56 protein-coding genes (2 of these 56 only partly in view) are annotated in these 53,129 nt (G+C 71.1%); 29 read left to right on the top strand and 27 right to left on the bottom strand.

Annotated features, from left to right (window positions below; all coding sequences use genetic code 11):
* The 4 genes from aspS to HNR28_RS00990 form a co-directional block, all read left to right on the top strand.
* A protein-coding gene (aspS, locus tag HNR28_RS01005; RefSeq protein ID WP_151024452.1) for an aspartate--tRNA ligase crosses the window boundary here: on the top strand, positions 1-175 show its end. The gene continues 1,619 nt to the left of window position 1, outside the view; 175 of the gene's 1,794 nt are visible here — the last part of the coding sequence; its start codon lies off the left edge, out of view; its stop codon occupies positions 173-175.
* Between the two features lie 16 nt (positions 176-191).
* Positions 192-1,043 (top strand): endonuclease/exonuclease/phosphatase family protein, encoded by an 852-nt coding sequence (locus HNR28_RS01000; RefSeq protein ID WP_151024453.1) that lies wholly within the window; start codon positions 192-194, stop codon positions 1,041-1,043.
* Between the two features lie 186 nt (positions 1,044-1,229).
* Complete coding sequence (gene rpoH / locus HNR28_RS00995; protein WP_043679571.1) at positions 1,230-2,135, top strand: RNA polymerase sigma factor RpoH; 906 nt, start codon at positions 1,230-1,232, stop codon at positions 2,133-2,135.
* 421 nt (positions 2,136-2,556) lie between these two features.
* Complete coding sequence (locus HNR28_RS00990; protein ID WP_151024454.1) at positions 2,557-5,157, top strand: cation:proton antiporter; 2,601 nt, start codon at positions 2,557-2,559, stop codon at positions 5,155-5,157.
* Positions 5,158-5,159: 2 nt separating this feature from the next.
* Here HNR28_RS00990 and HNR28_RS00985 read toward each other — a convergent pair whose 3' ends face one another.
* The 5 genes from HNR28_RS00985 to HNR28_RS00965 all read right to left on the bottom strand — a co-directional run bounded on the left by HNR28_RS00985 (position 5,160) and on the right by HNR28_RS00965 (position 9,308).
* Entirely contained in the window at positions 5,160-5,774 is a 615-nt protein-coding gene (locus HNR28_RS00985; RefSeq protein WP_043685509.1) for an SCO family protein, read from the bottom strand.
* Between the two features lie 83 nt (positions 5,775-5,857).
* The gene (cyoE, locus tag HNR28_RS00980; protein WP_043679577.1) at positions 5,858-6,763 is read right to left on the bottom strand and encodes a heme o synthase; all 906 of its coding nucleotides are present in this window, start codon (positions 6,761-6,763) and stop codon (positions 5,858-5,860) included.
* A 45-nt stretch (positions 6,764-6,808) separates the two neighbouring features.
* Entirely contained in the window at positions 6,809-7,921 is a 1,113-nt protein-coding gene (locus HNR28_RS00975) for a COX15/CtaA family protein (protein WP_151024455.1), read from the bottom strand.
* Positions 7,921-8,532, bottom strand: a complete 612-nt coding sequence (locus HNR28_RS00970; protein ID WP_043679578.1) for an SCO family protein — start codon at positions 8,530-8,532, stop codon at positions 7,921-7,923. The genes HNR28_RS00975 and HNR28_RS00970 overlap by 1 nt, the downstream gene beginning before the upstream one ends.
* On the bottom strand, positions 8,529-9,308 hold the full coding sequence (locus HNR28_RS00965; protein ID WP_151024456.1) for an SURF1 family protein: 780 nt from the start codon (positions 9,306-9,308) through the stop codon (positions 8,529-8,531). Before HNR28_RS00965 ends, HNR28_RS00970 begins: the two co-directional genes overlap by 4 nt.
* Before the next feature lie 35 nt (positions 9,309-9,343).
* On the opposite strand from HNR28_RS00965, the gene HNR28_RS00960 reads away from it, so the two are divergent.
* The gene (locus HNR28_RS00960; RefSeq protein ID WP_043679581.1) at positions 9,344-9,550 is read left to right on the top strand and encodes a twin transmembrane helix small protein; all 207 of its coding nucleotides are present in this window, start codon (positions 9,344-9,346) and stop codon (positions 9,548-9,550) included.
* Between the two features lie 123 nt (positions 9,551-9,673).
* Here the strand turns inward: HNR28_RS00960 and HNR28_RS00955 are convergent, their stop codons facing one another.
* From HNR28_RS00955 to coxB, 5 genes are all read right to left on the bottom strand, one after another.
* On the bottom strand, positions 9,674-10,549 hold the full coding sequence (locus HNR28_RS00955) for a cytochrome c oxidase subunit 3 (RefSeq protein ID WP_043679584.1): 876 nt from the start codon (positions 10,547-10,549) through the stop codon (positions 9,674-9,676).
* Positions 10,550-10,577: 28 nt separating this feature from the next.
* Positions 10,578-10,772, bottom strand: a complete 195-nt coding sequence (locus HNR28_RS00950) for a DUF2970 domain-containing protein (protein WP_170288450.1) — start codon at positions 10,770-10,772, stop codon at positions 10,578-10,580.
* Complete coding sequence (locus tag HNR28_RS18090; protein ID WP_043679589.1) at positions 10,769-10,885, bottom strand: cytochrome oxidase small assembly protein; 117 nt, start codon at positions 10,883-10,885, stop codon at positions 10,769-10,771. Before HNR28_RS18090 ends, HNR28_RS00950 begins: the two co-directional genes overlap by 4 nt.
* An 11-nt stretch (positions 10,886-10,896) precedes the next feature.
* Complete coding sequence (gene ctaD, locus HNR28_RS00945; protein ID WP_151024458.1) at positions 10,897-12,507, bottom strand: cytochrome c oxidase subunit I; 1,611 nt, start codon at positions 12,505-12,507, stop codon at positions 10,897-10,899.
* A 79-nt stretch (positions 12,508-12,586) separates the two neighbouring features.
* Positions 12,587-13,747, bottom strand: a complete 1,161-nt coding sequence (gene coxB, locus HNR28_RS00940; RefSeq protein WP_151024459.1) for a cytochrome c oxidase subunit II — start codon at positions 13,745-13,747, stop codon at positions 12,587-12,589.
* Positions 13,748-14,127: 380 nt separating this feature from the next.
* Here coxB and HNR28_RS00935 point away from each other — a divergent pair, with 380 nt between their 5' ends.
* The 4 genes from HNR28_RS00935 (at position 14,128) to HNR28_RS00920 (ending at position 18,342) form a co-directional block, all read left to right on the top strand.
* Positions 14,128-14,970, top strand: a complete 843-nt coding sequence (locus tag HNR28_RS00935) for an NUDIX hydrolase (protein WP_052355526.1) — start codon at positions 14,128-14,130, stop codon at positions 14,968-14,970.
* A 38-nt stretch (positions 14,971-15,008) separates the two neighbouring features.
* The gene (locus tag HNR28_RS00930; protein ID WP_170288548.1) at positions 15,009-15,614 is read left to right on the top strand and encodes a PhaM family polyhydroxyalkanoate granule multifunctional regulatory protein; all 606 of its coding nucleotides are present in this window, start codon (positions 15,009-15,011) and stop codon (positions 15,612-15,614) included.
* A gap of 125 nt (positions 15,615-15,739) precedes the next feature.
* A complete protein-coding gene (gene glmU, locus HNR28_RS00925; RefSeq protein ID WP_043679604.1) occupies positions 15,740-17,107 on the top strand; it encodes a bifunctional UDP-N-acetylglucosamine diphosphorylase/glucosamine-1-phosphate N-acetyltransferase GlmU in 1,368 nt (455 codons plus the stop codon).
* 179 nt (positions 17,108-17,286) lie between these two features.
* The gene (locus tag HNR28_RS00920; protein WP_043679607.1) at positions 17,287-18,342 is read left to right on the top strand and encodes a glycosyltransferase family 4 protein; all 1,056 of its coding nucleotides are present in this window, start codon (positions 17,287-17,289) and stop codon (positions 18,340-18,342) included.
* Between the two features lie 93 nt (positions 18,343-18,435).
* Here HNR28_RS00920 and HNR28_RS00915 read toward each other — a convergent pair whose 3' ends face one another.
* Complete coding sequence (locus HNR28_RS00915) at positions 18,436-18,957, bottom strand: gamma carbonic anhydrase family protein (RefSeq protein ID WP_043679609.1); 522 nt, start codon at positions 18,955-18,957, stop codon at positions 18,436-18,438.
* 242 nt (positions 18,958-19,199) lie between these two features.
* Between HNR28_RS00915 and waaC the strand changes: the two genes are divergently transcribed.
* Both waaC and HNR28_RS00905 read left to right on the top strand, forming a co-directional pair.
* A complete protein-coding gene (waaC, locus tag HNR28_RS00910) occupies positions 19,200-20,207 on the top strand; it encodes a lipopolysaccharide heptosyltransferase I (protein ID WP_151025636.1) in 1,008 nt (335 codons plus the stop codon).
* Positions 20,208-20,247: 40 nt separating this feature from the next.
* A complete protein-coding gene (locus tag HNR28_RS00905) occupies positions 20,248-21,594 on the top strand; it encodes a 3-deoxy-D-manno-octulosonic acid transferase (protein ID WP_221291578.1) in 1,347 nt (448 codons plus the stop codon).
* Positions 21,595-21,602: 8 nt separating this feature from the next.
* Here the strand turns inward: HNR28_RS00905 and galU are convergent, their stop codons facing one another.
* From galU to HNR28_RS00885, 4 genes are read right to left on the bottom strand one after another with little or no spacing between them, the layout of a single operon-like run.
* The gene (gene galU / locus HNR28_RS00900; RefSeq protein WP_151025631.1) at positions 21,603-22,463 is read right to left on the bottom strand and encodes a UTP--glucose-1-phosphate uridylyltransferase GalU; all 861 of its coding nucleotides are present in this window, start codon (positions 22,461-22,463) and stop codon (positions 21,603-21,605) included.
* Positions 22,463-22,636 (bottom strand): hypothetical protein, encoded by a 174-nt coding sequence (locus tag HNR28_RS00895; protein WP_170288551.1) that lies wholly within the window; start codon positions 22,634-22,636, stop codon positions 22,463-22,465. The genes galU and HNR28_RS00895 overlap by 1 nt, the downstream gene beginning before the upstream one ends.
* 40 nt (positions 22,637-22,676) lie before the next feature.
* A complete protein-coding gene (locus HNR28_RS00890; protein ID WP_184142427.1) occupies positions 22,677-23,528 on the bottom strand; it encodes a type III pantothenate kinase in 852 nt (283 codons plus the stop codon).
* Positions 23,525-24,397, bottom strand: coding sequence for a biotin--[acetyl-CoA-carboxylase] ligase (locus tag HNR28_RS00885; protein WP_043679617.1), 873 nt, complete (start codon positions 24,395-24,397; stop codon positions 23,525-23,527). The genes HNR28_RS00890 and HNR28_RS00885 overlap by 4 nt, the downstream gene beginning before the upstream one ends.
* 45 nt (positions 24,398-24,442) lie before the next feature.
* Between HNR28_RS00885 and HNR28_RS00880 the strand changes: the two genes are divergently transcribed.
* The 8 genes from HNR28_RS00880 (at position 24,443) to HNR28_RS00845 (ending at position 31,112) form a co-directional block, all read left to right on the top strand.
* Entirely contained in the window at positions 24,443-25,087 is a 645-nt protein-coding gene (locus HNR28_RS00880; protein ID WP_151024939.1) for an alpha/beta hydrolase, read from the top strand.
* 276 nt (positions 25,088-25,363) lie between these two features.
* Positions 25,364-26,614 (top strand): D-alanyl-D-alanine carboxypeptidase family protein, encoded by a 1,251-nt coding sequence (locus tag HNR28_RS00875; protein ID WP_151024940.1) that lies wholly within the window; start codon positions 25,364-25,366, stop codon positions 26,612-26,614.
* A gap of 7 nt (positions 26,615-26,621) precedes the next feature.
* Positions 26,622-26,897, top strand: coding sequence for a DUF493 family protein (locus HNR28_RS00870; RefSeq protein ID WP_043679621.1), 276 nt, complete (start codon positions 26,622-26,624; stop codon positions 26,895-26,897).
* An 81-nt stretch (positions 26,898-26,978) separates the two neighbouring features.
* Positions 26,979-27,695 (top strand): lipoyl(octanoyl) transferase LipB, encoded by a 717-nt coding sequence (gene lipB / locus HNR28_RS00865; RefSeq protein ID WP_151024947.1) that lies wholly within the window; start codon positions 26,979-26,981, stop codon positions 27,693-27,695.
* On the top strand, positions 27,652-28,452 hold the full coding sequence (locus tag HNR28_RS00860) for an enoyl-CoA hydratase (RefSeq protein WP_151024941.1): 801 nt from the start codon (positions 27,652-27,654) through the stop codon (positions 28,450-28,452). The genes lipB and HNR28_RS00860 overlap by 44 nt, the downstream gene beginning before the upstream one ends.
* 84 nt (positions 28,453-28,536) lie before the next feature.
* On the top strand, positions 28,537-29,457 hold the full coding sequence (locus HNR28_RS00855) for a formylglycine-generating enzyme family protein (protein WP_244978143.1): 921 nt from the start codon (positions 28,537-28,539) through the stop codon (positions 29,455-29,457).
* Between the two features lie 197 nt (positions 29,458-29,654).
* Complete coding sequence (gene nirK, locus HNR28_RS00850) at positions 29,655-30,740, top strand: copper-containing nitrite reductase (protein WP_151024942.1); 1,086 nt, start codon at positions 29,655-29,657, stop codon at positions 30,738-30,740.
* A 54-nt stretch (positions 30,741-30,794) separates the two neighbouring features.
* Positions 30,795-31,112 carry a c-type cytochrome gene (locus HNR28_RS00845; RefSeq protein ID WP_052355529.1) on the top strand — a complete coding sequence of 106 codons (318 nt, stop codon included), beginning with the start codon at positions 30,795-30,797 and terminating at the stop codon, positions 31,110-31,112.
* A 101-nt stretch (positions 31,113-31,213) separates the two neighbouring features.
* Here the strand turns inward: HNR28_RS00845 and HNR28_RS00840 are convergent, their stop codons facing one another.
* Both HNR28_RS00840 and HNR28_RS00835 read right to left on the bottom strand, forming a co-directional pair.
* Entirely contained in the window at positions 31,214-32,248 is a 1,035-nt protein-coding gene (locus HNR28_RS00840) for a C45 family autoproteolytic acyltransferase/hydolase (RefSeq protein ID WP_170288488.1), read from the bottom strand.
* Between the two features lie 95 nt (positions 32,249-32,343).
* Positions 32,344-33,243: a MurR/RpiR family transcriptional regulator gene (locus HNR28_RS00835; protein WP_151024943.1), complete on the bottom strand. Its 900-nt coding sequence runs from the start codon at positions 33,241-33,243 to the stop codon at positions 32,344-32,346.
* 183 nt (positions 33,244-33,426) lie between these two features.
* Here HNR28_RS00835 and HNR28_RS00830 point away from each other — a divergent pair, with 183 nt between their 5' ends.
* Both HNR28_RS00830 and HNR28_RS00825 read left to right on the top strand, forming a co-directional pair.
* Positions 33,427-34,752, top strand: a complete 1,326-nt coding sequence (locus HNR28_RS00830; RefSeq protein ID WP_151024944.1) for an aspartate aminotransferase family protein — start codon at positions 33,427-33,429, stop codon at positions 34,750-34,752.
* 97 nt (positions 34,753-34,849) lie between these two features.
* Positions 34,850-35,377 (top strand): carboxymuconolactone decarboxylase family protein, encoded by a 528-nt coding sequence (locus HNR28_RS00825; protein ID WP_151024945.1) that lies wholly within the window; start codon positions 34,850-34,852, stop codon positions 35,375-35,377.
* On the opposite strand, the gene HNR28_RS00820 is transcribed toward HNR28_RS00825, so the two are convergent.
* Together HNR28_RS00820 and HNR28_RS00815 are read right to left on the bottom strand one after the other, a co-directional pair.
* Positions 35,368-35,919, bottom strand: coding sequence for a cob(I)yrinic acid a,c-diamide adenosyltransferase (locus HNR28_RS00820; protein WP_043679636.1), 552 nt, complete (start codon positions 35,917-35,919; stop codon positions 35,368-35,370). The genes HNR28_RS00825 and HNR28_RS00820 overlap by 10 nt on opposite strands.
* Before the next feature lie 141 nt (positions 35,920-36,060).
* Positions 36,061-36,495 (bottom strand): GNAT family N-acetyltransferase, encoded by a 435-nt coding sequence (locus HNR28_RS00815; protein ID WP_052356016.1) that lies wholly within the window; start codon positions 36,493-36,495, stop codon positions 36,061-36,063.
* A gap of 304 nt (positions 36,496-36,799) precedes the next feature.
* On the opposite strand from HNR28_RS00815, the gene HNR28_RS00810 reads away from it, so the two are divergent.
* Positions 36,800-37,102 carry a copper-binding protein gene (locus tag HNR28_RS00810; protein ID WP_043679638.1) on the top strand — a complete coding sequence of 101 codons (303 nt, stop codon included), beginning with the start codon at positions 36,800-36,802 and terminating at the stop codon, positions 37,100-37,102.
* Between the two features lie 30 nt (positions 37,103-37,132).
* Here HNR28_RS00810 and hslU read toward each other — a convergent pair whose 3' ends face one another.
* Positions 37,133-38,452 carry an ATP-dependent protease ATPase subunit HslU gene (gene hslU / locus HNR28_RS00805; RefSeq protein WP_043679641.1) on the bottom strand — a complete coding sequence of 440 codons (1,320 nt, stop codon included), beginning with the start codon at positions 38,450-38,452 and terminating at the stop codon, positions 37,133-37,135.
* Positions 38,453-38,480: 28 nt separating this feature from the next.
* Positions 38,481-39,014 (bottom strand): ATP-dependent protease subunit HslV, encoded by a 534-nt coding sequence (gene hslV, locus HNR28_RS00800; protein WP_043679644.1) that lies wholly within the window; start codon positions 39,012-39,014, stop codon positions 38,481-38,483.
* A gap of 225 nt (positions 39,015-39,239) precedes the next feature.
* Between hslV and HNR28_RS00795 the strand changes: the two genes are divergently transcribed.
* Genes HNR28_RS00795 through HNR28_RS00780 form a run of 4 tightly spaced genes read left to right on the top strand, consistent with a single transcriptional unit; the run spans position 39,240 to position 46,250 of the window.
* Positions 39,240-41,216: a TonB-dependent receptor domain-containing protein gene (locus HNR28_RS00795; RefSeq protein WP_043679647.1), complete on the top strand. Its 1,977-nt coding sequence runs from the start codon at positions 39,240-39,242 to the stop codon at positions 41,214-41,216.
* A 2-nt stretch (positions 41,217-41,218) separates the two neighbouring features.
* Positions 41,219-45,376, top strand: coding sequence for a cobaltochelatase subunit CobN (cobN, locus tag HNR28_RS00790; RefSeq protein WP_244978142.1), 4,158 nt, complete (start codon positions 41,219-41,221; stop codon positions 45,374-45,376).
* Positions 45,373-45,885, top strand: coding sequence for a MotA/TolQ/ExbB proton channel family protein (locus HNR28_RS00785; protein ID WP_043679650.1), 513 nt, complete (start codon positions 45,373-45,375; stop codon positions 45,883-45,885). The genes cobN and HNR28_RS00785 overlap by 4 nt, the downstream gene beginning before the upstream one ends.
* Complete coding sequence (locus HNR28_RS00780; protein ID WP_151025060.1) at positions 45,885-46,250, top strand: DUF2149 domain-containing protein; 366 nt, start codon at positions 45,885-45,887, stop codon at positions 46,248-46,250. Before HNR28_RS00785 ends, HNR28_RS00780 begins: the two co-directional genes overlap by 1 nt.
* Here the strand turns inward: HNR28_RS00780 and dksA are convergent.
* The 5 genes from dksA to HNR28_RS00755 all read right to left on the bottom strand — a co-directional run bounded on the left by dksA (position 46,238) and on the right by HNR28_RS00755 (position 50,078).
* Positions 46,238-46,678, bottom strand: a complete 441-nt coding sequence (gene dksA, locus HNR28_RS00775) for an RNA polymerase-binding protein DksA (RefSeq protein WP_043679653.1) — start codon at positions 46,676-46,678, stop codon at positions 46,238-46,240. The genes HNR28_RS00780 and dksA overlap by 13 nt on opposite strands.
* A gap of 77 nt (positions 46,679-46,755) precedes the next feature.
* A complete protein-coding gene (locus HNR28_RS00770) occupies positions 46,756-47,874 on the bottom strand; it encodes a CobW family GTP-binding protein (RefSeq protein ID WP_151025061.1) in 1,119 nt (372 codons plus the stop codon).
* Between the two features lie 331 nt (positions 47,875-48,205).
* The gene (locus HNR28_RS00765) at positions 48,206-48,553 is read right to left on the bottom strand and encodes a pentapeptide MXKDX repeat protein (RefSeq protein WP_151025062.1); all 348 of its coding nucleotides are present in this window, start codon (positions 48,551-48,553) and stop codon (positions 48,206-48,208) included.
* 89 nt (positions 48,554-48,642) lie between these two features.
* Positions 48,643-49,425: a molybdopterin-dependent oxidoreductase gene (locus HNR28_RS00760; protein ID WP_151025063.1), complete on the bottom strand. Its 783-nt coding sequence runs from the start codon at positions 49,423-49,425 to the stop codon at positions 48,643-48,645.
* A complete protein-coding gene (locus HNR28_RS00755) occupies positions 49,422-50,078 on the bottom strand; it encodes a cytochrome b/b6 domain-containing protein (RefSeq protein ID WP_151025064.1) in 657 nt (218 codons plus the stop codon). The genes HNR28_RS00760 and HNR28_RS00755 overlap by 4 nt, the downstream gene beginning before the upstream one ends.
* Positions 50,079-50,173: 95 nt before the next feature.
* Here HNR28_RS00755 and HNR28_RS00750 point away from each other — a divergent pair, with 95 nt between their 5' ends.
* Together HNR28_RS00750 and HNR28_RS00745 are read left to right on the top strand one after the other, a co-directional pair.
* On the top strand, positions 50,174-50,890 hold the full coding sequence (locus HNR28_RS00750) for a response regulator transcription factor (protein WP_151025065.1): 717 nt from the start codon (positions 50,174-50,176) through the stop codon (positions 50,888-50,890).
* Positions 50,887-52,404: a sensor histidine kinase gene (locus HNR28_RS00745; RefSeq protein WP_151025066.1), complete on the top strand. Its 1,518-nt coding sequence runs from the start codon at positions 50,887-50,889 to the stop codon at positions 52,402-52,404. Before HNR28_RS00750 ends, HNR28_RS00745 begins: the two co-directional genes overlap by 4 nt.
* Before the next feature lie 88 nt (positions 52,405-52,492).
* On the opposite strand, the gene HNR28_RS00740 is transcribed toward HNR28_RS00745, so the two are convergent.
* Positions 52,493-52,954, bottom strand: coding sequence for a Fur family transcriptional regulator (locus HNR28_RS00740; RefSeq protein WP_151025068.1), 462 nt, complete (start codon positions 52,952-52,954; stop codon positions 52,493-52,495).
* Positions 52,955-53,025: 71 nt separating this feature from the next.
* Here HNR28_RS00740 and HNR28_RS00735 point away from each other — a divergent pair, with 71 nt between their 5' ends.
* Positions 53,026-53,129 carry the 5' portion of a hypothetical protein gene (locus HNR28_RS00735; protein WP_158386219.1) on the top strand. The gene runs 40 nt beyond the window's last position, so the window shows 104 of its 144 coding nt (coding positions 1-104); the start codon lies at positions 53,026-53,028; its stop codon lies off the right edge, out of view.

Genomic DNA, 53,129 nt, shown 5'->3' with positions numbered 1-53,129 from the left:
CTTCGGCCTGGACCGTCTGGTGACGCTGATGGCGGGCGCGGAATCCATCCGCGACGTGATCGCCTTCCCCAAGACGCAGCGCGCCCAGTGCCTGCTGACGCAGGCGCCGTCGGCCGTGGACGAAAAGCAGCTGCGCGAGCTGCACATCCGCCTGCGCCAGACGGAAGCCAAGTAGGGCGGGGAGACCGGCCATGCCCGTGCTGCGGGTCGTCAGCTACAACATCCACAAGGGCCGCTCGGCCACGGGTGGGCGGGAATCGCTGGCCGATCTGCGGCTGGGCCTGTACGGCCTGCGGCCCGACCTGCTGTTCCTGCAGGAAGTGCAGGGCCGCAACCAGGTGCGCGGCAGCCTGGACGCGCAGCACGAATCCCTGGCGGCGGCCCTGCACATGCAGGCCGCCTACGGCTGCAACGCCGTGCGCCAGGCCACCGACCACGGCAACGCGCTGCTGTCGCGCTATCCCATCCTGTACTACGAGAACCAGGACGTCTCCGATCACCGCCTGGAGCAGCGCGGCCTGCTGCACGGCGTGGTGCGGGTCGGCGACGTGCCGGTGCATTGCCTGGTGGTGCACCTCGGGCTGCTGGCGGGCGGGCGCTCGCGCCAGATTCAGGCGCTGGCCGACCGCATCCAGCGCCTGGTGCCCGCGCACGAGCCGCTGCTGATCGCCGGCGACTTCAACGACTGGACCAACCGCCTGGCGCCGCTGTTCGTCGAGCAGCTCGGCCTGGTCGAGGTCTTCGCCGCCGCGCCGCAGGGAACGGACGAGATCTACCGCCTGCGCCGCACCGTCTCGCGCCTGCGCGAGCGCCTGGCCTGGCTGCCGGGCCAGGGACTGCGCCAGGTGCCGGAGCTGTCCATGAACGGCAATGCGCGCCTGACCCCGCCGCCGCGGACCTTCCCGTCCGTGTTCCCCTGGCTGCGGCTGGACCGCATCTATCAGCGCGGCTTCGCCGTGCGCCGTGCGCGGGTGCTGCACGGCTCGCCCTGGAAGAAATTATCGGACCACGCGCCGCTGGTGGCGGACCTGGAACTGCCCTGAGGGGGTTGGCGGGCTGCGATCGGCGGGAAAGCGGGATCCGGCCCGGATCCGGCGGACCGGAAACGGGGAACTTTCCCGCCGGGGGACGGCCAAAGATTCCTGACCTTGAAATTCGTTACCTTGAAATTAGCACTCTTCTCTGGAGAGTGCTAACATGAATTCCTCCAGCACGAGGACCTTGTCACCATGACCCTCTCTTCGTCCGCCCTGTCGCTCGCGCCGTCCCAGCTGTCGCTGGCGATCTCCAATCCCGGCGCGCTCGGCACCATCGATGCCTACATCAACGCCGTCAACCGGCTGCCGATGCTGTCAGCCGACCAGGAAGCCGACCTGGGCCGCCGCCTGCGCGACCACAACGACCTGGACGCCGCGCGCGACCTGGTCCTGTCGCACCTGCGGCTGGTGGTCTCCATCGCCCGGCAGTACCTGGGCTACGGCCTGGCGCACGCGGATCTGATCCAGGAAGGCAACATCGGTCTGATGAAGGCCGTGCGCCGCTTCGATCCCGACCGCGGGGTGCGCCTGGTGTCCTTCGCCGTGCACTGGATCCGCGCCGAGATCCACGAATACGTGGTGCGCAACTGGCGCCTGGTCAAGATCGCCACCACCAAGGCGCAGCGCAAGCTGTTCTTCAACCTGCGCCGCATGCGGCCCGACGGCCGCAGCCTGGGGCCGGAGCAGGTCGCCGACATCGCGCGCGAGCTCGACGTGCGTCCCGAGGACGTCGCCGAAATGGAAGTCCGCCTTTCGGGCGGCGACTGCGCCCTGGACGCCCCGGCCGACGAGGAAGACCGCTACGCGCCGTCCGACTGGCTGGCCGACGAGGCCCAGCAGCCCGACCGGGTGCTGGCGCGCCGCGGCATGGACGCGCTGCAGGGCGAGGGCCTGGAACACGCCCTCTCGTCCCTGGACGCGCGCTCCCAGCACATCGTGCGCGCCCGCTGGCTGGCCGACGACGGCGGCGCCACGCTGCACGAGCTGGCCGACGAATACGGCATCTCCGCCGAACGGGTCCGCCAGATCGAATCGGCCGCCCTGAAGAAACTGCGCATCGCCCTGAGCGACCGCCAGGCGGACTTCGAGGCCGCCTGAGCCTTTTCCTCCGTCCGGGCCGTCCTTCCGGGCGGACATCCGTTTTCGCCCGGCGCGCGGAATCGGCCGTCCGCCGGGCGCCATCCGGCGCGCTTTCCCCACCCGGGTCCGAAACACTCTTTTGCATCTTCCCCGCCCCCGCCGTGAACTTTCCGCGCCGCGGACGGACCAATCCTCCATGAACGCGCGCCGGCCACGCCGGCCCCACCGTTCTGTCGTCCGCTTCTGCTTCTCCTCTTCCCCTCCCTATCGAAGCGGATGTTCCCGGGATGCCGCCAGGCATCCCTTTTTTTTGCCGCCGTTTGCCGTCCGGGCCGCCGTTTCGCCAGGGGCCGCACGGTCGGACACATCATTTTTCTAGGGAACTGGCTCTCCGGGCCTGTAACATATCACCCGGATGGTTTGAACGCGTTCCCTCATCATGAAAATCGGCCTGCTGGTATTCGGCCTGGCGGGGCTGCTGGCCCTGGTGTCCTTCATGCCCCCCCTGGCGGGCCGCCTGCGCCTGCCTTATTCCGTGCTGCTGGCCATCGTCGGCTTCATCCTGGGCGTCGTCATCCACGTGCACGGCTGGGCGCCGGGCGTCGTGGCCGACTTCCTGGATACGCTGCAGCACTTCGAGATTTCCTCCGAGACCTTCCTGTTCGTCTTCCTGCCCGTGCTGCTGTTCGAGACGGCGCTGGCGACGAACCTGCGGCGGCTGCTGGACGACATCAGCCCCATCCTGGTGATGGCCATCGTGGCCGTCGTGGTCTGCACCGTGGCGGTCGGCTTCTCGCTGGCGGCGATTTCCACCTACGGGCTGGTGGTCTGCCTGATGCTGGGCGCCATCGTCGCCACCACCGATCCGGTGGCGGTCGTGGGCATCTTCCGCGAGGTCGGCGCGCCGCGCCGCCTCACCAACCTGGTCGAGGGCGAGGCGCTGTTCAACGACGCGGCCTCCATCGCCCTGTACTCGGTGCTGCTCAGCGTGCTGTTCGGCGGCACCGCGCCCGCCGTGACGGAGATCTTCCGCGGCTTCATGGTCAGCTTCCTGGGCGGCGGCCTGGCCGGCCTGGTCATGGGGCGGGCGGCCATCGAGCTGTTCCGCTGGCTGCGCGGCTGGCCCGCGGCCGAAGTCACCCTGACCGTGGCGCTGGCCTACCTGACCTTCTTCATCGCGGAGCACTACCTGGGGGTGTCGGGGGTGGTGGCCACCGTGATCGCCGGCCTGGTGGTGGGCTCCGGCGGCCGCACGCGCATGTCGCCCACCACCTTCGAGCAGCTCGAAGGCGCCTGGGCGCAGTTCGGCTTCTGGGCCAATTCCCTGATCTTCCTCTTCGCCGCCATGCTGATCCCGCGCATGATGGCGGAAATCACCTGGATGGAAGTCCTGCTGATCCTGGTCGTGTTCATCGTCACGCTGTGCGCGCGCGCGGTGATCATCTACGGCCTGCTGCCCCTGCTGGGGCGGCTGCGGCTCAGCACCGAGGTGAGCCCGTCCTACCGGGCCGTGATGCTGCTGGGCGGCCTGCGCGGGGCCGTGTCCCTGGCGCTGGCGCTGGCCGTCACCGAGCAGCCGGCCGTGCCCCACGAGGCGCGGCAGTTCATCGCCGTGGCCACGACCGGCTTCGTGCTCATGACCCTGTTCATCAACGGCCTGACGCTGCGGCCGCTGATCCACCGGCTGGGGCTGAACCAGCTCTCGCCCGTGGACCGGACCCTGCGCGACCAGGCCCAGGTGGTGGAACTCGAAGCCCTGCGCCTGAAGATCGACGACATCGCCCACAACGAGCACATCGGCAGCGAGGTGCTGGAGCGCCTGCACGCGGTGTTCGACGCCAGCCAGGCCAGCATGGACGCCACGCAGGTGCATCAGCTGTCGCGCGACCAGAAGGTCGCCGTCGGCATGGGCATGCTGGCGGGCCGCGAGGAAGAGATGTTCTTCGAGACCCTCAAGGCCCAGGTGGTGGACTGGCGCACGGCCGAATCGCTGCTGGCGCGCGCCGAGCGGCTGGGGGACGCGGTGCGCTCGGGCGGCCTGCGCGGCTTCGAGGCGGCGATCGACGGCGACCTGCGCTATTCGCATGGGCTGCGGCTGGCGCTGCGCCTGCACCACCTGACCGGCTGGCAGGGCTGGCTGGTGCGCGAGCTGGCCCAGCGGTTCACCAACCTGATGTGCAAGTGGTCCGTGGCACGGCGCCTGATCCAGTTCGCCCGCACCGACGTGCAGCCGCTGCTGGGGGCGGAGGTCACGGAAATCATCGTGGCCGCCCACCAGCGCCGCCTGACGCTGCTGGAAGGCGCGCTGCAGGCCCTGGCGCTGCAGTACCCCAACTACGCCCAGTATCTCCAGGAAGCCTATCTCGCGCGCATGGCGCGCGCCATGGAGCGCATCCGCTACCGCGACATGCTGGCGCACAACCTCATCAGCGGGGAAACCTATTCCGACCTGATCCAGCAGGCGGATGCGCGCTGGGGGAAGCTGGAAAAGAGCGGCGTGCTGGACATCACCATGAGCGCGGCGGCGCTGGTGCAGCGGGTGTCGCTGTTCGAGGGCATGGACGAGCGCACCATGGCGGCCATCCGTCGCGTGCTCAAGCCCCGCCTGGTCGTGCCGGGCCAGGAAATCCCCACCCGCTTCGGGCGCAGCCGCGCCATGTATTTCGTCGCCTCGGGGGCGGTGGTGCTGGACCTGCCGGACGGCACCACGGCCGAACTGGGCAGCGGCCAGATCTTCGGGGAAATGGCGCTGGTCATGGACCAGGACTTCCAGGCGCGGGCGCGGTCGCTGGGCTACAGCCGCCTGCTGATGCTCCAGGAACGCGACTTCAAGCGCCTGCAGCAGCAGTATCCGATGCTGCGCGAGAAGATCGAGCAGATCGTGCGCCAGCGCCTGCGGGCGGTGGAGGTCTGGCAGCAGTTCGAGTCCGGCGAGCGCCAGCACGAGCCCCTGCCCGATCTTGCCCGGATCGCGGCGGCCGATGCGGCGCTGGCTGGCGCGGCGCAGGCGCCGGCCGACGCGCCGCCCACGGCGGCCTGAGCCTACAGCAGCAGCTTGATGTCGTGGGCCATGTCCTCGGGCGTCAGGGACGGCCCGAGCAGGGCGCGGGCCTCGCCCTCGCGGTCCATCAGGTAGAAGGCCGACGAGTGGTTCATGGCGTAGTGCTCGGGCGTCGGCCCGGGCTCCTTGGCGTAGAAGGCCTTGAAGGAGCGCGCGGTCTTGTCCAGCTGTTCCGGGGTGCCGGTCAGGCCGACGAAGGACGGATCGAAGGCCTGCACGTAGGCGCCCAGGATTTCAGGCGTGTCGCGCGCCGGATCCACCGAGACCATGATGACGCGTACCTCGCCGGCCTTGTCGCCCAGCAGCTGCAGGGCCTGGGCGGCCTGCGCCATGGCGGTGGGGCAGACGTCGGGGCATTGCGTGTAGCCGAAGAACACCAGCAGGACCTTGCCCCGGAAGTCGGCCAGCGTGCGCCGCTGGCCGGTGGTGTCGATCATGTCCAGGTCGCGCCCCAGCTGGGAGCCGGTGATGTCGTTGCCCTCGAAGGGCAGCGGCTCGGCCTTGGAGGAGCAGCCGGGCAGGGCCAGGGCGAGGGGCAGGGAGGAGAGCGCGGCGGCCAGCAGCCTGCGGCGCGGAAGCGAGAACGGCATGTCCATCATCCAGGTCGGTGAATCGGCCGGGGCGGCGCCGCGGCGCGCGCCCGGGTCGGGGTTCCGCCGGGTCGGCCGGGAGGACTCGTTCAGAGGCTTTCCAGAACCAGGCCGACCCAGTGATCCAGCAGCAGCGCGGCGAACAGCAGCGCCAGATACAGGATCGAATAATGGAACAGTTTACGCGCCCTGGCGTCGGAGTAGTTTCGATATAGCGCAAGGGATTGCCACACGAAGCGGCCGCTGAGCAGGCAGGCGGCGGCGAGGTAGGCCGGACCGCTCATGCGCACGACGTAGGGCATCACGGATGCCGCGAACAGCGCGATGCTGTAGAGCAGGATGTGCAGCTGGGTGAAGTTCTGCCCGTGCGTGACCGGCAGCATGGGCAGGCCGGATTTTTCGTAGTCGTGGTGGCGGTACAGGGCCAGCGCCCAGAAGTGGGGCGGCGTCCAGATGAAGATGATCAGCACCAGCAGCCAGGCCTCGGCCGGCACGGCGTCGGCCATGGCGGCCCAGCCCAGGGCCGGCGGCATCGCGCCCGAGAGGCCGCCGATGACGATGTTCTGCGGCGTGAGGGGCTTGAGGATGGCGGTGTAGATCAGGGCGTAGCCGACGAAGCTGGCGAAGGTCAGCCACATGGTCAGCGCATTGACCTGGGTGTACAGGATCCACATGCCGGCGCCGCCCAGGATCCCGGCCATCAGCAGGACCTGGTGGCTGCCGATCTGGCCGGAGGCCGTGCCGCGCCATGCCGTGCGCAGCATGCGCGCGTCGGTCTCGCGCTCGACCAGGCAGTTGATGGAGAAGGCGGCCGCCGACAGCAGCCAGATGCCCACCGTGGCATTCAGCGCCAGCCAGGGATCGGGCAGGCCTGGCGTGGCCACGAACATGCCGATCACGGCGCAGAACACGGCCAGCTGCGTGACGCGCGGCTTGGTCAGCGCCAGGTACTGGCGCAGCAGGGAAGGGGGGCGGCGGGCGGCGGCTGTGGTCATGCTAGGCATTCTAGGCGCTTCCGGCGGCTTCGGGGCGCCCGGCGCCTAATGGGTTTCCCTGCCTTCCGGCGCTTCTGCGCGGCTGCGGGCGCCCGCGCGCGACAGGCGCCACAGCAGCGTGACGCCCACCAGGACCAGGCCGGCGGCGCCGCCGTTGTGCATCACGGCGATCAGCAGCGGCCATTGGAAGAAGATCGTGGTCAGGCCCGTCAGCATCTGCAGGGCCAGCAGGGCCAGCAGCAGGCGCGCAGGGCCCGCCAGGCCGGGCGTGCGGCGCCAGCGCCACGCCAGCACGCCCAGCAGGGCCATGACCAGGAAGGCGAAGTTGCGGTGCGTCCAGTGGATGGCGGTGAGCGCGTCCTGGGAGATGAGTTCGCCGGACGAGAGCTGTCCCAGCCCGCGCAGCAGGGCGTAGCCCTCGCCGAAGTCCATGGGCGGCAGCCAGGCGCCGTGGCAGGTGGGGAAGTCCATGCAGGCCAGCGCCGCGTAGTTGGTGCTGACCCAGCCGCCCAGCGCCACCTGCAGGAACAGCACGGCCAGCCCCAGGACCATCCAGGCGCGTCCCGCGCCCGGGCCCGCGGGAACGGGCGCGTGGGCCTTTTCCCGGGCGGCCAGCCAGGTCATCAGGGCCAGCAGGCTCATGCCCAGCACCAGGTGCGTGGTCACCACCAGCGGCATCAGCCGGTGGGTGACGGTCCAGGCGCCGAAGGCGCCCTGGACGCACACCATGACCAGCGTCCAGCCGGCCAGCGCCGGGCTGCGGCCGGGCAGGCCGCGCAGGCGCCAGGCGCACACGGCGATGGCGATGATGAGCAGGCCCAGGAGGGCGCCTGCGTAGCGGTGGATCATCTCGATCCAGGCCTTGAAGGCGCTGACCGGGCCGTAGGGCATGGCCTCCAGGGCGGCGCGGATGTGGTCGCCGGCGCCCAGGGGGCTGAGATGGCCGTAGCAGCCCGGCCAGTCGGGACAGCCCAGGCCGGAATCGGTCAGGCGCACGAAGGCGCCGAACATGATCAGGTCCAGCGTCAGGAACCAGGTCAGGAACACCAGCCTGCGGTAGCGCGCAAGCAGGCGCGGGCGCCCCGGGCCGTCGGCCGTGCGCCGCGGCGCGGCGGGCGCCGGGGAAGCGGGGGAGAGGGGGGAGGTCGTGGGGTCCATCAGCCGATCCGGGAGTTCCTCAGCAGCGTGCGGATGTCGTCGCGCACGGCCTCGGGCTGCTGCGCGTCGGGGAAGCGCATCATCAGGTGGCCCAGGGGATCGACGATCCACAGCCCCTGCGCCAGGGCGGCGGCGGGGTCCGCCGCCTCGGGCGCCAGCCAGGCCGCCAGCCGGGCCGGGTCGGCGCGCAGGACGTGCGTGCCGGCGTAGGCTTCGCCGACCACGGCGGCGGGGGGCGCGTCGTCGGTGATGAACCAGACGCGTTCCAGCCGGTCGACTTCCTTGCCCTGGCTGGCGTGGGAATTGCGCAGCACGAACAGGCCGCGCACGCAGGATTCCGGGCAGGCGCCGGGGCCCGTGCTGATCAGCAGCCACTGGCCCTTGAGCCGGTTCAGGTCGTAGGGCCGGCCCTGCGCGTCCCGCAGGTCCAGGTCGCCGGGGATGGGGCGCTGCGGCTCGATCAGCTGGCCGTAGTGCGTGCGCGTTCCGGGGCGCAGGCCCAGGGACGGCACGTAGTAGGCCAGCAGCGCGAACACCAGCGGTGCCAGGCTGACCAGCAGGATGGCGATGAGCGGACGGATGGAGCGGCGGCGTGCGGTGGCGGTCGTCATGCGTGCGGAGGAAGTGGGCGGCGGCGCAGGATGCGCCAGGCCGTGATGCCGGCCGCGACCAGCGCGATCGCGGCGAAGCTGAACCATTGTAGGGCGTAGTTGTAGTTCTGGCCGGCCTGCGTCGAGGGGCCGGGCCAGTCCTGGACCAGGCCCGCGTCCCGCGTGGGCGCCTGCTGCAGCACGACCGGCAGCAGGTCCAGGCCGGTGGCCGCCGCCAGCGTGTCCAGCGGCAGGTTCTGCAGGCGTGGCGGCTGCCCGTCGGCCGGAGGGAAGGGCGCGGGCAGGGCCGCGTCGGGCCGGCCGGTCAGGCTGCCCAGGTCGAACAGGCGGGGCACCCGGTGCAGCAGCGTGCCGTGGACCTCGACGGGGCCGGCGGCCGCGCTCAGGTCGGGCAGCGCGGCGGGCGGCAGCGGGCGGGCGACCCAGCCGCGCAGCACCAGCACGGCGGTGCCGGGGCTGCCCTGCAGTTCCAGCGGGGTCGCCACCCACAGGCCGGGCAATCCTTTGAGGTTGCGATTATCAAGGAGTACAGTAAATGGGTTCAGCCAGCGGCCGCGGGCGCTGGCCGGATGCCAGTCGGGGCCGTCGCGGTGCTGCGCATCCAGCACCCGGGCCGGCGCCCGGCGGCCCGCCTCGATGGCGGCCAGCAGCGCTTCGCGTTCATGGGCGCGGCGCAGCTGCCACTGGCCGGCTCCGATGCAGGCCGCGCCCAGCAGCGCCAGCAGGACCAGGGCCAGGACGGCCTTCGTGCGGGGTGCGGGTCGCGGCGGGGTCATACGGTGCTTACATCCTGGTGTTGCGGGGAATACCCATGAAAATCGTGATCGTCGTGCTGTTCCTGGGAGTGCTGGTCAGCCTGGGGTCGGCCCTGAAGTATCTCATGCAGGACCGGGGGCGCACGGACCGGATGGCCTGGGCCCTGACGTGGCGGGTGGGATTGTCGATCCTGCTGTTTCTCTTTCTGCTGCTGGCGCATGCCCTGGGCTGGATCAATGCGACGGGGCTGCGGGTGGGATGAACCCGGACGCGGGGCAGTCCCTGCGGACCGCCCCGCGCCGGGTGACTCCGAGCGGCTTGCGAGCCGCGAGGTGAAGAGCGGCTTCGGCTGACGCCGGACCCTGCTTGCTTCCCCGCGGATCGGCTACAGCCAGTACACGAAGATGTACAGGCCCAGCCAGACCACGTCCACGAAGTGCCAGTACCAGGCGGCGCCCTCGAAGCCGAAATGGTGCTCGGCGGTGAAGTGCCCGCGCACCAGCCGCAGCCAGATCACGGTCAGCATGGTGGCGCCCAGGATCACGTGGAAGCCGTGGAAGCCGGTCAGCATGTAGAACAGCGCGCCGTAGGCGCCCGAGGTGAAGCGCAGGTTCAGTTCGGTGTAGGCGTGGTGGTATTCGTAGGCCTGGCAGGCGACGAAGGCGAAGCCCAGGATCACCGTCAGGGCCAGCCAGAAGATCGCCTTGGAGCGGTGCGCCGCGCGCAGGGCGTGGTGGGCGATGGTCAGGGTGACGCCGGAGGACAGCAGCAGCGCGGTGTTGATGGTGGGCAGCCAGAACGGTCCCACGGTCTGGAAGGGCGCGATGGTGCCGGCCGGCCCCTGGTTCGGCCAGGCGCCGCTGAAGCCCGGCCACAGCAGGGTCTGGGTGTCCAGCGTGCTCAGCCACGGCGTGGTGACCTCGCGGGTGTACCACAGCGAGCCGAAGAAGGCCGAAAAGAACATGACCTCGGAAAAGATGAACCAGGTCATGCTCCAGCGGTAGGAGTGGTCGATGCGCTGGCTGTTCAGGCCGCCTTCGGATTCGCGGATGGCGTCGCCGAACCAGCCGTAGAGCACCACGAACAGGCTCAGGATGCCGATCAGGCAGAGCCAGGGGCCGATCGCGTAGCTGTTGACCCACAGGGCCGCGCCGACCAGGGTGGCCAGCATGCACAGGCTGGCCCGGATCGGGTGGACCGAATCCGGCGGGACGTAATAGTAGGGGGCCTCGCCGGCGTGGGCCGTGTGGGCGGTGGTCATCGTTGTCTCTCCTCTGGGTCTTCCGTCTTCAGGCCGTCGCCAGGCGCACGGCCCCTATCAGCAGCAATACGAACACCGCCCCGCCGATCAGGCCCGCCGCGATCAGGTGCGAGGGGCGGATGTGCGACAGGTCCTCGTCGTGGCCGGAGCGCTTGCGCAGTCCCAGGAACGCCCAGGCGACTGTGCGCATCGAACGCAGGAAGGTGTTGCGCGGTTGCGTCATGACACGATCCCGTACAGGTTCGCGCGCACGAAGGTCCAGACCAGGATGGCCACGGCGAACAGGGCCAGGATCCATCCGGTGCGGCGGTTGCGGCGGCGTTGCTCGGGCGTCATGTCGGGGTCTCTCAGCGGCCGGCCTCGAATACCGGCGGCGTGACGAAGGTATGGTGGGGCGCGGGCGAGGGCACCGTCCATTCCAGGCCTTCGGCGCCTTCCCAGGGGTTGGCCGCCACCCGGGCGCCGTGGCCGCGCACCGCCTTGATCACGATGTAGGCGAACAGCAGCTGCGACAGGCCGAACCAGTAGGCGCCGATCGTGGCGATCTGGTGGAAATCGGTGAACTGGGCGGCGTAGTCCGCGTAGCGGCGCGGCATGCCGGCCAGGCCGAGGAAGTGCATCGGGAAGAAGGTGACGTTGAACGAGATCATCGTCATCCAGAAGTGCCACTTGCCCAGGCGCTCGTCGTACATGTGGCCGCACCATTTCGGCAGCCAGTAGTAGGTGGCGCCGAACAGGGCGAACAGCGAGCCGGCCACCAGCACGTAGTGGAAGTGCGCCACCACGTAGTAGGTGTCCTGGACCTGGATGTCGATCGGCGCGACCGCCACCACCAGGCCGGTGAAGCCGCCGATGGTGAACACGAAGATGAAGCCGATGGCGAACAGCATCGGGGTCTCGAAGGTCATGGAACCGCGCCACATGGTGGCCGTCCAGTTGAAGACCTTGACTCCGGTGGGAATGGAAATCAGCATCGTGCCGTACATGAAGAACAACTGGGCGGTGACCGGCATGCCGGTGGTGAACATGTGGTGCGCCCACACCAGGAACGACAGGATGGCGATGGCGCAGATGGCGTACACCATCGACGCGTAGCCGAACAGCCGCTTGCGCGCGAAGGTCGGCACGATCTGCGACACCATCCCGAAGGCCGGCAGGATCATGATGTAGACCTCGGGGTGGCCGAAGAACCAGAACACGTGCTGGTACAGCACCGGGTCGCCGCCGCCGGCGGCGTTGAAGAAGTGCGTGCCGAAGTGGCGGTCGGTGAGCAGCATGGTGACGGCGGCGGCCAGCACCGGCATCACGGCCAGCAGCAGGTAGGCGGTGACCAGCCAGGACCAGCAGAACAGCGGCATCTTCATCAGGCTCATGCCCGGCGCGCGCATGTTCAGGATGGTGACGATGATGTTGATCGCGCCCATGATGGACGACGCGCCCAGGATGTGCACGGCGAAGATGGCGAAGTCCATGCCCGGGCCCATCTGCAGCGACAGCGGCGCGTACATGGTCCAGCCCGAGGCGTTGGCCCCGCCCGGCACGAAGAACGACGTCGTCAGCAGGATCGCGCCCACCGGCAGCAGCCAGAAGCTGAAGTTGTTCATGCGCGCGAACGCCATGTCCGAGGCGCCGATCTGCAGCGGGATCATCCAGTTGGCGAAGCCCACGAAGGCGGGCATGATCGCGCCGAAGATCATGATCAGCCCGTGCATGGTGGTGAACTGGTTGAACAGCTCGGGCTGGAAGAACTGGATGCCGGGCTCGAACAGTTCCGTGCGCAGCAGCAGGGCCAGCGTGCCGCCCTCCAGCAGCATGCAGAACGAGAAGATCAGGTACATCGTGCCGATGTCCTTGTGATTCGTTGCGAACACCCAGCGCCGCCAGCCCTGCGGGACGTGGTGGGCGTGTTCGTCATGCCCGGTATGGGGCGGGATGTGATCGACCGTGACGCTGCTCATGAATGCCTCCTTCCTGGGGCGCGCCGCCTTCCGGGCGGCGCGAGGAAAACTCTGTGAATTCGCCGTTGGGTTGTCCGGATCAGCGCAGCGCCTTGACGTCGGAGGGCTGCACGACGGGGTCGGGGCCCTTGCCGGCGTTGTCCCAGGCGTTGCGCGTGTAGGTGATGACCGCGGCGATCTGGGTGTCGCTGAGCTGGTCGCGGAAGGCGGCCATCGCCGTGCCCGGATGCCCGTTCAGCACCGTCTCGATCTGGCCTTTCATCGGCGCCAGCACGAATTTGACGTCTCCGTTCAGGGCCGGGAAGGTGCCCGGGATGCCCTGGCCGTTGGCCTGGTGGCAGGCTACGCAGGTGGTGGAGAAGACTTCCTTGCCCTTGGCGATCAGCTCGTCCTTGGACCAGGTCTTGTTCGGGTCCTCGGCGGCGGCCGCCATGGCGGTTTTCTGCTGGGCGGCCCACTGGGCGTAGTCTTCCTGGGACTTCACCTCGACCACGATGGGCATGTAGGCGTGGTTCTTGCCGCAGAGTTCGGCGCACTGGCCGCGGTAGATGCCGGGCTTCTCGGCGCGGAACCAGGTGTCGCGCAGGAAGCCGGGGATGGCGTCCTGCTTGACGCCCAGTTCGGGCACCATCCAGGCGTGGATGACGTCGGCGGCCGTCAGCACGACGCGGACCTTCTGGTTGACCGGCACCACCAGGGGATGATCGACTTCCATCAGGTAGGTGTTGCCGATGGGCGCCTTGCCGTCGATCTGGTCCTGCGGCGTGGACAGGTTCGACAGGAAGCGCACCCCCGTCGCCGGGCCGTCGAGGTATTCATACCCCCACTTCCACTGGTAGCCGGTGGCCTTGACGGTGAGGTCGGCGCTGGTGGTGTCCTTCATGGCGACCACGGTGCGGGTGGCCGGGATGGCCATGCCGACGATGATCATGAAGGGGATCACCGTCCAGGTGAGTTCCAGCCCGAGGTGCTCCTCGAACTTGGCGGCCTTGTGGCCCTTGTCCTTGCGGTGGCGGATGATGGAATACAGCATCACGCCGAACACGCCGATGAAGATCAGCGTACAGATGACCAGCATCATCCAGTGCAGGGAATAGATTTCCCGCGCGATGGGCGTGACCCCGGTGTGGAGGTTCAGCTGGTTGACCGCCGGACCTCCCGGCATGTCCTGAACCTGTGCCCCGGCGACTGTCGCCCACGACAGCGCGACCATGCCCAACGACCCTCTGACCATCTTCATGTTGTCCCTTTGGTTGGCGTGTATTTTTCAGGGTCGGTTGATCTTCGTCAAAGAAAGGCGAGAGAACGAGCCGATCCCGCACACATGGCTGGATCGCCAAGCCGTACAATGCACCGCGGCAAACTGGGTATCCTTATAAGCCTGAAGGGATTATAGCCACTGGCCGGGGCTTGTACAGGCTGGGCCGTGCTCCGCCCGCCGGCTTTTCCGGGTTTCCACCAATCTCCGCCGTGCGAGGATTCGCAGATTCGTCAGGCTTGGAGGCATCTCCAGCCGTGGCATCTATCCACCTCGCGGCTTGCATGCCGCTCCGATTCGTCCGGCACGAGGCAGTCCGCAGGGACTGCCCCGTGTCCGGACTCATCCACTACAATGCGCGGATGGATTCCACTGCAGCGGTCTTCGCCTTGAACGACCTCCAGGCGCGCAATGCGCGCCTGGTCCGCCGCGCCCAGCAGCTCCCGCCCGCGGGCGCCCGGCCGGCCACCATCGCGGGGCGGGTCGGCGGCTGGATCGGTCCGGCCGCGCTGGCGGCCGTCGCGGGCCTGCCCGGCGTGCGGGTCGAGCCCGAAGCCGTGCATTTCACCGCCGCGCCCGCCGCGCGGCTGGGCCTGGACGCCGTGCTGCGCGGCGTGGCGCTCGCCCTGCGGGACGCGGGCTGCATTCGCGCCTGGCGCGACGAACTGCTGGACGTCATGGCCGAAGGCCGCCCGCTGGGGCGCATCGAGCGTGGCGCCGTGCGGCCCCTGGGCCTGCTGACCCAGGCCGTCCACCTGAACGGCTGGTCGCCCGACGGATGCCTCTGGGTGGCGCGCCGCGCCCTCGACAAATCCACCGATCCCGGCCTGTGGGACACCCTGGCGGGCGGCCTGGTCGCCGCCGGCGAGGACCCCGAATCCGCGCTGCTGCGCGAAACCCTCGAAGAAGCCGGCCTGCCGGCCGTGGCCGTGGCGGCGCACGGGCCGCTGCGCATGGTGCTGCGCATGCACCGCCGCCTGGACGACGGCTACCAGGTCGAAAACGTGCTGCTCAGCGATTGCGTGCTGGAGGCGGGCGCCGCGCCCCGGAACCTGGACGGCGAGGTCCTGGAATTCCGCTGCCTGGCGATGCCGGAGCTGTGGGATATGATCACCCATGGCGCCTTCACGCTGGAAGCCGAACTGGCCATCCTGGATTCGCTGCGGCACCGCCTGCGGGCCGCGTCCGGCGGGGCGACCCCCTAATATCAATTCCGGCATGGTGCCGGCGGAGGCAATCCATCATGGCGCAAGAATCCACCAATCCCTTCGTGCTGCCCGGTTTCGGCCAGCAGGGCGAGGCCGCCCGCAATCCGCTGTTCGCCGGCCTGGACATGATGCGCCAGGCCTGGCAGAACATGGCGGGCGCCGGCGGCCTGGACGCCGCTCAGCTGACGCCGATGTCGCTGGAAGACCTCGAACGGCGCATCCGCGAGCTGCAGACGGTGCAGAACTGGCTGCAACTGAACGCCACGATGCTGGCCAACACCATCCAGGGCCTGGAAATCCAGCGCAGCACCCTGAAGACCCTGAAATCCTTCGCCGGCGGCGCCTTCGCGGGCGCGGAGGCGGCGTCCGCCGGCTCCGCCGATGCGGCGGACGCGGCCGGCGCGGCCGGGGCGGAATACGCCCGCGCGGCGGGCGACTGGTGGAACATGGTCCAGCAGCAGTTCGAGCATCTGGCGAGCGCGACCGCCGCCGGCCTGCAGGGCATGGCCGAATCCGCCGAGCAGGCGGCCGCCCCCGCCGCCAAGCGCGCCCCGGCCCGCAAGAAGCCGGCCGCCGCGGCGCGCAAGGCGCCGGCCGGGAAATCCGCGGCCAAGAAGACCGCCCGGCGGACGCGCGCCTAGGACCCGGCCCGCTTCATCCCCCGGACCCGCCCGGCCCGCGCGGCCGGCCCGCCGGCTCCCCGTCCGATTCCGGCTCCGTTTTCATCCCCGTTTCCATCCCTGTCTCCACACCCACGCGTCCTTTCATGCTGAACATCATCATTCTGGCCGCCGGCCTGGGCAAGCGCATGCAGTCCGACCTGCCCAAGGTCCTGCATCCGATCGCCGGCCGGCCCATGCTGGCCCACGTCCTGGATTCGGCGCGCGCCCTCTCGCCCGACCGGATCGTGGTCGTCACCGGCCACGGCGCCGAGCGGGTCCAGGCGGCCTTCGCGGGGCAGGACCTGTGCTTCGCCCTGCAGCAGCCCCAGCTGGGCACCGGCCACGCCGTGATGCAGGCCCTGCCGCAGCTGCTGGAAGGCGGCGCGGACGACGTCAGCCTGGTGCTCTACGGCGACGTGCCGCTGGTGCGCGCGGACACCCTGCGCGCGCTGCTTCAGGCGCGCGGCGAAGGCCTGGCGCTGCTGACCGAGACTCTGGCCGATCCCGCCGGCTACGGGCGCATCGTGCGCGACGGCGAGGGCCGCATCCGCCGCATCGTCGAGCACAAGGACGCCCGCCCCGACGAACTCGCCATCCGCGAGGTCAACACCGGCATCCTGGCCGCGCCCACGGCGGCGCTGCGCGACTGGCTGGGGCGGATCGACAACCGCAACGCCCAGGGCGAATACTATCTGACCGACGTCGTCGGCCTGGCCGTCGCCGACGGCGTGCCCGTGTCGCACGCCCAGCCCTCGGCGGGCTGGGAGACCCTGGGGGTCAACAGCCGCGTCCAGCAGGCCCAGCTCGAACGCATCTGGCAGGGCGAGCAGGCGCGCGTGCTGCTGGAGCAGGGCGTCACCCTGGCGGATCCGGCCCGCTTCGACCTGCGCGGCTCGCTGGCGTGCGGACGCGACGTCTTCATCGACGTGGGCTGCGTCTTCGAGGGCGAGGTGCACCTGGCCGACGGCGTGCGCATCGGGCCGCATTGCGTGATCCGCGACGCGCGCATCGGCGCGGGCACCACGCTGGACGCCTACACCCACGTCGAGGGCGCGCGGGTGGCCGAGGCGGCCCGCATCGGACCCTACGCCCGCCTGCGGCCGGGGGCCGACATCGGCCCGGACGCCCACGTGGGCAATTTCGTCGAACTGAAGAAGACCCGCCTGGGCCGGGGATCGAAGGCCAACCACCTGGCCTACCTGGGCGATGCCGAGATCGGCGAGCGCGTCAACGTCGGCGCGGGCACGATCACCTGCAACTACGACGGCGTCAACAAGTTCCAGACCGTGATCGAGGACGACGCCTTCATCGGTTCGGACACCCAGCTGATCGCGCCGGTGCGGGTGGGCAAGGGCGCCACGTTGGGCGCGGGCACGACGCTGACGCGCGATGCGCCCGCGGGCGAGCTCACCCTGTCGCGGGCGCGGCAGCAGTCCGTGCCGGGCTGGAAGCGGCCGACGCGGAAGTCTTGAGCCTGGATTCGGCGCCTGGGCCCGCCATGCCGGTGCCATGTTCAAAGCGTGGCATCTCTCCACGTCGCGGCCTGCATGCCGCTCCGATTCGTCAGGCGCCGGGCAGTCCGCAGGGACTGCGCGGCGTCCAGACTCATCCCGGGCATCCGAATCGAACGGGACACTAGACGGGGACCGTCATGCGCATTCTGCATCTGAACATGGAAAAGGGCTGGCGGGGCGGCGAACGCCAGACCCTGCTGACCCTGCGCGGGCTGCGCGCGGGCGGCCACGAGGCCGCGCTGGCGGCGCGCGCGGGCGGCCCGCTGGCCGAGCGCGCCGCCGCCGAGGGCATTCCGGTGCACGCCTGCCGCGGTGCCCTGGGCCTGGCGCGCGTGCTGCTGACGGCAGGCTGGCGCTACGACGTGCTGCACGCGCAGACGGCCCAGGCCATGAGCCTGCTGGCGGCGCTGCGGCCGGTGCTGCGCGCCGCCCTGGTGTTCACGCGCCGCACGGCGTTCGACGATCCGGGAGCGGCGGGCCGCCACCGCTGGAAATGGGCGCGCGCCGACGCGCTGGTGGCGATCAGCGAGGCCGCGGCGGCGGCGCCCCGGGCGCTGGGCCTGGCCGTGACCGTCATCCCCAGCGCGGTCGAGGCCGCGCCGGCCGACCCCGGCGGGATGCGCGCGCTGCGGACGCGCTTCGGCCTGGAGGGCCGCCGCGTGCTGGCCACGGCGGCGGCGCTCAGCCCGGAAAAGGATCCGCTCACCCTGATCGAGGCGGTCGCCCTGCTGCGCCGCGATCATCCGGACGTGCTGTGCCTGCACTGCGGCGCCGACGGCGCGGCCGCCGACGCGGCGCGCGCGCGCGTGGCGGAACTGGGCCTGGAGGATCACTACCGGTTCGCGGGCTTTCTGCCGCAGGTGGCCGATGCGCTGGCGCTGGCCGAGGCCTACGTCAGCAGTTCGCGCTTCGAGGCGCTGGGCACCAGCGTGCTGGACGCCTGCCTGGCCGGCCTGCCGGTGGTGGCCACGGACGTCGGCGGGCACCGCGAGATCCTGGCGCCCGACTGCGGGCTGCTGGTCCCGGCGGGCGACGCCGCGGCCCTGGCGCGCCGCATCGCCTGGGTGCTGGACCATCCCCAGGCCGCCCGGGCCATGGGCGGGCGGGCGCGGGAGAGGGCGGCGCGGGAATACGCCGTGCCCGCCATGGTGGCGCGCTACGAAAGCCTGTATCGCGCGCTGCAGCGGGCGTAGCGCCCTGCGCCACCGTGGCGTCCTTCGCCTCCGGAGGGGGATGGCCCCGCAGGACCGTCGGGCCGGGCCGGCTGCGCCTGCCCGCACCGGCCGCTACAGCGGCCGCAGCGTCTCGCGGTACTGCTGCGCGCGCTCGGCGTAGCTGCGCGCGCTTTCCGCCAGATTGGCGACTTCCTCGTCGCTGAGGGTGCGCACCGCCTTGGCCGGCGCCCCCAGGATCAGCGACCGTTCCGGGAAGGTCTTGCCTTCGGTGACCAGGGCGCCGGCGCCGACCAGGCTGTGGCGGCCGATCACGGCGCCGTTCAGGACCACGGCCTGGATGCCGATCAGCGCGCCGTCCTCCACCGTGCAGCCGTGCAGCATGGCCTGGTGGCCCACGGTGACGTTGCGGCCGATGCGCAGCGGCCTGCCGGCGTCCACGTGCAGCACGGCGCCCTCCTGGACGTTGCTGTTCTCGCCGATGGCGATGGGCTCGTTGTCGGCGCGGATCGCGGCGCCGGGCCAGACGCTGGCGCCGGCCCCCAGCGTGACGGCGCCGATCAGGGTGGCTTCGGCCGCCACGAAGGCGGACGGGTCGATGTGCGGGGTCAGGTCCCCCAGGGCGTAACAGGTCATCGGGTGGTCTCCGGGCGGGCCGCGCGGCGCGCGCGCCCGGCCGTCGAGGGGCCGGGCCGGCGCGGGCGGCGGGGTGTGTGCCGATCGTAGCACGCCCGCGCGGCGCGCCCGTCCGGCGCCGTGGAACAGTCGCGGGACAGCCGCGGGATGGCCGTGGGGCGGCTTTGGGACAGCCGTGGGATGACCGCGGGACGGCCGTGGACGACCCGGGCGGGAACCCCGGGCGGCCCTATAATCGCGCCATGACGACCCGCATCCTCATCGTACGCACGTCCTCGCTCGGGGACCTGGTGCACATGCTGCCCGCCATCAGCGACATCGCCCGGCACGTGCCGGATGCGTCGATCGACTGGCTGGCCGAGGAAGCCTTCGCCGAAATCCCGTCCTGGCACCCGGCCGTGCACGAGGTCATCCCGGTGGCGCACCGGCGCTGGCGCAGGCACTGGTGGGCGGCCGACACCCGGCGCGAGCGCGCGGCCCTGCGCGCCACCCTGGGCGCGCGCCGCTACGACGTCGTGCTGGACATGCAGGCCCTGATGAAATCCATCTGGCTGGTCCGCCAGACGCGCGGCGTGCGCCACGGCCTGGACTGGAAGTCCGCGCGCGAGCCGCTGGCCTCGCTGTTCTACGACGTGCGCCACCGGGTGGAATTCTGGCAGCCGGCCATCGTCCGCCAGCGGGCGCTGGCGGCGGCCGCGTTCGGCTACGCGGTCGAAGGGCCGCCGGATTTCGGCCTGCACGCCCTGACCGACGGCGTGGCGATCGAGCCGGCCGCCCTCATCATGCCGTCGGCCAGCCGCGACGACAAGCTCTGGCCCGACGCCGACTGGCGGCAGGTCTTCGACGACCTGCAGGGGCGCGGCCTGGCGCTGCGGCTGCTGGCCGGCAACGAGGCCGAGCAGGCGCGCGCGCAGGCGCTGATCTGCGGACGGGCGGACGCGGCCGTCCTGCCGCGCATGGGCCTGCGCCAGGTGGCGGACCAGCTCGCCCGGGCGCGGATCATGGTGGGCCTGGACAGCGGCCTGACGCATCTGAGCGCCGGCCTGGGCCGCCCGACCATCGGCATCTACAAGGCCTCGACTCCGGTGCGCACGCCGCTGCAGGGGCCGGCCTATACCGCCAGCCTGGGCGAACGCGGCCAGGCGCCCGACGCCGGCCGCGTGCGGGCCGCCATCGCCGAGGCCCTGGACGAGGCCCGGGCCGAGGCGCCCCGCGCGGATTCCCCCGCCCCGATGGGCGGGGCCGGGTGAGCGGCGTGCCGGCCGCGGCCCGGCCGCGCGGGAGCGCGTGATGCGCGCGCTCTATTCCCTGCTGCTGCGCATCCTGTCGCCCCTGCTGCTGGCCTGGATGGCCCTGCGCGCCCGCCGCGCCGGCGGCCGCTGGTCGGTGCTGGGCGCGGCGCGCTTCGGCTGCTACCCGGGCGCCGCGCGCGATCCCGGCGCCGTCTGGGTCCATGCGGTCAGCCTGGGCGAGACCCGGGCCGCCCACCCGCTGATCCGGGCGCTGCTGGATCGCGGCCACCGGGTGCTGCTGACGCACCTGACGGCCACCGGCTGGGCCGAGGGCGGTCGCGTCTACGCGGCGGAGCTGGCCGACGGCCGGCTGCGCCAGGCCTGGCTGCCCTACGATTTTCCCGGGGCGGCGCGCCGCTTCCTGCGCCATTACCGCCCGGCGGTCGGCGTGCTGATCGAGCGCGAGGTCTGGCCCAATCTGGTGCATGCCGCCGCGCGCGCCGAGGTGCCGCTGGTGCTGGCCAGCGCCCGCATGTCGGCGGCCTCGCTGCGCGTCACGCTGCGGCTGGGCGCGCTGCTGCGGCCCGCCTACGGCGCGCTGACGCGCACCTACGCCCAGTCGCTGGCCGACGCCCGGCGGCTGGAGCGCGCCGGCGCGCGGCAGGTCGCCGTGTCGGGCAATTTCAAGTTCGACCTGCGGCTCGACCGCGAGCGCATGGACCGGGGCGCGGACTTCGCCGCCCGGCTGGGCCGGCGCATCGTGGTCATCGCCAGCACGCGCGAGGGCGAGGACGCGCCCTTCGTCGAGGCCATCCGGCGCGAGATCGAGCAGCGGCGCGTCCGCGGCGAAGACTGTGGCCGGCCGCTGCTGTTCATCCTGGTGCCGCGCCATCCGGAGCGCTTCGAGGCCGCCGCCGGGCTGCTGCGGGCCGCGGGCCTGCCCCATGTGCGGCGCAGCCGCCTGCTGGAACTCGGCGACGGCGGCAGCACGGCCGTCGAGGCCTGCCGGGACGCCGCCGTGATCCTGGGCGATACGCTGGGCGAGATGGCCTGGTACTACGCCTGCGCCCAGGTGGCGATCGTGGGCGGCAGTTTCGCGCCGCTGGGGGGGCAGAACTTCATCGAGGCCAGCGCCCAGGGCCGGCCGGTCCTGGTGGGGCCGCACACGGCCCATTTCGAGCAGGCGGTGGCCGACGCGCTGGCCGCCGGCGCCATCGCCCGGGCGGCCGATCCGGCCCAGGCCGTGCGCCAGGCCCTGCGGTGGCTGGACGATCCGGCCGCCCTGCACCGCGTGGGCGAGGCCGCGCGCGACTGGGTCCGGCAGCATGCCGGCGCGGTGACGCGCGTGGTGGACGGCATCGAGGACCTGCTGGCGCGCCCGCCGCGGCGCCCGCCCGGCGCCTGAGGCCCGGATCAGGAATCCGCGTCGGGCAGACGGGCCGGTATCAGGCCGTGGTATTTCCGGCCCAGCGCCAGCGTCGCCTGGAAGAAGCCTTCCTTGCAGCCGCAGTCGTAGCGGACCCCTTCGTAGCGGTGGGCCAGCACGCGGCGCTGCTTCAGCAGCTCGGCGATCGCGTCCGTGAGCTGGATCTCGCGGCCCACGCCGGCCTGGGTGTGGCGCAGGTGATCGAAGATTTCCGGTTCCAGGACGTACCGGCCGACGACGGCCTGGTTCGAGGGCGCGTCCTGCGGGGCGGGCTTTTCCACGATGCGTTCCACCCGCGTGTTGCGCGCGTCGATGGCCGTGCCGGCGATCATGCCGTACTTGCGGCTGTCGGCCGGGTCGATGGTCTGGATGGCGAGCACGCTGCCGTCGTGCTGGTGGGCGGCGTCCACCAGCTGGCGCGTGACGGAGGTGTCGGCGTCCAGCAGGTCGTCGGCCAGCAGCACGGCGAAGGGCTCGTTGCCGACGATGGGCTCGGCGCACAGGACCGCGTGGCCCAGGCCCAGCGGCTGGGCCTGGCGGGTGTAGATGCAGTGGACGTGCGGCGGCAGGATCGTGCTGATCGTCTCCAGCAGGGCCTGCTTGCCCTTGGCTTCCAGCTCGGCCTCCAGTTCGGGCATGCGGTCGAAGTGGTCCTCGATGGCCCGCTTGTGGCGGCCCGTGACAAAGATCAGTTCCGTGATGCCCGCGGCCAGGGCTTCCTCGACGGCGTACTGGATCAGCGGCTTGTCGATGACGGGGAGCATTTCCTTGGGCATGGCCTTGGTGGCCGGCAGAAAACGGGTGCCCAGGCCCGCGACGGGAAAGACGGCTTTGCGGATGGGTTTCATCAGGGGGTGGCGGTGGGAGGGATGGGTGCGCCCAGGATCAGGGCCTGCTGGTTGCGTTGCGACAGCGGCCGGGGCGTGCGCCCCTGCTCGGCCGGCGGTGGACCGAAGAAGCCCTGTCCGTAGGCCAGCAGCGCCAGGTTGGCGACGACGGCGAGTGTCAGCAGGAAACGCATGCGTGGATGGAAATGAGATGCGGAAACGCTGGTCAGTATATCAGCGGTCCTCCGCAGGTTCAGCGGCCGGGCCGGCCCCTGCCGGCGGGCGGGCCAGGCTGGCCAGGCCGTCCAGGACGGGGCTGTCCAGCCGGCGCGGCGGCGCGGCGTCCGGGTCCGTGCGCGTCAGCGCCGCCCGCAGTTCCGCCTGCACGCGCGGCCAGTCGCCGCCGCTCACGAATAGCAGCGGCCGCGCGCCGGAACAGGCCTCGGCGGCCAGGCGCCGCTGGCGCAGCAGTGCGCCGGCCTGGGCGGCCGCGATGCCGCTGGCGATGGCGGCGTCGGTGTCGGTCGGGAAATCGACGGGCCCGCCCCGCGCCAGGGGCAGGTCGGCGGTCCCCTGGGACAGGCTGCGGGCCATCAGGGCGGCGCCCGGCAGGATCAGCCCGCCGATGAAGGCGGGTCGCCGCCCGCCGCCGGCCTGCGTCCGCCAGGCCAGAGTGTCGATCGTGGTGGCGGTGCCGAAGCTGGCCAGGATGCAGGGGGCGCCCGCCCGCCAGGCCGGCTCGTCCTCGACGTGTTGCAGCAGGCCCAAGAGGCCCAGCCAGCGGTCGGCCCCCAGCCGCGCCGGCTGGCGGTAGCCGTTCAGCAGCCGGTCGTGCCCGTCGCGGGTGTCGTGCCAGCGCACGGGCAGGTCCCAGGCGGCGCGGCAGGCCCGTTCCAGGGCGTCGCGCACCGCGCCGCCGGCGACGTTGGACCCCAGGATGCGCCGCGGCGTGAAGTCCAGGCGCGCGGCCAGGCCGGGCAGCTCCGCGTGTTCCAGGACCAGGGGCGGGGCGCTGCGGCGGGACTCGCCGGGCGCCAGCCAGGCGATCTTGACCCGGCTGTTGCCGGCGTCGATCAGCAGGATCATCGCTGCAGCCGCACGGAGATCTCGCCCACCGAGATGGCCTGCACGCCGTCGGCGTTGCGCAGCAGCAGGCGGCCGTCGCCGTCGATGCCGCAGGCCGCGCCCGTGTGGCGCAGGCGGCCGTCGTCGAGCACGTCCAGCATGCGTCCCGCCAGGCCGTCCACTTCCGCGTAGCGGGCGGGCAGGTCGGCGAAGCCCCGCGCGGTGGCGTGGTTCAGCGCGTCGTACCAGGCGCGGGCGGCGCAGGCGGCCAGGTCCGCGGCCGTGGCGTGCGCGGCGGCGGAGTCCTCGGCCGCGATTTCGGCCCAGTCCGCGATGCGCCGGTCCAGCGATTGCGAGAGGGCGCGCGCGTCCTCCAGGTTCAGGCCCATGCCGATGATGATGAGGTGGTGGTCGGCGGCCTGGGCGGTGCCCGAGCGGGTGGACTCGATCAGGATGCCGGCCAGCTTGGCCTGGTCCCAGAGCAGGTCGTTGGGCCACTTCATGGTCAGGCGCGTGCGGTGGCGGGCGTCGAGGCGCGTGCGCAGGGCCTGACAGGTGGCCATGCCGATCAGGGGGGCCAGCGTCGGCAGCTGGCGCGCCGGCAGGAAGACGTCGAAGGCGCAGGAAAACATCAGGTTGGCGCCGATGCGGTTCTGCCAGGTGCGGCCGGCGCGCCCGCGCCCCTGGGATTGCAGGTGCGTGCCCAGCAGCCAGGGGCGGTCCGGCGGCCCGCCGTCGCGGCGCGCGAGCGCCAGCAGGTCGGCGTTGGTCGAGCCGGTCTGTTCCAGCCAGTCCACCTGACGGAACTGTGGCAGGATCTCGCGCAGGGTCGCGGCCATGACCCCGGGGGGCGGCAGGACGCGGGCGGGATCGGGGGAGGGGCCGGTCATATGGGTAGAATGGGGTCTGGAGCAGACAGGAGAATCCGCGCAGCCATGAGTTTACGCACAGAACAAGCCACATGCCAGGGTCTGGCCGGCCTGATCGAGTACACCGTGGATCATCCGGAGGACGCGCCCTCGGGCTGGGCGCTGGTGCTGCATCCGCACCCGCTGCACGGCGGCACCCGCGACAACAAGATCGTCACCACGGTGTCGCGCGCCTGCGTGCAGCACGGGCTGCTCGCCATCCGCCCCAACTTCCGCGGGGTGGGCGCATCGGCGGGCGCGTTCGACCGCGCGATCGGCGAGACGGCCGACATGGCGGCCGTCGTCGAGCATGTCTTCCAGGCCTGGCCCGAGGCGGCCGCCGGGCCCTGGGTGCTGGCGGGCTTTTCCTTCGGCTCGGCGGTGGCCGCCCAGCTGTACGCCGAGCTGGCCGACCGCGGGCTGCCGCTGCCGGCCCGCCTGATGCTGATCGGCTGCGCGGTCGAGCGCTTCCGCCATCGCCCCCTGACGATGCCGCCCGATACGCTCATGATCCACGGCGAGCACGACGAGGTCGTGCCCCTGTCCGAAGGCATGGACTTCGCCCGGGCGCACCAGCTGCCCATGACGGTCGTGCCGGATGCCGGCCACTTCTTCCACGGCAAGCTGCTGATCCTGCGCCAGATCGTCCAGGCGGGGCTGCGCGGCCTCTGAGCCTGGTTTCCCGATCCCCGCTTCCCCGGTCCCGGGCCGCCGCATCCGCCAGCCGTCCGGCCGCATCCGCCAGCCGCCCGGTTTCGTCCGGCGGGCGCCTGCATCGTCCGGCGCCGCCCGGGCGGCCGCGCCCCTCGTCCGCCGCGCTCCGGGGCATGTCGTTTCAGTTGCTTGCGTTTTGTCTCGAATTGGCCGAGCCGCGCGGCCGTGGCGGATTTTCGCCCTGCCTATAATGGGCGCTTGTCGTTTCTTCCCCATCCTGCCGCCGTCATGCCCATGAATGCCTTCCCGCCGCTCCTCCGTCGTTCCCGCCTGGCGCCCCTGGCGCTGGCCTGCTCGCTGCTGGTGTCCGGCGCGGCCTGGTCGCAGGCGGCGCCCGGGCCCGCCGCCGCGGCCGCATCCGCCCAGGCTCCGGCCTCGGCCGCGGCCCCGGCCGGCATCGACATGGTCAGCAGCCTGTCCAACATTCCCGCCCCGTCCCTGAACGCCAAGGCCTGGCTGACCCTGGACGCCACCAGCGGCCAGGTCATCGCCGCGCAGAATCCCCAGGAAGCCGTCGAGCCCGCGTCCCTGACCAAGCTGATGTCCGCCTACGTCATCTTCGAGGCCCTGGAAGACGGCCGGCTGAAGCTCGACCAGAAGGTCCACATCTCCGAAAAGGCCTGGAAGACCGAAGGCTCGCGCATGTTCATCAATCCGAACACGGACGTGTCGGTGGACGACCTGCTGCAGGGCATGCTGGTGCAATCGGGCAACGACGCCACCGTGGCGCTGGCCGAGGCCGTCGCCGGCAGCGAATCCGCCTTCGCCGCGCTCATGAACCAGCAGGCCAAGGCCCTGGGCATGAAGCACACCCACTTCACCAACGCCCCCGGCCTGCCCGATCCCGACCACATGACCACGGTCGAGGACCTGGCGATCCTGGCGCGGGCGCTGGTCCAGCGCTTCCCGCAATACCGGCACTACGACAGCCAGAAGGAATTCACCTACAACAACATCAAGCAGAGCAACCGCAACCGCCTGCTGTGGGCCGACTCCACCGTCGATGGCCTGAAGACCGGCCATACCCAGTCCGCGGGCTACTGCCTGGTGGCCACGGCGCTGCGCGACGGCCGGCGCGTCGTGTCGGTGCTGGTGGGCGCGGCCAGCGACGCCGCCCGCACCGAAAGCAGCCTGAAGCTGCTGAACTGGAGCTTCAAGAACTTCGACACGGTCAAGCTGCTGGACAAGGGCAAGCCGGCCGTGTCCGCGCGGGTCTGGGAAGGCGCCACCGAAACCGCCGAGCTGGGCCTGTCCGACGCGCTGTGGGTGACGGTGCCGCGTGGCCGCGCCGACGACATCAAGACCGAGGCGCGCTACACCCAGCCGCTGATGGCGCCCCTGACCGAGGGCGCGCAGGCCGGCACGCTGGTGATCACCCTGGACGGCAAGGAACTGGACCGGCGGCCGCTGCTGGTGCTGCATTCGGTGGAAGAGGCCGGGTTCTTCGGCCGGCTGCTGGACAAGATCCGCCTGATGTTTGAATAATGGCGTCATGAAACCGATCCGTCCCGAAGACTCCCTGATCGACTATCCCTGCGATTTCCCGATCAAGGTCATGGGGCGCGCGCATGAGGATTTCGCGCGCGCCATGACCGAGGTGGTGCTGGGCTTCGATCCGGCCTTCGACCCGGCCACCATCGAGATCCGCCCCAGTTCCAGTGGCAACTACCTGGGCCTGACCCTGACGGTGCGCGTCACCTCGCGCGAGCAGCTGGACGACCTGTACCGCGCCCTGCACGGGCACGAGATGGTGTCCGTGGTGCTCTAGGCGGGGCCGGCCATGGTCATGCAGGCACCCGGGCGGACGCGCGTGCCGGAGCCCTTCTCGCCGGCGCCCGTGCCAGCGTCCATGCAGACGCCCCTGCGGACGCGCTGGCTGGACCGTCCCGCCCCCTACCTGCCGGTCTGGCAGGCCATGCAGGACTTCACCGAATCCCGCGATGACGGCACGCCCGACGAACTCTGGCTGGTCGAGCATGCGCCGGTCTACACCCTGGGCCAGGCCGGCAAGCCGGAGCACATCCTCAATCCCCACGGCATTCCGGTGGTGCATTGCAACCGGGGCGGGCAGGTCACCTACCACGGGCCGGGCCAGGTCGTGCTCTACACCCTGGTGGACCTGCGCCGCCAGGGAGTCTTCGTGCGGGAATTCGTCTCCCTGCTCGAACAGGCCGTGCTCGACCTGCTGGCCGAGCTGGGCGTGGCGGGCGCTTGCCGCAAGCCCGGCGCCCCCGGCATCTACGTGCCCCAGTCGGCGCTGGCGCGGCCCCGGGGCGAGGCCCTGGCCAAGATCGCCGCGCTGGGGGTCAAGATCCGCAACGGCCGCGCCTATCATGGCGTGGCCCTGAACGTGGCCATGGACCTCGATCCCTTCCTGGGCATCAATCCCTGCGGCTACGAGGGCCTGCAGACGGTCGATCTGCGGGCCTGCGGCATCGAGGCCGGCCTGATCGCGGCCGGGAACCGGCTGGCGGAGATCTTTTCGGCGGCCTGGACGGCCGCCGGCCACCAAGGAGACGCACATGACGCAAGCCTCGAACGCCTCGAACGATCCGGTGCTGGATGAACGCCGCGACGGCGTGCTCACGCTGACGCTGAACCGGCCCGACCAGTTCAACGCGCTGTCCGAGGACATGCTGACGGCGCTGCAGGCGCGCTTCGACGCCTGCCGGGACGACACCGGCCTGCGCGTGGTGGTGCTGGCCGCCAACGGCCGTGCCTTCTGCGCGGGGCACGACCTGAAGCAGATGCGCGGCCATGCCGGCGACCGGGACTACTACAACGACCTGTTCGGCCGCTGCGGCCGGCTGATGCAGTCCATCGCGCGCTGCCCGGTGCCGGTCATCGCGCGGGTCCACGGCACGGCGACCGCCGCCGGCTGCCAGCTGGTGGCCAGCTGCGACCTGGCGGTGGCCGCCGAGAGCGCGCGCCTGGCCGTCTCCGGCATCAACGTCGGCCTGTTCTGCGCCACGCCGGCCGTGGCGCTGACGCGCAACGTGCCCCTGAAGAACGCCTTCGAGATGCTGGTGACGGGCCAGTTCATCAGCGCCCGTCAGGCCGCCGAGCGCGGCCTGGTCAATCACGCCGTGCCCGATGCCGAGCTGGACCGCGCCGTGCAGGGGCTGGTCGACGCCATCCTGGCGAAAAGCCCGGTGGCGGTGCGCATCGGCAAGGCCATGGTCTACCGGCAGCTGGGCCTGCCGCTGGACCAGGCCTACGACTACGCCGCCGGCGTCATGGCGGAGAACATGCTGGCCGAGGACGTGGGCGAGGGCATCGACGCCTTCATGCAGAAGCGCCCGCCGCAGTGGCGCGGGCGCTGATGTCGGCCTCTCATTGATGCACCACAAGGCGCGGGAGCCCGCTCCTGCGTTCCAATGAAGGGGTCGTCCGAAACGGAGCCCCTCATGCCGCAGTCCCGATCTTCCCCCGATCCTCGTCCGGGCCGCGCCGCGCGCGCCGGCCTGCTGGCCGCGATGCTGGCCTGCGCGGCGGGGATGGCCTGCGCGGCGGGGATGGCGCCGGCGGCCGGCGCCGCGGCCGCTTCCTCCGCCGCTTCCGCTTCCGCCGCTTCCGCCTCCGCCTCCGCCTCCGCCTCCGCCGCCTCCGCCGGCATCGAGGTCGTTGCCATTCCGAGCGGCGAGTTCACCTACCAGGCGGCCGGCGAGTTCCTCGACCGGGGCCGGCCCGTGGACGCCCCGCGCGTCCAGGGCCGGGTCGAGCCGGGCCGGGCCATCATGCGCCGCCAGGTCAGCCAGGCGGAATACGCCCGCTGCGTGCAGGCGGGCGCCTGCAAGCGCCTGGACAAGGGCTTCCGGGACCTGAATTCGCCCGACCTGCCGGCCGTGGGCGTGAGCTGGGCCGACGCCACCGCCTACGCGGCCTGGCTGTCGCGCGAGACCGGCCAGCGCTGGCGGCTGCCGGTCTACGCCGAGTGGGTACGCGCCGCCGCCGACCGCTACCGCGAGGAAGGCGCCCTGCCTTCGGATCCCGCCGATCCCGCCGTGCGCTGGCTGGCCGAGTACGAGCGCGAGATCGCCCGCAGCCGGGGCCGCATCAAGGCCACCCAGCCCTTCGGCCACTTCGGCGTCAACGCCCTGGGCCTGAGCGACATGGGCGGCAACGTCTGGGAATGGACCGACACCTGTTTCGCCAGCCACAGCGTGGGCGCGCTGCCCCTGGCGCCGCGCGAGAACTGCGGCGTGCGCATCCTGGCGGGCGCCCACATCGCCGCCATGGCCGACTTCATCCGCGATCCGCGCAACGGCGCCTGTTCCATCGGCCTGCCGCCGGCCAACCTGGGCTTCCGCCTGGTGCGGGAAGACTGAGCGCGCCATCCGGCGCGGCGGCCCGCGGGAGCGGGGGCGCCCCCCTGGCCGCCGGAAATGTTTGCGACATGTCAATACTTTCCACGAAACCTGAACGACGCCTGAACCGGCTTGATCCAGCGCAATGAGGGTAAACCCAGGCCATGACAAGATGGCAACGTCGAAACAAGACGACACATCAAATCAGGGAGTTGAACATGAAGGTTTTTCGTCTGTGTATGGCCGCCACCGCTCTGGCGTCCTTGCTGGCCGGGGGCGTCGCTCTGGCGGATCCCGCCGACAAGCTGGAGCACATCAAGCCCGTGCTCGTTGCGCCGCCCCATGTGATGGAACATGAACAGGCGACCAAGGCCAAGCCGCGCGTGGTCGAGTTCACGATGACCATCGAGGAAAAGAAGATCGTCATCGACGAAGAGAACGGCACGACGATGCAGGCCATGACCTTCAACGGCTCCATGCCCGGTCCGACCATGGTGGTGCACGAGGGCGACTACGTCCAGCTCACCCTGATCAACCCGGCCACCAACGCGCTGGAGCACAACATCGACTTCCACGCGTCCACCGGCGCCCTGGGCGGCGGCGCGCTGACCAAGATCAAGCCGGGCGAGCAGACCGTGCTGCGCTTCAAGGCGGACCGCACCGGCACCTTCATCTACCACTGCGCCCCCGAAGGCATGGTGCCCTGGCACGTGGTGTCCGGCATGAGCGGCACCCTGATGGTGCTGCCGCGCGACGGCCTGAAGGACCAGGACGGCAAGCCGCTGCACTACGACAAGGTCTACACCATCGGCGAATTCGACCTGTACATCCCGAAGGACGAGAACGGCAATTACAAGGAATACGACACCGCCCTGGAAAGCTACGGCGACACCACCGAGGTGATGCGCGGCCTGATCCCGTCGCACATCGTGTTCAACGGCAAGAAGGGCGCGCTGACCGGCGCGGGTGCCCTGACGGCCAAGGTCGGCGAGACCGTGCTGTTCATCCACTCCTCGGCCAACCGCGACACCCGTCCCCACCTGATCGGTGGTCACGGCGACTACGTCTGGGCCACGGGCAAGTTCATCAACAAGCCCGAACGCAATCTGGAAACCTGGTTCATCCCGGGCGGCACGGCCGGCGTGATGATGTACACCTTCAAGCAGCCCGGCATCTACGCCTACGTCAACCACAACCTGATCGAAGCCTTCGAGCTCGGCGCCGCCGGCCACGTCAAGGTCGAAGGCAAGTGGAACGACGACCTGATGAAGCAGGTCGTGGCTCCCAGCGCCATCAAGAACTAAACCACAGTACCCGGGACGGCCCCGACGGCCGTCCCGACTCCGGAGATAGACAAAATGCTGAAGATCGTGAGCCTCACCGCCCTGTCCCTGGCCCTGCTGCCGGCCCTGTCGATGGCGTCCGACGCCGGAACGCTGAAGACCGGCGAGAAGCTCTACAAGAGCGCGTGTGTGGCCTGCCACAGCACCGGCGCGGCCAATGCGCCCAAGCTGGGCAACAAGCAGGCCTGGGCACCGCTGATCGCCAAGGGCATGGACGAAATGATGAACGTGGCGCTGCACGGCAAGGGTGCCATGCCCGCGCGCGGCGGCACCAAGGCCGACGACGCCACTCTGCGCGCCGCCGTGGAATACATGGTCAGCCGCGCGCAGTAAGCCCCCCACGAGGCGCCCGCTTCGGATTGCGGCATCCCCCCGCCTCGCCGCTTGCAAGCGGCCCGGATTTTCCAGGCATAGGTCAGTCCGCAGGGACTGACCTATGTCCTGTCCAATCCCTCGAAGCGGTGATGCGGTTCGGCCGCGCCGGGGGCATACACGGCCCAGCGGGCCGTGTTTCCGTTCAGGTCGATGTCGGCGGTGGCCAGGGTGTTTTCCTGGTCGGTGTCGTCGGGCGACCGCCGCAGGATGGGCTCGGCGGCGTCGCCCGTGTCGGCCAGGATCGCCAGCGCGTCCGCGCCCTGCGCCAGCAGGGCTTCGCCGCGCGCCTGGCGGCGCGCCGACGAGGCGGTGATCACCTGCGGCAGGTCTTCCTGCGCCTGGTGCACGGCATGGTTGGCGTGCAGCAGCGGCGCGCGGGCCACGGGGCGGACGGACACGGCCGCCTGGCTGAATTCCACGCTCCAGGTCTGTGATTCGCCGGCCTGTCCCAGGCCCAGGTGGAACGCCCCCATGCGGCCATGCGCCTGCAGGATCGACACCGCTTCCCCCACCGAGCCGGCGGCCAGCAGGGCGCGGGTCAGGACCATGCGCGGCATGCCCGCCGCGGCCCGGCGGGCGCGGATGTTGTTGACCGTCATCGCCAGGCCGGCTTCGTTGACGGCGAAGGTATGGCCGGGCAGCGAGCCCGGATAGACGAAGGACGCGAAGGCGGGGGCGCCGGCCGGCCGCACTTCGGCCAGGCCGCAGGCGCCGGCGAAGCCCGGGTCGCCGTCCTCGTTGTGGCTCAGGCGCCGCGGCGCCAGCACCGTGGTGCAGCCGTCGGGCGCCAGCGCCCAGAGGTCGCCGCGGCAGTTCCACAGGAAGACCTCGTCGGGCGGCAGGTCCAGGCCCTCGGCCAGGCCCGCCAGTTCGTCCTCGATCCAGGGAAAGGCCTGGCGCAGCAGCGCGCGCATGGCCGGGACTTCCGGCCGGTCGCGGCAGGCCATGACCTGCGCCCAGGCGTCCGAGCGGACCAGGTGGCGGTGACAGGCTTCGGCCCCCCAGCGCCCCAGGGCGCGGCCGACGTCGCGGTGGGCGCTGCGGGCCTCGACCGGCAGCAGTTCGAGCGGGCGGGAATCGGTCGTGTCGTTCATTTTTTATCGTTCATCGGTAAGCGCCGGCGGCGCGCAGTGGTGGCTCAGCGGTGCGGTGATGGCGCAACAGCGTCTCGTGGCCGGGCATCGGTCGCTCATCGATAGGCGCCGGTGGCGTGCAGCAGGGCTTCCGTGCGGCCCAGTTCGGCCAGGGCGGGCTCGCCCTGGCGGACCAGCAGCTGCTGGGCCAGCATCTCCACCAGCGCCTGGATCGCCACGGTGGTCGGGAAAAAGGAATGTCCCTGGGTGGAGAAGGTCAGCACGCAGTCGGCATGCAGCGCCATCGGGGCGAGCTGGCTGTCGCACAGGGCCAGCATCCGGCAGCCCCGCGAGGCCTCCGGCCCCGCGGGATCCGTGGGATCGCCGCGGCGCAGCGCCTCGGCCAGCTCGATGATTTCGCGGGAGTAGGGCGCATAGCCGATCAGCACCACGGTGTCCTCGGGCCGCAGGCGGTGCGTGTCCAGGCTCAGGGTGCCGCCGGTGTTGTGCAGCAGGTGCACGTCCGGACGGAACAGGCTGCACAGGTAGCGCAGGCTGAAGGCCGCCGGATAGCAGGAGCGGAATCCGGCGACCACGATGCGCCCGGCATCGGCCAGCAGCGCCACCGCCTGGGCCATGACGGCCTGGTTGACGGGCTCCAGCGCCTGCAGGTTGAGCACCTGCCGGTGGATGGCGGCCTGCCAGGACGCCTGCTCGGATTCCGGGCGGTGGACCAGGGACAGCGCGCGCGCGGCGTAGGCGCCGGGCGGGTGGAGTTCCTGGGTGAAGACGGCCTTCAGGGCGTCCCAGCCCGCGTAGCCCAGGTGCTGGGCCAGCCGCACCAGCGTGGCCGGCTGCACGCCGGCCAGGGCGGCCAGCTTGCGCGCCGACAGGGTCGAGACCTGCGTGGGGTGATCGATCAGGTAGCGCGCGCCCGCCTGGAACTGCGGGCTGAGGCCCGGATAGCGGGATTGGATGAGGCGGGTGAGTTCATCCAGCGAGTGGGGTGCCGACATAGTTGAAAGCCCGCCACGCCGCGCCTTCGGCTCGCGTCCGCCTCGCGGCCTGCATGCCGCGCGAAGGGACGCGTTTCGCCTTGGGACGGCCCGGCGGCAAAAAGAGGGTTGTAGAAAGCGGGCCGGGGTATGAATTATACGTTGCTTGATCTATGATACACGAAACATCTGTTGAGCCACACCATGACCCACGTATTCCATCGCAATCCCCAGCATACGCTCAAGCGCGCCGTGCGCGGCCAGGGAATTTCCCTGTTCGACCAGGACGGCCGCGCGTACCTGGACGCCTCGGGCGGGGCGGCCGTGTCCTGCCTGGGCCACGGGCATCCCGACGTGATCGCCGCCATCAAGGCGCAACTGGACGAGGTGGCCTACGCCCATTCGTCCTTCTTCACCACCGAGGCCTGCGAGGACCTGGCGGACTTCCTGGCCGGCGAGGCGCCGGGCGACCTGGACCACGTGTATTTCGTCTCCGGCGGGTCCGAGGCGGTCGAGGCGGCGCTGAAGCTCGCCCGCCAGTATTTCGTCGAGCGCGGTGAGACGGAACGCAGCCAGTTCATCGCCCGCCGCCAGAGCTATCACGGCAACACGCTGGGCGCGCTGGCCATCGGCGGCAACGCCTGGCGGCGCCAGCCCTTCCTGCCGCTGCTGGCGCCGGCGCATCATGTGTCGCCCTGCTACGCCTACCGCGACCAGTTGCCCGGCGAGACCGAGGAGCAGTACGCCGCCCGCCTGGCCGACGAGCTGGAGCGGAAGATCCTGGAGATCGGCGCGGAACGCGTGGCCGCCTTCGTGGCGGAAACCGTGGTCGGCGCCACCGCGGGCGCGCTGCCGCCGGTGCGCACCTACCTGCGCCGCATCCGCGAGGTCTGCGACCGGCACGGCGTGCTGCTGATCCTGGACGAGGTCATGTCCGGCATGGGGCGCACCGGCCACCTGTACGCCTGCGCCGAGGACGGCGTCGCCCCGGACATCCTGGCCATCGCCAAGGGCCTGGGGGCGGGCTACCAGCCCATCGGCGCCATGCTGGCCAGCCGCCGCGTCTACGACACCATCGTGAACGGCAGCGGATTCTTCCAGCACGGCCACACCTACATGGGCCACGCCACGGCCTGCGCCGCCGCCCTGGCGGTGCAGCGCGTGATCCGGCGCGACGCCCTGCTGGACAACGTCCTGGCGCGCGGCGAGCAACTGCGGGCGCGGCTGCGCGCAGTCTTCGCCGACCATCCCAACGTCGGCGACGTGCGCGGCCGGGGCCTGTTCGTGGGGGTGGAATTCGTGCGCGACCGGGCCGACAAGTCCGTGCTGGATCCGGCCCTGAAGACGCATGCGCGCCTGAAGCGCCAGGCCATGGAAAACGGCCTGATGGTGTATCCCATGGGCGGCACCGTCGACGGCGTCCACGGCGACCACGTGCTGCTGGCGCCGCCCTTCATCTGCACGGCGGCCGACATCGACGAGATCGTCGCGCGGCTGGACCGCACGGTGCGCCAGGTCCTGCCCGCCTGAGCCCGGCGCGCATGCCCGGCTGTCCTTCTTCCCCGCCCCGCGGCCCGCCGGCCGGGGGGCGCCACGGAAACCCCACGCAGACCCCACGGAGATCTTCATGGCCCGAATCGACTACGCCGACCTGAGCCGCGGCGAGGCGGCCGCGCTTGCGGACCGCATCGTCGCCGAGCGCGGCAGCGTGCTGCACCTGTACCAGATGCTGCTGCACAGCCCCCCCGCGGCCGAAGGCTGGCTGAACTACCTGACCGCCATCCGCCACCGCTGCGCCCTGGACGGCGCCATCCGCGAACTGGTCATCATGCGCATCGCGCACCTGAACCGCGCGCCCTACGAGGCCGACCAGCATGCGCCCATCGCCCTGCGCGAGGGGCTGCGCCAGGACCAGCTCGACGCCCTGGCGCTGGACGAGATCCCGGCGGACCGGTTCGATGCGCGCGAACGGGCCGTGCTGGCCTATGCGGACGCGATGACGCGCGCCGTGCAGGTGCCCGACGCCGTGTTCCAGGCCATACGCGGGCATTTCCCGGACCGGGAGCTGGTCGAGCTGACGGCCACCGTCGCGGCCTACAACATGGTGTCGCGCTTCCTGGAAGCGCTGCAGGTGCATTCCGACGATCAGCGCTGATCGTCGCGCTCCCATAGGATGTCCGGCACTCCCGCCGCACGGTTCAGGCGGCGCGCCAGCACGAAGCACAGGTCCGACAGGCGGTTCAGGTAGTGCAGCACGGGCGGGTTCACCGCTTCCTGGCGCGACAGCGCCACCACGGACCGTTCCGCCCGGCGGGCGATGGTGCGCGCCATGTGCGCATGCGCGGCGGCCGGGCAGCCGCCGGGCAGGATGAATTCCTGCAAGGGACCCAGTTCGGCGTTGTAGCGTTTCAGGGCCTCGTCCAGGCGCAGCACGTGTTCGTCCCGCAGCGCCGTCCAGCCCGGGATGCAGAGCTCGCCGCCCAGGTCGAACAGGTCGTGCTGGATGCGGTCCAGCAGGGCGTCGACGTCGGCGGGCAGGGCGGCGGCGCGCCACAGGCCGATGGCGCTGTTCAGCTCGTCCACGTCGCCCAGCGCGGCGATGCGCGGGGCGTCCTTGGGCACGCGGGTCTTGTCGCCCAGCCCGGTGGTGCCGTCATCGCCGGTGCGGGTGGATACGATGGAGACGCGGATCGACATGGCAGGCTCCTGTGGGTTCGGGTATGGGTTCCGGCCGGGATGAGAGACCGGGTTCGGGCGGATGAGGGCTGGGCAGGACGGATTCGGGCCGCGGCGGGCGGATTCGGGCGGATTCGGCTCCGGGTGAAAGGGCGGCGCGGTTCAGGCCCGCCCCGCGAGGCGCAGCAGGGCGTCGCCGGTGACGCGCACCACGCGCCAGTCGTCCAGGATCTCGCCGCCGTGGTGCTTGTAGAATTCGATGGCGTTCTCGTTCCAGTCCAGCACCACCCATTCAAAGCGGCCGCAGCCCAGTTCCACGGCCAGCGCCGCCAGGTGCCTGAGCACCCAGCCGCCCAGGCCGCGTCCCCGGTGGGCGGGGGTGATGTAGACGTCCTCCAGGTACAGGCCGCGCCGGTCCAGGAAGCTGGAATAGTTGTGGAACCACATGATGTAGGCGATGGCCGTGGCCGGATCCTCGGCGGTCGTGATGACCAGGCAGCGGGCGGCCGGCTCCGGGCCGAAGAAGCTCTGCCGCAGGCTGTCGTGCGTGGCCTGGAAGATGCCGGTCAGTTTCTCGAATTCCGCCATCTCGCGCATCAGGGCGTGAACGGCCGGGATGTCGGATTCGGTGGCGGGACGCAGGTCGTAGCCGGGGACGGGAGCAGGGGCGGAGGCGGGAACGGCGGCGGAGGCGGAGGCTGGGACGGACAAGGGGATCTTCTCGGTTTGCGGTATGCTGGAAGTGCCCTGGCGGCGTGTCGCCGGGCAGCAGAAAGGAGTTTAGCCCATGCGTTTCCATGCCTTGCGGACCGGGTTCGGGACGTGGCCCGGGATCAGGACTGGGATCCGGATCCGGGCCCGGTGCCTGGCGCTTGCCTGCGCCCTGCCCCTGGCGGGCGGGATGGCCGCGTCGCCGGCCGTGCTGGCGCTGGCGGCGGCCGGCATCTGGAGCCTGCCGTCCGCGGCGCGCGCGGCGGCGCCCGTCCAGGCCCAGGCCAGTGGCGAGGTGGTGCGGGTGAACGCCCCCGCCGGCAAGATCGCCATTCGCCACGGCGCCATCGACAAGCTCGACCTGCCCGCCATGACCCTGGTCTACCAGGTCGATCCCGCCCTGCTGGCGGGGATCGCGGCGGGCGACCGGGTCGAGTTCACGGCCGAGCGCGCCGGCGGCCGCTACCGCATCGTCGAACTGAAGAAGCGCTGAGGCAGCCGCGCCGCGCGGGGCCGCCCGCGCCTACAGCACGTAGCGCGCCAGGTCCTGGCTGCCGGCGGTCTCGGCCAGCTTGTCGTTCACGTAGGCGGCGTCGATCACCACGGTTTCCGCGCCCGGGCTGGCGGCCTCGAAGGACAGGTCCTCCAGCAGCTTTTCCATCACCGTGTACAGGCGCCGGGCGCCGATGTTCTCCGTGCGCTCGTTGACCTCGAAGGCCAGCTCCGCCAGGCGCCGCACACCTTCCTGGGTGAATTCCAGCGTCACGTCCTCGGTGGCGAGCAGGGCGGTGTACTGCTTGGTCAGCGAGGCGTCGGTCTCGTCGAGGATGCGCACGAAATCCTCGGCCGTCAGGGAATCCAGCTCCACGCGGATGGGGAAGCGGCCCTGCAGTTCCGGGATCAGGTCCGACGGGCGGGACAGATGAAAGGCGCCCGAGGCGATGAACAGGATGTGGTCGGTGCGCACCATGCCGTACTTGGTGTTGACGGTGGTGCCCTCGACCAGCGGCAGCAGGTCGCGCTGCACGCCCTGGCGCGAGACGTCGGCGCCGCCCTGCTCCTGGCGCGCGGCGATCTTGTCGATCTCGTCCAGGAACACGATGCCGTGCTGCTCGGCCAGCGTCACGGCGTGGGTGCGCAGGTCCTCTTCGTTGATGCGGCGCGCGGCTTCCTCCTCGACCAGCAGGCGGAAGGCTTCCTTGACGGACAGCTTGCGCGACTTGGTCTTGCCCTGGGCCAGGCCGGCGAACATGCCGCGCAGCTGCTCGGTCATTTCCTCCATGCCCGGAGGCGCCATGATTTCCATGTGCGGCGGCGTCTGGGCGACCTCGATGTCGATCTGCGTGTCGTCCAGCTTGCCTTCGCGCAGGCGCTTGCGGAAGATCTGGCGGGTGTTGTTGCCTTCCTCGCGCTCGGGCTCGCCGCGCGCGTTGCGCGGGGGCGGCAGCAGGGCGTCGAGGATGCGGTCCTCGGCGGCGTCCTCGGCCTGGGTGCGCACGCGGCGCATCTCGGTCTCGCGCGTCTGCTTGATGGCGACCTCGACCAGGTCGCGCACGATGGTGTCCACGTCGCGGCCCACGTAGCCGACCTCGGTGAACTTGGTGGCCTCGATCTTGATGAAGGGAGCGTTGGCCAGCCGGGCCAGGCGGCGGGCGATCTCGGTCTTGCCCACACCGGTGGGGCCGATCATCAGGATGTTCTTCGGCACGATCTCGTGGCGCAGGGGCTCGGGGACCTGCTGGCGGCGCCAGCGGTTGCGCAGCGCCACGGCCACCGACCGCTTGGCCTTGTCCTGGCCGACGATGTGCTTGTCCAGTTCCGAGACGATTTCCTTGGGGGTCATGGGGGTGGCATCAGACATGGAGGCGGGCCTAGAGCGTTTCGACGATGTGGTTCTGGTTGGTGTAGATGCAGATCTCCCCGGCGATCTCCAGGGACTTCTTGACGATGTCGGCGGGCGGCAGGTCGGTGGCGTCCAGCAGGGCGCGCGCCGCCGCCTGGGCGTAGGCGCCGCCCGAGCCGATGGCGGCGATGCCGTATTCAGGTTCCAGGACGTCGCCGTTGCCGGTCAGCACCAGGGTGTGTTCGCGGTCGGCCACGATCAGCATGGCTTCCAGCCGGCGCAGCACGCGGTCGGTGCGCCAGTCGCGGGTCAGTTCCACGGCGGCGCGCATCAGGTGGCCCTGGTGCTTTTCCAGCTTGGCCTCGAAGCGCTCCTGCAGGGTGAAGGCGTCCGCCGTGGCGCCGGCGAAGCCGGCCAGGACCTGGTCGTGGTAGAGCCGGCGGATCTTGCGGGCCGTGCCCTTGATGACGATGTTGCCCAGCGTGACCTGGCCGTCGCCGCCCAGGGCGACGTCTTCGCCGCGCCGGACGCAGACGATGGTGGTGGCGTGAAATTGTTCCATGCGGTTCCCTCGGGTGGAGAAGCCTACATGGGGGCGGGGCGCCGGCTTTTCAAGCGGCGGCGGGATGCCGGCCGCTGTCTGGTGCAAGTGTTATGTTATAACATTGCATTTCGTCCGGCCGAGGTGCCGGGCATCGGCGCCGGGGCGAGCCCGGCATTCCCGCCCCGAGGCACCGGCATTCCCGCTTCGCGGCATCGCAGCGTCTTGGAAGGAAAGGATCTGGAAATGAGCAGCAGGAAGGCACTGGCCGGGATCTGCCTGGCCGCCTGGGGGGCCATGGGCGCGGCGGCGGCCGCGGAGGAGACGGAGCCCGGGCGCCTTGCCGGCCCGGGGGAACGGCAGGTCGCCGAGTTGCCGGGCGTCGTCGTGACGGCCACCGATACCCCGCGCAGCCGGGCCGATGCGCCGGCCAGCGTCGCGGTGATCGAGGGCGAGGCGCTGCGCCGCCGGCCCGTCAACGACCTGGGCGACGCCGTGCGCGATACGGTCGGCGTCGATCTGGAAAGCGCCGGGCTGGGACGGCGCGGGATCTCCATCCGGGGCATGAGCGCCGGGCATACGCTGATGCTCGTGGACGGCCAGCGCATCAGCGCGTCCTCCTCGGCGATCGCCCATTCCGACTTCGAGCTGGGCTGGATCCCGACCGAAGCCATCGACCGGGTGGAGGTCGTGCGCGGTCCGCTGTCCTCGCTGTATGGGTCCGAGGCGCTGGGCGGCGTGGTCAACGTCCTGACCCGCGCGGCGACCGACCGCTGGGAAGGCTCGTTCAGCGGCTATGCGCTGTTCGGCGACCACGACCTGGGCGGCAAGCAGTACAAGAGCGGCTTCTACGTCGGCGGGCCGCTGGTGCCCGGCCGCCTGGGCCTGAACGCCTGGGGGGAATACCGGCACCGCGACGCGCTGCGGGATGCGGCCGACACGGCGCTCACCGCGCTGGACCGGCAGCGCGCGCAGAATGGGCACGTGGGGCTGGCCTGGACGCCGGATGCGCGCCAGCGCATCGACCTGTCCATGGACGCGGGCACCGAATCGCAGTCCGGCATCCGGGAAGCGTCCGCGGGGAGCCCCTATGTCGCCGACAACGACGTCCAGCGCCGCCGCTATGCGCTTTCGCACACCGGCCGGTGGAACTGGGGCGGAACGCGGGTCCGGCTGTACCGGTCCACGCTGTACCGCGAGGCGTGGCGCAGCGACGGCGCGGACTCGACGGGGCCGAACCGGTTCACCGACACCGTGCTCGACGGCCGGGCGGACGTGTCCGTCGGCCGGGCGCATCGGGTGAGCCTCGGCGCGGAGCTGCGGCGCGAGAGCCTGGAGGACCCGAGCGTGAACCGCGCGGGCCGCAAGGCCCAGAACCTGCGGGCCGTCTTCGGCCAGGACGAGATCCGGCTGGGGGAGCGCTGGGAACTGGTGCTGGGCAGCCGCTTCGACCATCATCCCGACTTCGGCTGGGAAGCCAGCCCGCGGGCCTACCTGCTGTTCCATCCAAGCGATGCGCTGACTTTCCGGGCGGGCGCGGGACGGGGCTTCAAGGCGCCGTCGCTCAAGCAGCTGTCGCCGGAATACGAGTCCTGGGCCGCCATGGGCGGGCGCGGCGTCATCCGCGGCAATCCGGACCTGCAGCCCGAGACCAACCAGTCCTACGAACTGGGCGCGGCCTACGACGGGGGCGCCTGGTCGGCGAGCGCGACGCTGTTCCACAACGACGTGAAGAACCTGATCGAGACCGTGCGGCAACCGGTCTGCGACGTGCGCGGGCGGGTCTGCCTGGACTACGAGAACGTCGCGCGGACCCGCCTGCGGGGGCTGGAGCTGACGGCCGGCGCCGAGCTGGCCCGGGACTGGCGGGTGGAGGCCAACTACACCCTGCTCGACGCCCGCGACCGGACGACGGGCGAGCGGCTGGCCGACCGGTCCCGCCACCGCGCCCATGCCACCGTGGAGTGGACGCCGCTGGCGCGGCTCTCGACCCGGCTGCGGGTGGAATACATCGGATCGCAGTACCGTTCGGCCACGCTCGACGACCGCCCCGGCCATACCCTGCTGCACTGGTATGCGGATTACGAACTCAGCCGCAGCCTGAGCCTGCACCTGGGCATCGAGAACCTGAGCGACGAGCGCCTGGCCAACGACGATGCCGACGCGTACGACCGCGCGGACGAGGGACGGCGCTTCTTCGCCGGCCTGACGGCGAGGTTCTGACGATGAGCCGGTCCGTTGAAATGCGCCGGCGGCCGGGCCGCCTGTCGCCGTGGTCGTGGCTGCCCGGGTTGCCGGGGCGGCTGCCGGGATTGCTGCCGGGGCTGTCGAGGCGGCCGGGCCGCCTGCCAGGACGGCTGCCGTGGCGGCTGCTGGGCGTGCTGTGGCTGCTGGGGCTGGGGTGGCTGCCGGGCCTGGCGGCGGGCGCGGCCGCATCCGGGCTTGCGCCCGCCGCGCCGGAGGCCGCCGGTGCCGGCGCGGCGACGGTGCTCGTGCTGCACGATGATTTCGTCTCGGCGGAGAAGTTCCAGCGCCTGCGGGACTTCGCCGGGCCGCAGGCCGTGCCCCTGGGCCACCTGGACGTCGATGCGGCCGAGCCTGGGCTCCTGTGCGCCGCGGTGCGGGCCGCCGCGCTGGTCGTGCTGGACGTGCCGCGCCCCGGGGACCGGACCCGGGTGACGCGGCGCCTGGGCCAGGCCTGCCCCTCCTCGGCGCCGGACGCCGCGCCCCGCCTGACGGTGGGGGGCGGTCCCCCAGCGGGGCAGGGGCTGGCGCCGCCCGTGGCCGGCGCGCTGGCGGCCCTGTATGCCGCCGGCGGCGCGGACAACTTCCGGCGCTTCTTCGCCCTGGCGCGGGCCGTGCGCGACGGGGGCGATCCGCCCGCGCACCTGCTCGCGGCGCCCCGCCGCCTGCCGCAGACCGGCTTCTATCATCCGCGCGCGCCCCGCGTCTTCGAGCGCGTGGAGGACTATCTGGCCTGGCAGGCGGCGCGGCGGGATGCCCCCCGTCCCGCCGCGGGCCGGGTCGCCTTCCTGATCCACGCCGGCGTGGTCGCCGACCTGCTGACCCGGGAAGTGGACGAACTGGTCGAGCGCACCGAAGCGGCCGGACTGCTGCCCCTCGTGTTCTGGGCCGACGCGGCCGATCCGCAGGGCCTGGCGGGCATCCTCGGCCCGGGCCGCATCGACGTCCTGGTCAATCTCACCCACCTGCGCGACGGCGCGGCGCGGCGCCGGGACTTCCGGGCGCTGGACGTGCCGGTGATCCAGACGCTCCGCTTCCGCGACGGCGCGGCGGCCGACTGGCCCGCGGCCGCCAGCGGCGTGCCGTCCCGGACGGCCGCCGTGTTCCTGGCCGGCCCGGAGAGCTGGGGGGTCGGCGATCCGCTGGTCCTGTCCGCCTCGACAGCGGGCGTGAGCGACCTGCTGCCCGCCCAGGCCGATGCCCTGATCGCCAAGCTGCGCAGCCTGGTGGCGCTGCGCCGCACGCCGCCGGCGGACAAGAAGCTGGCGCTGATGTTCTGGAACTACCCGGCCGGCGAGAAGAACCTGGGAGCCTCGAACCTGAACGTTCCCCGCAGCATCGTCTCCATCCAGGCCGCGCTGGCGGCGCACGGCTACGATGCCGGCGCGCCGGTGGACGAGGCGCGGGCCATCGCGGCGGGCCAGCGGATGCTGGGCGCGCTGTACGGCAGCGTGGCGCCGGAGGCCCTGCTGGCCGAAGGCCTGGCCGGCCTGTATCCGCTGGAAGACTACGAGCGCTGGCTGGCCGGGCTGCCTGAGCGCCGCCGGACCGGGCTGCGCGCCCTGGGCGATCCCGCCCGGCACCGCGCGGTGCGCGAGATCGGCGGCCGGCGCTATTTCGTGATCCCGTGCTGGCGGCTCGGGCACCTGCTGGTCATGCCGCAGATGCCGCGCCACGCCGATCCTTGGGCCCACTATCACGATACCGCCAGCGTGCCCGACCCGCTCTACCTGGCGGCCTACCTGTACCTGCAGCGGCAGTACGGCGCGCACGCGCTGATCCACCTGGGCACGCACGGCACGCAGGAGTGGCTGCCCGGCAAGGACCGCGGGCTGGCCGCCGACGACTATCCCTGGCTGGCCGTGGGCAGCCTGCCGGTGTTCTATCCCTACATCCAGGACAATGTCGGCGAGGCGATCCAGGCCCGGCGCCGCGGCCGGGCGGTGACCATCAGCCACCAGACGCCGCCTTTCGCGCCGGCCGGGCTGTACGACGAACTGCGCGACCTGCACCAGCTGATCCACGAGTACCAGCAGCTCGATGGCGGCGCCGTGCGCGAACGGGCGGCCGCCCGGATCCGCGAGGCCGCCGCCGCGGCCCACCTGCACGAGGACCTCGGCTGGACGATGCCGCGCGCCGAGCAGGATTTCGAGGGTTTTCTGCGGGCCTTGCACGACCACCTGCACGAACTGGCGCGGACGGCCATGCCGCTGGGCCTGCACGTCTTCGGCCAGCCGGCCGAGCCCGCGCACCGCGTCTCCACCGTCATGCAGCAGCTGGGCGCGCCGCTGCTCGCGGCGCTGGGGATGGACCGCGGCGAGGCGTTCGCGGCCGATCCGGCCGTCCTGCCCGGCAATCCCGCCTACCAGGCGGTGCGCAGGATGCTGTCTTCCGGAGCCGTGTCTCCCGGCCTTGCGGCCGCGCCCTTGCCGGCCGCCGCGGCGGCCCTGGCCGCACGGGCGCGGGAGCTGGATCGCCGGCTGCGCGATACCGGTGAGAACGAAGCCCTGCTGGCCGGCCTGGCGGGCCGGTTCGTCGAGCCGGGCGCGGGCGGCGACCCGATCCGCAATCCCGACGCGGTGGGCGGCCGCAACCTGTATGCCTTCGAGGCCGACAAGATCCCGGCGCGCGCCGCCTACGACTCGGCCGCCACCGCCTATGCGCAGCTGATCGAGGCGTTCCGCGCGGCGCACGGCGGCGCCTGGCCGCGCAAGATCGCCTTCAGCCTGTGGGCATCCGAGGCGGTCCGCCATCTGGGCGTCACCGAGGCGCAGGTCCTGCATGCCCTGGGGCTGCGGCCGGTCTGGGACGAGGGCGGCCGCGTCACGGCGCTGGAGATCATCCCCGCCGCCGAACTGGGCCGTCCGCGCGTCGACGTGGTCGTCCAGGTCACCGGCGTGTACCGGGACCAGTTCGACGCCTTCATGCGGCTGCTCGACGATGCGCTGGCGCGCCTGGCCGCGCTGGACGAGCCGGGCAATCCGGTCGCCGGCCACAGCCGCGGCATCGAGGCCGCCCTGGCGGCGCGCGGCCTGCCGCCGGAGACGGCCGCGCGGGTCGCGCGCCAGCGCATCTTCGGCAGCGCGCCGGGATCCTACGGGACCGGCGTGCCCGATCTGGCGCGGCGCTCGGCCGAATGGGACGGCGATGCCGCGCTGGGGCGGCAGTTCCTCGACAGCAGCCGGCACGCCTACGGGCAGGGCGCCTGGGGCGAGGCGCCGGCAGGCGTCAATCCGCTGGCCGAGCAGTTGCGGGGCGTGCAGGCGGCGGTGATGTCGCGTTCGTCGAACCTGCACGGGGTGCTGTCGACAGACCACCCGTTCGAGTTCCTGGGCGGGCTGTCGGCCGCCGTGCGCCACCTGGACGGCCAGGCGCCCCAGCTGCTGGTGTCCGATCTGCGCGCGGGCGGCGCCCGGACAACCGGGCTGGCGGGCTTCCTGGCCGACGAACTGCGCACGCGCTACCTGAACCCCCAGTGGATCGCTGCCATGCGGCGGGAGGGCTATGCCGGCACGCTGGAAGTGCTGAAGGCGGCCAGCAACCTGTTCGGCTGGCAGGCGGCGGATGCCTCCACGGTGCGGGACGACCAGTGGCAGGCGCTGTTCGACACCTACGTCGCCGATGCCCGCGGGCTGGGAACGCCGGCCTGGTTCGAGCGGGACAACCCCGCGGCGCAGGCGCAGATCCTCGAACGCATGGCCGAGGCCATCCGCAAGGGCTACTGGGACGCCGGCGAGGCCACCCGGCGCGAACTGGCGCGGCGCTGGCTGGAACTGGAACGCCGCTTCGGCACCCATGCCGGGGCCGAGCCGACGCGCCGCTACGTGGCCGCCCTGGCGCAGGGCTACGGGCTGAATGCGTCTCCCGCGCCGCAGGCCGGCGCCGCGGGCACGCCGGAGGCGCCGGCCGATGCGCCGCGGCAACCCGTGCGCGGCCCCGTGCTGGAGCCGGCCGCCCTGCCCGCGCCCGCGCCGGAGCCGCCGGACCGCCGGCTGCGCGTGCTGGCGGCAATGCTGTGCCTGGTGTGCGGCGGCGCGCTGTGGCAGGCCGCCCAGGGGCGCCGTGCGCGCCGCACGGCCGCCGGTCCCGCCGATCTTTCTTCCCCCCGATCCATCCATCCCGCCGAGGGCATGCCATGACTCCGTTCGCCGAACTCGAAACCCTGATCTACGACGTCTCGCGCGTCTTCCTCGTCCCGGTGCTGCTGCTGATCGCAGGCGCGCTGGCCTATGCCCTGGCGATGCTGGGCGCCTTCGCCGTCGAGGCCTGGCAGCGCCGCCGCGGTACGCACCCGCGGGCGCTGCTGGCCCATGCGCGGCGGGCGGCTGCGGGAGACGGCCCGCCGGGCGTGGACAGCGACGACCTGGAACTCTGGATCATGCGGCGGCTGGAATGGCTGCGCATCGTGTCGCGCACGGCGCCCATGCTGGGCCTGATCGCGACCATGATTCCGATGGGGCCGGCCCTGCTGGCGCTGGGCGGCAACGACGCCGCCGCCGTGGGCAGGAACATGGTGGCGGCCTTCTCGGCCGTGATCCTGGCGCTGCTGGCGGCCAGCATCTGCTTCTTCGTCCTCGCCGTGCGGCGGCGCTGGCTGCTGCAGGATCTGCGCGAACTGGAGCGCATGCGCGCCGGAGGGAAGGCCTGATGCGGTTCCTGGAGGAAGAAGAGAGCGACCCGATGCTCTCGGTCATCAACATGATCGACCTGTTCCTGGTCGTGATCGGGGTGCTGATGGCGACGATCGCCCGGAATCCGCTCAATCCGTTTTCCGGCGCGCCGGTCGTGGTGGTCGAGCGCCCGGGCGAGGCCGGCATGCGCATCACCGTCAAGAACGGCAAGGAACTGACGCGCTACGAATCGAGCGGGGAAGTCGGCCAGGGGCTGGGCGCCCGCGCCGGCGTCACCTATCGTCTGGACGACGGACGCATGATCTACGTGCCCGAGGGGCCGACGCCCCCGGGAACGGACGCGCCCCGGGCGGAGCGCGCAGGAGGGGATCAGTCGCCGTAGAGCTTCTGGCGCATTTCGCGGCGTTCCTGCGCTTCCAGCGACAGGGTGGCGGTGGGCCGCGCCAGCAGGCGGGCGATGCCGATGGGCTCGCCGGTTTCCTCGCACCAGCCGTATTCGCCGGCGTCGATGCGGGCGATGGCCTGCTGGACCTTTTTCAGCAGCTTGCGCTCGCGGTCGCGGGTGCGCAGTTCCAGGGCGTGTTCTTCTTCGATCGTCGCGCGGTCGGCCGGGTCGGGCACGTACTGGGTCTCGCGCAGGTTTTCGGTGGTGGCGCCGGCGTTGGTCAGGATCTCGTGTTCGAGCTGGTGCAGGCGGTCGCGGAAGAACGCCAGCTGGGCCTCGTTCATGTAGTCCTTTTCAGGCATCGCCAGCAGCTCTTTTTCCGTGAGCAGCTTACCCTGGGATTTGGTGCTGGATTTGGTAGCCATGTCGTGTCCTCTTCTTTATGTGCCGGGTCCCGTCCGCCGCGCCCGGAAGATCCGGTGGAGTGGCGGTGATGTGGCGTTCAGGCCAGGCATTGTTCGAGCCCCTGGGTGAAGATGTCCTGAGGCAGTTTACGGCCGATGAAGACCATGCGGGTATTCGGTTTTTCACTGGCGGGCCAGGGCTTGCCGGGCTCCGCGCCGAACATCATGTGAACGCCCTGGAACAGCATGCGGCGATTGATGCCCTTGATGTACAGGATGCCCTTGTAGCGCAGCAGGTCCGGGCCGTAGACCTGGACGATGCCGCTGAGGAAGTCCTCCAGGCGTTCCGGATCGAAGGCGCGGTTGGAGCGGAACACGAAGGCGCCGATCTCGTCGTCGTGGTGGGCGTGGTGGTGATCGGGGTGGCCGCAGGCGGGACCGCAGGCGTGGTGGCCGTCCTCGTCGTCGTGCTCGTGATCGTGGTGATCGTGGCCGTGGCCGTGATGGTCATGGCCGTGGTGGTCGTGGGCGGCGGCTTCCTCGGCGAGGAATTCCGGATCGATGTCCAGGATGGCGTCCAGGTCGAAGCCGCTCACGTCCAGCAGGGCTTTCAGGTCGGTCTCGCCGAAGTGCGCGGGCAGGATGGAGGCGCGCGGATTGATCCGCACCAGGCGGGCGCGCAGGGCCTGGTAGTCGGCCTCGTTGACCAGGTCCTTCTTGGAGATCAGGATGCGGTCGGCGAAGCCGACCTGGCGCTGGGCTTCTTCCTGGCGGTCCAGGGTGGCCATGCCGTGCTTGGCGTCCACCACCGTGACCACGGCGTCGAGCCGGTAGGTGGCGGCGATGTCGTCGTCCATGAAGAAGGTCTGGCAGACCGGGCCGGGATTGGCCATGCCCGTGGTCTCGATGATCACGCGGTCGAAGCGCACGTCGCCGGCGGCGCGCCGGGCGGCGAGGTCGCCCAGGGTGCGGATCAGGTCGCCGCGCACGGTGCAGCAGACGCAGCCGTTGCTCAGTTCCACGACCTGCTCGTCGCTGTCCTGGACCAGCAGGTCGTTGTCGATGTTTTCCTCGCCGAACTCGTTTTCGATGACGGCGATGCGCTGGCCGTGGAATTCCGTCAGGATGCGGCGCAGCAGGGTCGTCTTGCCCGCCCCCAGGAAACCGGTGAGCACGGTGACGGGAATCAGGGAATCGGCGGATGGAGCAGTGTTCATGATGGCCTCGAATGCGATGCGCCATCCTCGCCCTGGCCGTTGCTGCGCCGGATGCAGGAGGTCTTGGCCTTCCCGGCGGCGGACTGGGGGATGTGGCGATCAGCATGCGATTACATCATAGGCCCGGGTTTAGGGCAAACCTGGGCCTCGGCCGTTCGGCGGATCGGTTTTGCCGGCAGCGGGGGACGGGCGCGCGGTTCGGCTTCCCGGGCGCCCAGTGCGTAGCCGGCCCCGGTCGTCGCCCGGGGCTGGGGCCGTTGGGGCCGCGCCGCCGCTCCTGGAATGCGTGCCGCGGCGCGGCGCCCAGGCCCGCCCCGGCTGCCCCTGGCCTCTACTGCTTCATCCCGTCCTTGCCCATGCCGCCTTTTTCCATGCCCATCTTGTCCATGTCCTTCTTGCCCATGGGGCTCATGGCGGACTGGCCGTCCTTGGACATCGGCTCGCGGGTCATGCCCTGCTTGTCCATGCCCGTCTTATGCTGGCCCATCTTGTCCATGCCCGCCTTGTCCTGGCTCATTGCGTTCCTGCCCATCCCGTCCTTGTGCATGGCCTGCCCGGACGGGGCGGGCTTTTCCATGCCCATCTTGTCCTTGCCCATCGTGCCGGCGGCGAAGGCCGAGGCGGCCCCCAGGGCGAGGCAGGCGGAAAGCGCGGCGGTGGCGAAAGCAGTGTTTTTCATGATGTTTCCTTTATAGGGAGGGTAAAAAGGGAAAAAAGAGAAAAGAGCGGCGGATGCCGCGGTGGGAAAAAAGAAGCCGGGCGCCTGCGTCAGCTGCCTCCGAACCAGTTGTAGCCCTGGTCTTCCCAGTAGCCGCGGTTGAAGGTGTTGCTCACGAAGATCGCCCGGACGTGTTTCGGGTTCTTGTAGCCGAGCTTGGTGGGGATGCGCAGCTTCATCGGAAAGCCGTACTTCGGCGGCAGCGGCCGGTCGTCCCAGTCCAGCGCGATCAGCGTCTGGGGATGCAGGGCGGTCGCCATGTCGATGCTGGTGTAGTAGTCGTCGGCGCAGTGGACGCCGACGTAGCGCGCATCCAGGTCGGCGCCGACCGCGCGCAGGAAGTCGCCCAGGCGGGGGCCGCCCCATTTGCCGATCGCGCTCCAGCCTTCCACGCAGATGTGGCGCGTGACCTGCGTGGACTGGGGCAGCGCGCGCAGCTCATCCAGCGCCCATGGCTGCTTGCGGGAGACCCGGCCGGAGACCTCCAGCCGGAATGCCCCGCCATCGATGCGCGGCACCTCGTCCTCGCCGTAGAAGGCGTTGAACGGGAAGGGACGCGCGATCATGGAGTCCGGGTAGGTGGGCGCGAGCAGCGCGGGGTCGAACAGCCGGCCCTGCGCCCAGTCGTTGATGCGCGAGATCCGCTGCAATGCCGCTTCGGCCGTGGCGTTGTCGTCGATGCGGCAGCCGCCCAGCAGGCACAGCCCGCCCAGCGTCAGTCCGCGCGCCAGGAAGCGGCGGCGCGAAGCCAGCGGCAGGCGCCTGCCGATCAGGTCCTGCGCCTCGGCCACGACGGCCTGGGCATTGTCCTTGTGCCAGAGGGAGAGTTTCATGATGCGGTTTCCTGGCCGGGCCGGCGCGAGCGGGGGCCGCCCGTCACCATGGCGAGCAGCGATCGGGGCACCAGCACGGCCATGACGACGTGGCCGAGCGCGAAGGTGACGAGGGCGGCCATGCCGCAGAAATGGATCCACCGGGCCGCCTCGTAGCCCCCCAGAAGTTCGCGCAGCAGCGGGAATTGCACCGATTTCCAGAGGACCAGGCCGCTGAGGCCCAGCAGGACGAGGTCCAGGATCACGAACAGGTAGGCGGCGCGCTGCACCTGGTTGTAGCGGCTCGGGTCCGCATGCGCGAGGCGCCCCGCGAGCGCCCGCCGCGCATCGGCCAGGACGCCGCGCGCCGTCACGGGGAACAGGCGGCGGACCAGCCGGCCCGTGGACAGGTTGAGGAGCAGGTAGGCCAGCCCGTTGAAGGCGAACAGCCACATGCCGGCGAAATGCCACTGCAGCGCTCCGCCCAGCCAGCCGCCCAGCGTGATGCCCGCGGGAAACGTGACATCGAGCAGGGGCGATGCGTCGTAGATGCGCCAGCCGCTCATGACCATGATCAGCACGGCCAGGGCGTTGATCCAGTGCGTCGCACGCAGCCACAGGGGCTGCAGCGGCTTGCCGCGCACGGGGAGAGGGGGTGTCGGATCGGCTTTCATGGGCGCATTATGGGAGGCCCCCGATCCCGGAATCCTCGCCGAAAGTTCAAAAAATCGTGAACATTCGGCGCGCCGTCCTGTCGGATAATGGCCGGATGGAAGCTCCCAAACGGATCCTCATCGTCGAGGACGACGACCACGTCGCCGAACTCCTGCGCATGCACCTGCGGGACGAAGGCTACGACGCCGTGCGCGTCGCCGACGGCACCCAGGGCGTGGCCGCGCTCGCCCAGGGAGGCTGGCACGCGCTGGTGCTCGACCTGATGCTGCCCGGCGTGGACGGGCTGGAGATCTGCCGGCAGGCGCGCGCCATGGCCCACTACATTCCCATCATCATCACCAGCGCGCGCTCCAGCGAGGTGCACCGCATCCTGGGGCTGGAACTGGGGGCCGACGACTACCTGGCCAAGCCGTTTTCCATGCTGGAGTTCGTCGCGCGCATGCGCGCGCTGCTGCGGCGCAGCGAGGCCCTGGCGCGCAACGCCCGGCTGGATGCCGGCGTGCTCGTGCTGGGCGGGCTCGGCATCGACCCGATCGCGCGGGAGGTGCGCCTGGAGGGCCGGCCGGTGGAACTGACGCCGCGCGAATTCGACCTGCTGCATTTCTTTGCCCGCCATCCCGGCAGGGTGTTCTCGCGCCTGGACCTGCTCAACCAGGTCTGGGGCTACCGGCACGACGGTTATGAGCATACGGTGAACACGCACATCAACCGGCTGCGCATGAAGATCGAACGCAATCCGTCCGAGCCCCGCCTGATCCTGACGGTCTGGGGACGCGGCTACAAGCTGGCGGCGGAGGGGCCCTCGCCATGATGCGCAGGCTCTCGCTGTCGCAGCGCCTGTCGGCCGTGTTCGTCGTGCTGCTGCTGGCCTGCTGCGCCGCTTCGGTCGCCCTGCAGATGCAGGGCAGCGAACGGCACGAGCAGGAAGTCACCCAGCGGCTTTCCCTGGACCTGGCTCCGCAGATCGCCAACTATCCGGAACTGGTGGCGGCCGGCGGGTTCAACCCCGCGGCGGTGCACGAGCTGTTCGACAAGCTCATGGCGGTGAACCCCAGCGTCGAGGTCTACCTGCTCGACGAGGCCGGCCGCATCCGCTCCTATTCGGCCCCCGAGGGAGCCGTCAAGCGCGCGCGGGTGGACCTGGCCCCCATCCGGTCGCTGCTGGGCGGCAGCACGCTGCCGATCTTCGGCGACGATCCGCGCGATCCCGCCGGCCGCAAGGTCTTCAGCGCCGCGCCGCTGAAGGCGGCGGGCCGCGAGGCGGGCTTCGTCTACGTGATCCTGCAGGGCGAGAGCCGCCAGTCGCTCGCCGAGCGCGTGAATGCCGGCGGGGCGGCCAATGCGATGCTGTGGTCCATGGCCCTGGTGGCCCTGCTGGGGCTGCTGGCCGGGCTGACGGCGTTCCACCTGATCACCCGCCCGCTGCGCACGCTGACCGAAGCGGTGAGCGGCCTCAGGCGCCATGGCATGTCCTGGCTGCCGCAGGCCAGGCCGCTGCTCAGGCGGGCGGCGCACAGCGGCAGCGACCTGATGCTGCTGAGCCGCAGCTTCGAGGACCTGGCCCGGCGCATCGACGGGCAATGGCAGGCGCTGCGGGACCAGGACCGGCAGCGGCGCGAGCTGTTCGCCAATCTTTCGCACGACCTGCGCACGCCGCTCACGTCGCTGCACGGCTACCTGGAAACCTTGCGGATGAAGGCCGATACGCTGGATCCGGCCGAGCGGCTGCGCTATCTCGACATCGCCCTGGAGCAGAGCCGCAAGGTCGGCCTCCTGGCCCAGGAAATGTTCGAGCTCGCGCGGCTGGAGTACGGCATCGTCAGGCCCCAGATGGAGCCGTTCTTCCTGCCCGACCTGCTGCAGGACGTCTTCCAGAAGTTTGAACTGGCGGCCGAGGCCCGGCGGCAGCGCCTGGTGGCCGACATCGCCCCGGGGCTGCCGCGGGTGACGGCCGATCTGACCATGATCGAACGCGTGCTGGTCAACCTGATCGACAACGCGGTGCGCGCCACGCCGGAGGGCGGGGAAATCACCGTGCGGCTGCAGCCCCGCGGGCGGGACGGCATCGAGGTCACCGTGCGCGACACCGGGCCGGGCGTGTCCCCCGTGCTGGCGCGGCATCTGTTCGAGCGTCCCGCGTTCACGGGCTATGCGGCCGCCCAGGAAACGCGTTCGGGCGGATTCGGGCTGATGATCGTGGACCGCATCCTGCGGTTGCACGAGAGCACGATCCGGCTGCTGCCGCAGTCCGGCGCCGGGGCGGTGTTCCAGTTCGTGCTGCGTTGCGCGCTCGCAGAGACGCGGACGCCCGCGCCGGAGGCGTGAGCCGGAAGGTGGTTCGGCCGTGATCGGGGCGGGGCTCGGGTGCGGCTTGGCCGCGGCCCGGGCGTGACCGAGGCGTGATTCGGGCGGCTCAGGCTTCCCGGCAGCGGGGGCAGAGCGCGCGCAGTTCGGTTTCCTGGCCGCTCAGGGTGTAGCCGGCCTGGGCGACGCAGGCGGCCAGGCGGCGGCCCAGGTCGGGGTCGCTGAGTTCGGCGACGCTGCCGCAGCGGGTGCAGACGACCAGCACGTCGTGGGGCGTGCCGCCCGCGTCGGTGCAGGCGCTCCAGGCGTTGATGACGTCCAGCCGGTGGATCAGGCCCTGTTCCGTCAGGAAATCCAGCGCGCGGTAGACCGTGGGGGGCGCGGCGCCGGGCTGCGCGGAGCGCAGGGCGTCGAGCAGTTCGTAGGCCTTGAGGCTGCCGGGGTGGTTCAGCAGCGTTTCCAGCACCAGGCGCCGCAGGGGCGTCAGCCGCGATCCGCGCTCGGCGCAGAGCCGTTCGGCTGTGTCCAGGCGCGCCGCGATCTCGTCGGGCGAGTGGGAATGGGCCTTCATATTCATGGGGTTATGTTATAACGTAACGGATCCGATACGCCATTGCGTGTATGTGTATGCCACAGTCGATTATGTCCCATTTTCCCCCCTTCATCAGATCGGGCCGCTATCGCGGCTCCTCGCTGCTGCTGTCGGCCGGACGGCGCATGCGCCGCGCCGCGCTGGCCGTGCTGTT

This window comes from Castellaniella defragrans (assembly GCF_014203015.1).
GTDB lineage: Bacteria > Pseudomonadota > Gammaproteobacteria > Burkholderiales > Burkholderiaceae_B > Castellaniella > Castellaniella defragrans.
The sequence above is the reverse complement of the archived record's forward strand: the minus strand, read 5'-3'. Positions and strand labels throughout refer to the sequence as shown.

What these genes read in the sequence shown, in the direction of transcription:
- HNR28_RS01000 (WP_151024453.1), top strand. Translation starts at nt 192, where the DNA reads ATGCCCGTGCTGCGGGTCGTCAGCTACAACATCCACAAGGGCCGCTCG.
- rpoH (WP_043679571.1), top strand. Translation starts at nt 1,230, where the DNA reads ATGACCCTCTCTTCGTCCGCCCTGTCGCTCGCGCCGTCCCAGCTGTCG.
- HNR28_RS00990 (WP_151024454.1), top strand. Translation starts at nt 2,557, where the DNA reads ATGAAAATCGGCCTGCTGGTATTCGGCCTGGCGGGGCTGCTGGCCCTG.
- HNR28_RS00985 (WP_043685509.1), bottom strand. Translation starts at nt 5,774, where the DNA reads ATGGACATGCCGTTCTCGCTTCCGCGCCGCAGGCTGCTGGCCGCCGCG.
- cyoE (WP_043679577.1), bottom strand. Translation starts at nt 6,763, where the DNA reads ATGACCACAGCCGCCGCCCGCCGCCCCCCTTCCCTGCTGCGCCAGTAC.
- HNR28_RS00975 (WP_151024455.1), bottom strand. Translation starts at nt 7,921, where the DNA reads ATGGACCCCACGACCTCCCCCCTCTCCCCCGCTTCCCCGGCGCCCGCC.
- HNR28_RS00970 (WP_043679578.1), bottom strand. Translation starts at nt 8,532, where the DNA reads ATGACGACCGCCACCGCACGCCGCCGCTCCATCCGTCCGCTCATCGCC.
- HNR28_RS00965 (WP_151024456.1), bottom strand. Translation starts at nt 9,308, where the DNA reads ATGACCCCGCCGCGACCCGCACCCCGCACGAAGGCCGTCCTGGCCCTG.
- HNR28_RS00960 (WP_043679581.1), top strand. Translation starts at nt 9,344, where the DNA reads ATGAAAATCGTGATCGTCGTGCTGTTCCTGGGAGTGCTGGTCAGCCTG.
- HNR28_RS00955 (WP_043679584.1), bottom strand. Translation starts at nt 10,549, where the DNA reads ATGACCACCGCCCACACGGCCCACGCCGGCGAGGCCCCCTACTATTAC.
- HNR28_RS00950 (WP_170288450.1), bottom strand. Translation starts at nt 10,772, where the DNA reads ATGACGCAACCGCGCAACACCTTCCTGCGTTCGATGCGCACAGTCGCC.
- HNR28_RS18090 (WP_043679589.1), bottom strand. Translation starts at nt 10,885, where the DNA reads ATGACGCCCGAGCAACGCCGCCGCAACCGCCGCACCGGATGGATCCTG.
- ctaD (WP_151024458.1), bottom strand. Translation starts at nt 12,507, where the DNA reads ATGAGCAGCGTCACGGTCGATCACATCCCGCCCCATACCGGGCATGAC.
- coxB (WP_151024459.1), bottom strand. Translation starts at nt 13,747, where the DNA reads ATGAAGATGGTCAGAGGGTCGTTGGGCATGGTCGCGCTGTCGTGGGCG.
- HNR28_RS00935 (WP_052355526.1), top strand. Translation starts at nt 14,128, where the DNA reads ATGGATTCCACTGCAGCGGTCTTCGCCTTGAACGACCTCCAGGCGCGC.
- HNR28_RS00930 (WP_170288548.1), top strand. Translation starts at nt 15,009, where the DNA reads ATGGCGCAAGAATCCACCAATCCCTTCGTGCTGCCCGGTTTCGGCCAG.
- glmU (WP_043679604.1), top strand. Translation starts at nt 15,740, where the DNA reads ATGCTGAACATCATCATTCTGGCCGCCGGCCTGGGCAAGCGCATGCAG.
- HNR28_RS00920 (WP_043679607.1), top strand. Translation starts at nt 17,287, where the DNA reads ATGCGCATTCTGCATCTGAACATGGAAAAGGGCTGGCGGGGCGGCGAA.
- HNR28_RS00915 (WP_043679609.1), bottom strand. Translation starts at nt 18,957, where the DNA reads ATGACCTGTTACGCCCTGGGGGACCTGACCCCGCACATCGACCCGTCC.
- waaC (WP_151025636.1), top strand. Translation starts at nt 19,200, where the DNA reads ATGACGACCCGCATCCTCATCGTACGCACGTCCTCGCTCGGGGACCTG.
- HNR28_RS00905 (WP_221291578.1), top strand. Translation starts at nt 20,248, where the DNA reads ATGCGCGCGCTCTATTCCCTGCTGCTGCGCATCCTGTCGCCCCTGCTG.
- galU (WP_151025631.1), bottom strand. Translation starts at nt 22,463, where the DNA reads ATGAAACCCATCCGCAAAGCCGTCTTTCCCGTCGCGGGCCTGGGCACC.
- HNR28_RS00895 (WP_170288551.1), bottom strand. Translation starts at nt 22,636, where the DNA reads ATGCGTTTCCTGCTGACACTCGCCGTCGTCGCCAACCTGGCGCTGCTG.
- HNR28_RS00890 (WP_184142427.1), bottom strand. Translation starts at nt 23,528, where the DNA reads ATGATCCTGCTGATCGACGCCGGCAACAGCCGGGTCAAGATCGCCTGG.
- HNR28_RS00885 (WP_043679617.1), bottom strand. Translation starts at nt 24,397, where the DNA reads ATGACCGGCCCCTCCCCCGATCCCGCCCGCGTCCTGCCGCCCCCCGGG.
- HNR28_RS00880 (WP_151024939.1), top strand. Translation starts at nt 24,443, where the DNA reads ATGAGTTTACGCACAGAACAAGCCACATGCCAGGGTCTGGCCGGCCTG.
- HNR28_RS00875 (WP_151024940.1), top strand. Translation starts at nt 25,364, where the DNA reads ATGAATGCCTTCCCGCCGCTCCTCCGTCGTTCCCGCCTGGCGCCCCTG.
- HNR28_RS00870 (WP_043679621.1), top strand. Translation starts at nt 26,622, where the DNA reads ATGAAACCGATCCGTCCCGAAGACTCCCTGATCGACTATCCCTGCGAT.
- lipB (WP_151024947.1), top strand. Translation starts at nt 26,979, where the DNA reads ATGCAGACGCCCCTGCGGACGCGCTGGCTGGACCGTCCCGCCCCCTAC.
- HNR28_RS00860 (WP_151024941.1), top strand. Translation starts at nt 27,652, where the DNA reads ATGACGCAAGCCTCGAACGCCTCGAACGATCCGGTGCTGGATGAACGC.
- HNR28_RS00855 (WP_244978143.1), top strand. Translation starts at nt 28,537, where the DNA reads ATGCCGCAGTCCCGATCTTCCCCCGATCCTCGTCCGGGCCGCGCCGCG.
- nirK (WP_151024942.1), top strand. Translation starts at nt 29,655, where the DNA reads ATGAAGGTTTTTCGTCTGTGTATGGCCGCCACCGCTCTGGCGTCCTTG.
- HNR28_RS00845 (WP_052355529.1), top strand. Translation starts at nt 30,795, where the DNA reads ATGCTGAAGATCGTGAGCCTCACCGCCCTGTCCCTGGCCCTGCTGCCG.
- HNR28_RS00840 (WP_170288488.1), bottom strand. Translation starts at nt 32,248, where the DNA reads ATGAACGACACGACCGATTCCCGCCCGCTCGAACTGCTGCCGGTCGAG.
- HNR28_RS00835 (WP_151024943.1), bottom strand. Translation starts at nt 33,243, where the DNA reads ATGTCGGCACCCCACTCGCTGGATGAACTCACCCGCCTCATCCAATCC.
- HNR28_RS00830 (WP_151024944.1), top strand. Translation starts at nt 33,427, where the DNA reads ATGACCCACGTATTCCATCGCAATCCCCAGCATACGCTCAAGCGCGCC.
- HNR28_RS00825 (WP_151024945.1), top strand. Translation starts at nt 34,850, where the DNA reads ATGGCCCGAATCGACTACGCCGACCTGAGCCGCGGCGAGGCGGCCGCG.
- HNR28_RS00820 (WP_043679636.1), bottom strand. Translation starts at nt 35,919, where the DNA reads ATGTCGATCCGCGTCTCCATCGTATCCACCCGCACCGGCGATGACGGC.
- HNR28_RS00815 (WP_052356016.1), bottom strand. Translation starts at nt 36,495, where the DNA reads ATGCGCGAGATGGCGGAATTCGAGAAACTGACCGGCATCTTCCAGGCC.
- HNR28_RS00810 (WP_043679638.1), top strand. Translation starts at nt 36,800, where the DNA reads ATGGCCGCGTCGCCGGCCGTGCTGGCGCTGGCGGCGGCCGGCATCTGG.
- hslU (WP_043679641.1), bottom strand. Translation starts at nt 38,452, where the DNA reads ATGACCCCCAAGGAAATCGTCTCGGAACTGGACAAGCACATCGTCGGC.
- hslV (WP_043679644.1), bottom strand. Translation starts at nt 39,014, where the DNA reads ATGGAACAATTTCACGCCACCACCATCGTCTGCGTCCGGCGCGGCGAA.
- HNR28_RS00795 (WP_043679647.1), top strand. Translation starts at nt 39,240, where the DNA reads ATGAGCAGCAGGAAGGCACTGGCCGGGATCTGCCTGGCCGCCTGGGGG.
- cobN (WP_244978142.1), top strand. Translation starts at nt 41,219, where the DNA reads ATGAGCCGGTCCGTTGAAATGCGCCGGCGGCCGGGCCGCCTGTCGCCG.
- HNR28_RS00785 (WP_043679650.1), top strand. Translation starts at nt 45,373, where the DNA reads ATGACTCCGTTCGCCGAACTCGAAACCCTGATCTACGACGTCTCGCGC.
- HNR28_RS00780 (WP_151025060.1), top strand. Translation starts at nt 45,885, where the DNA reads ATGCGGTTCCTGGAGGAAGAAGAGAGCGACCCGATGCTCTCGGTCATC.
- dksA (WP_043679653.1), bottom strand. Translation starts at nt 46,678, where the DNA reads ATGGCTACCAAATCCAGCACCAAATCCCAGGGTAAGCTGCTCACGGAA.
- HNR28_RS00770 (WP_151025061.1), bottom strand. Translation starts at nt 47,874, where the DNA reads ATGAACACTGCTCCATCCGCCGATTCCCTGATTCCCGTCACCGTGCTC.
- HNR28_RS00765 (WP_151025062.1), bottom strand. Translation starts at nt 48,553, where the DNA reads ATGAAAAACACTGCTTTCGCCACCGCCGCGCTTTCCGCCTGCCTCGCC.
- HNR28_RS00760 (WP_151025063.1), bottom strand. Translation starts at nt 49,425, where the DNA reads ATGAAACTCTCCCTCTGGCACAAGGACAATGCCCAGGCCGTCGTGGCC.
- HNR28_RS00755 (WP_151025064.1), bottom strand. Translation starts at nt 50,078, where the DNA reads ATGAAAGCCGATCCGACACCCCCTCTCCCCGTGCGCGGCAAGCCGCTG.
- HNR28_RS00750 (WP_151025065.1), top strand. Translation starts at nt 50,174, where the DNA reads ATGGAAGCTCCCAAACGGATCCTCATCGTCGAGGACGACGACCACGTC.
- HNR28_RS00745 (WP_151025066.1), top strand. Translation starts at nt 50,887, where the DNA reads ATGATGCGCAGGCTCTCGCTGTCGCAGCGCCTGTCGGCCGTGTTCGTC.
- HNR28_RS00740 (WP_151025068.1), bottom strand. Translation starts at nt 52,954, where the DNA reads ATGAAGGCCCATTCCCACTCGCCCGACGAGATCGCGGCGCGCCTGGAC.